Below are 57,671 nucleotides of genomic sequence, written 5' to 3'. Positions count from 1 at the left end.
GCTGTCGGTTAAGAACTGATAAATGTTCGCGTTTACTTGTACGGGTACTTGGGTGGTTTGCCCTGCGCCAATAGTCACACTCTGATCAACTGATCCGCTGAAAATCTCTTGCTTATTGATCAAAACGATATAGTCAAAATTGTTGATGGCAGCTAAAGCGTTGGATGGATTGCTGATTTCGAGATTTAATTTAGCCCGTAGGGGGATATCCTTTCTCAATAAGCCCAAGGCAATACCGGGAATACTCATTGTATTTACCGATTTTCCTTCCATCAGTTTTCTTACATCGGTACCCGCAATGGTAATATTGGTCGCATCGGTTAAGCGATAATCGCATTTTTCCAATGCTTTGATTTGTTGTGCCTGTTTGTTTATGCCACAAGAGGCTAAACCAAGGATCATGAAGCAGGCCAAAAAGAAATTTTTCATCAGTATATAATTAAGTTTTGTGTGTTCAGTAAATTGTTACGCAAACAACGTTCCATTTCCAAACGCTTTGGTAAAATTTAACTATTTTAGCCCTACAACCTAATACATAATGAACATCAGGATATTTTTTCTTGCTGTTTCGCTATTGCCATGTTTTGTAAAAGCGCAAATGCAACAGCTAAATGCAGCAGAAATAGCACAAGGTCTTTCAGGTCTTTCGGTAAAAGGTAGCGTACTTTATATTGCTGCCCATCCCGACGACGAAAATACGAGATTGCTAGCTTATTTGGCAAAAGAAGCCAATGTAAAAACAGCTTATCTATCACTTACCAGGGGTGATGGTGGGCAGAACTTAATTGGTAACGAACAGGCCGAACTCTTGGGGCAGATTAGAACCCAAGAATTGCTTGCGGCCAGAAAAGTTGATGGAGCCAGGCAGTTTTTTACCCGTGCCAATGATTTTGGCTTTTCTAAAACATCGGTCGAAACTTTTAACATTTGGGGCAAAGAACAAATTTTAGCTGATGCCGTTTGGGTGATCAGGAAATTTAGACCTGATGTAATTATTACGCGTTTTCCTGAGGATTCGCGGGCTGGACATGGTCACCATGCAGCATCGGCAATAATTGCAAGGGAGGCTTTTGTAGCCGCAGCAGACCCTAAGCGCTATCCAGAACAGTTGGAAAAAGGTGTTGAGGCTTGGCAGGCTAAGCGTATCTTATGGAACACTTATAATTTTGGGGGAAATAATACGACAGCTTCAGACCAATTGAGGATAGATGTGGGCGGTTATAACCCATTTTTGGGCAGGAATTATGGTGAAATTGCAGCCATTAGCCGTACCAATCATAAAAGTCAGGGTTTTGGCTCGGCTTTACAAAGAGGTGAAGCTTTCGAATATTTTAGCCATACTGCGGGCGAACCAGCAAAAAGTTCGTTGTTTGATGGAGTAAACATTTATGTAGCCAATGCGGCAATAACAAAGTTGTTGGCAGACATCCAAGCAAATTATCAGCTGAAACAACCTGCCGCTTCTTTGCCTGCTTTGCTAAAACTGAAAAAAATAGCTGCTCATGAGAAAGATTTTAACCATCAATTATTGGAGGAGCTGATTATGGCCTGTGCCGGTCTTTGGGTGGAAGCCATTGTTCCAGAGTCTAGTTATGCCGTTGGCGATTCTATACCTGTGAGCATCAATACCATTTATAGGGCTAACTTTGCCCAACTAAAAATAGTTGCCCAAATAGGAAACCAGTCTTTGCCGATGAAGGACAATAAACTATCAACTGCGAAATATGCCATAAAAGCAGGACAGGCCGATATTACCCAGCCATACTACCTCAAAAAAGAACATCCCATAGGATATTATATCATTGATAAACAGGAAGAGGTGGGGTATCCTGAAAATCCGAATGGGCTAACCGCAAAAGTAAAGTTTGAATTGAACGGAGAAACGTTTAGCATGAGCCTACCGATTTTCTATAAATCAACAGATCCTATCAAGGGAGAGCAATATCAACCTTTGGTAATTGCCCCAAAAGTGACGGCCACCCTTAGCGATCAGGCTTATCTTTTTATCAATAATCAACCAAGGACAATAGAGGTAAGCTTAAAAAGCTTTACCAAAAATGTTGCTGGCGAAGTTGTACCTGTTTTGCCTGCTGGATGGAAAGCAAGTCCAGCAAAAATCGCGTTTAATTTCTCACAAAAGGGAGATGGACAAGTGGCCATATTCAATATTCTACCGGATGGTAATTCAGCTTCGGCAAAATTGTCCTTAGACGTGAATATTGGTGCCGAAGTGGCGCATAAAGGATTAAGAACTATTCGTTATGATCATATCCCCAATATCAACTTGTTCCCTACGGCTACGGCAAGGTTAGAAGTAGCCGATTTAAAGATTGGCGGAAAACGTATTGCCTACCTTGATGGCGCTGGAGACTTGGTGGCCAATGCCCTGCAGCAGGTGGGCTATGAAGTAAGCCACCTCAATACCTCACAAATCTTATTAAATGATCTTTCTGCTTATGATGCCATTGTTACGGGGGTAAGGTTTTTTAATGTAAATGAAGAAGCCAAGGCCATTTATCAAAAGTTGATGGATTATGTAAAAAATGGCGGTGTACTGCTAGAACAGTATAATGTAAACAATGGGTTAAAATCGATGAATTTTGGTCCGTATCCTTTTAACCTGGTTAATAAGCGCGTTACAGAGGAAGAGGCTAAGGTAACTTTTATGAAGCCAGAACATGCGGTGTTAAATTATCCGAATAAGATTACAGAAAAAGATTTTGCGAATTGGGTACAGGAGAGAGGGCTGTATTTTGCTGAAAATATAGATCCCAAATATCAAACTGTATTAAGTATGAATGATACTGGGGAAGCCCCAAATGAAGGGTCGCTTCTTATTGCCGATTACGGAAAGGGCAAGTTTGTTTATACTTCGTTAGCCTTCTTTAGGCAGCTACCGGCTGGTGTACCTGGTGCTTATCGCTTGTTTGCAAATTTGTTGGCCAAGTCACTGTGAATTTTGATTTACTATGATTAATGAACAGTACAGATATTCAGAGCTAACCGCTAAAATCATACGTTGTGCCATGCATGTACATCGTGCTCTTGGCAACGGAGTTGATTTTTTAGTTGAAGGTGTAATTTCGGTTGAGCTGAAAGCAAGAACTCAAATAGAAGATGTGCATTTTGCGCAAGCAATTAATTATCTAGAAGCCTATAAGCTAGAGGTGGGCTTGCTAATCAATTTTGGAGAAAGAACTTCGAATTTTAAGCGTTTTGCTAACAAAAAATATAGGCCATCATCGTAATCATAAAAATCAAATGAATCAAAGTAAAAATGACCTACCCCCTTTCGTGAAAAGCTGGAAACAGTTTTATTACCTGTTACTGCTGTGGCTGGTCTTATTAATCGTATTGTTTTATGCTTTTACCAACTATTTTAAATGAGTAATATAGATTGGGCCGTATTGCTCCTCACCCTGTTGGGCATAGTGGGTTATGGGGTTTACAAAAGTAGGGGCACCAAAAGCATGGATGCCTATCTGTTGGGTGGTCAAAGTATGCCCTGGTATACCGTTTGCCTTTCGGTAATGGCTACACAGGCCAGTGCCATTACTTTTCTTTCTGCTCCAGGTTTGGCTTATTCTTCGGGCATGAGCTTTGTACAGTTTTATTTTGGTCTGCCCTTGGCCATGATTGTACTCTGTATCACCTTCGTACCCATCTTTCATCGTTTGAAAGTGTATACGGCATATGAATATCTTGAACAACGCTTCGATTTTAAGACCAGAGCCCTAACGGCATTTTTGTTCCTTATCCAGAGGGGATTGTCTACAGGAATTACCATTTACGCACCTGCCATTATTCTTTCTACCATCTTAAACATCAATACCACTTATACCACCTTGTTTATGGGTGGATTGGTGATCTTTTATACGGTATTTGGGGGTACAAAAGCGGTATCATATACACAATTATTGCAGATGACCATTATTTTTAGCGGGCTTTTTGCTGCTGGGGTAGTGGTGGTACATCTATTGCCCGCAAGTGTGGGATTGGGTAAGGCCATTAGTATTGCCGGAAAAATGGGGCGCACCAATGCCATCGATTTCGACTTTAGTTGGACCAATCCCTACAATGTTTGGAGTGGAATAATTGGCGGTTTTTTCTTGCAGCTTTCTTATTTCGGCACCGATCAAAGTCAGGTGGGGAGGTATTTGACCGGAGCTTCTGTTGGACAAAGTAGGTTGGGCCTGTTAATGAATGGTTTGGTCAAAATTCCCATGCAGTTTCTCATTTTGCTAATCGGCGTATTGGTTTTTACCTTTTATCAATATAACAAGGCGCCATTGTTTTTCAATAGTTACGAGCTTAATAAGCTAAAGAGCAGCGAGCATAAAGAAGAGTTGGCGCAGCTACAACTGCAATATGATCAACATTTTGAGCAAAAAAAGGTAGAGGTACAAAAATTGGATGAGGCATTATCGCATAATGACCAAATAGCGATCGATCAACAACGTATAGCGGTAAAAAAGGCAGATGAAGAGGCCAAAGAAATCAAAGAAAGCGTGAAGGCCTTGATGTTAAAGAATGATGAAAAGGCATCGACCAATGACAATAATTATATCTTTTTGAGCTTTGTTACCGAATATCTTCCAAAAGGATTGATAGGCCTGCTTATTGCCATTATCTTTTTGGCTTCCATGGGTTCTACGGCAAGTGCGCTAAATTCTTTGGCCTCTACCACGGTAGTGGATATTTACAAACGCCTCATTAATACAACGGGCAACGATGGGCAATACGTAAGTGCCTCAAGATGGGCCACCATTTTATGGGGCTTGGCGTGTATCATTATGGCACTTTACACCAGTAAAATTGGTAATCTGATAGAAGCGGTAAATATTTTGGGGTCCTTTATTTATGGAACTATTTTAGGGGTTTTTCTGGTCGCTTTTTACGTTAAGCAAGTAAAAGGTAAAGCGGTTTTTTATGCCGCAATTTTAGCTGAACTGATGGTGTGTATTCTGGGCTTTAATGAGGTTGTTGCCTATTTATGGTTAAATGTGGTGGGCTGTTTGGCTGTGGTTATTATTGCTTGTATACTACAGCGATTGATCAAAGAAAAAACCGTTGAAGCAAGTCCCACGGTTTAAAGTTCTAATAGACCTAAAATTTATAAGGCTTAGGGAGTTTAACTTTTGTTGGTTATTGATTTTTAATGGCAAAGTTCAGGGCTTCGTCGTTTAAGGACTTTCCAAGTCTCAGGGATAAAAAGCGTTATAAGAGATTGCTTCGCAAAGCTCGCAATGACTCTAATTATTTTCGTTGTTACAAGGTACGAAGCAATCCTACGACAGTTGCATGGCGCTTTAAGATTGTTTCGTACCTCGTAATGAGGTACTACTATTTCTTTGTTTCTTCCAACAACTGGGTATTCAGGCGAATGTATTCGTCGTTTTTAATCTTAGTGGCAATTTCTATTCCTTCTTTTGCCGTTTTTGCAGCACCAGCTTTGTCACCCATTTTTAACTGAACGCGACCTTTCCATAGTTTTACCCAAGGCGCATCGGTCATTTGTTTTTCAGCTTCGTTCATCCATTCTAAAGCTGTTTTAAGGTCTTTCCCATTGCTATAATAGTATTGTGCGGCTTCAAAGTAAGGTTTTTTCTCTCCCTTCATTGCCTCGGCAATATTGGCCATTACCCTCTCATCTACAGCAGCGCTCAGGTTTATACTTACCAAGGTATTTTCCCATGCTAATTGCATTTGGGCAGACGAGTCATATACGTTGGCAAATTGGATGGTAAAAGTTTCTACTTTGTCCTTCAAGGTCGTAGGTTTTACTTTTACACGAAGCACATCATTGGCCTCGCTATAGGTATAAGCACCCCATTCCTTAACACCTTTATTGAAGATAATGGTCCATTCTGTTTTACCGGGAATAGTAAATAAAGCGTATTCACCAGCAGCCAGCTCTTTTCCTTCAATTTTCACCGCATCGGTAAATTTAATGACCGTAGCAGAGTTGGCTCCAGTGCGCCAAACTTTATCATAAGGTTCTAAACCGCCAAAAATTTTACGACCTTTTACATTTGGACGAGAATAGCTTAAGGTAATCTTACCTAATCCAAAATCTTGTGTAATGGTTTGTGGTGTACTTGCTTGAGGTAATTTTAAGCCTTGTGCCTTAAGGTTTTCGCCCAAGGTAACCAGTACAAAAAGTACTAAAATGAGTTTGATTGATGATTTCATTTTTTTATTCTTTTGTTTTGTTAATGTGTGATATGATTTTTTCAATGGCATTAATGAACTTTCCCGATTAATTGGGATCGGTTTAGTTGTGAGCTAAAATTACAGAATAAATCTTTGATGATTTCAGGCTAGACATAATTATGTTATTTTGCAAACAAATGGAAATAAAGACGGTCAGTATTTTAGGTTGCGGTTGGTTTGGCTTGGCATTTGCAAAAGCCTTACTGGAGCGAAGTTATGGGGTTAAAGGGTCTACAACAAGTGCAGATAAGCTAGAAAAGTTGAGTGCAGAAGGTATTAAACCTTATCTAATCAACTTAAATGAAGAAGAGTATTTGCCAAGTGATTTCTTTAATGCCGATGTTCTTTTTATCAGCGTGCCGCCAAGGGCTAAAGCGGAAAGCTCATCTCAATATCCCGACAAAATAAAGAAGGTCATAGCAGCGGCAAAACAACAGGTACAACAAGTGGTTTTTGTGAGTTCGACAGGAGTTTTTGAAGATGGGAACTTTGCAGTCGACGAAAATACGCGCCCTCACCCTCAAACAGACGCAGGGCGGGCGATATTGGCCACAGAAGATTTGTTGAGGAGGCATGAAAACTTTAGCACTACTATTGTACGTTTTGCTGGTCTGATTGGAAAGAACAGAAATTTGGCAAGACATTTTGCAGGAAAAAGGGATATTCCAAATGGCCTGGCTCCAATCAATCTGATCGAATTGCAAGATTGCATAGGCATTTGCCTGAAAATTATCGAAACACAAAATTTCGGTAAAATCTATCATGCCGTAACACCCCATCATCCAAACAGGGCTGAGTTTTATGAAAGCCTATGCTTAAGATCGGGTATGGAAGAAGCCAAATTTAAACGGGAACTATTACCATGGAAACAGGTCAATAGTAGTAATGTGCCTCAAACTTTAAATTACGATTTCAAAGTTAAAAACTGGTTTCAATGGATGGAAAATCTGTCTTTCTAATTATTTCTGTTTTATCCAAGTGGCAATATCGGTTATGACCTCTTCATCTACATTAGCTGGAACCTGATATTGAAGGATGGTACCTTTTTCTGTTTGTGGGCTTAGCAAATGGTTTAAATCTGGGTATAGCTTTAGGGTAACGTTACTTTTATTGTCTAGTGCGGCATGCCATAGGTTGTAATCCGCTTCCGAAACCTGAAAGTCGTATCCGCCTTGTATAATAAAAATACGTTGCTTGTTTAGCTTCTTCGCCACGGCAACCTGGTCATAATTATTCAGGTCTACCCAATAACTCGCAGGTAAGCCTATAACCACTGAGTCGGGTTTCATGCTTCCCAGTTCGGTGAACCTGCTCTTTTCTATTTGGGAAATGGCTTCTTTCAACTGTTGCTGCATGGTTGCAGAGGTGTCCCTAGTTTGTGCAGCCATGTATTCGTTCTGTTCGATAATAAGATCGGTAAGTTTGCGGGCGGGAGCGGCTGCTAAAATAATCCCTTTTAAATCTGGAGCTAAAGTAGCTAACCTTGGCGCCAACATTCCTCCAAGGCTATGCCCCAATAAATAAATGCTTTTTGGATCTGCTCCTTCTATTTTTTTAGCCATATTGATGGCCAGAAGTGCATCATCTATGGTTTCCTCTTTAACTGTAAAAGATTTACTGAAATCGTTAGGGTAGACCATGGTTCTCTTTACATAACGTATGGTGGCAATTCCCTTGGCGGCCAGGCCTGCGGCTATATCTTTAAAAGGCTTATTGGGGCCAACCGTTTCGTCCATGTCATTAGGCCCAGAGCCATGAACCAATACCACCACGGGAAATTTAGCGACATTTTTGGGGGTAGTGATAATGGTGGCCAGTTGGTGGCCGGGAAATTCAATATATGTTGATTTTTCTTTGTATAAAGTTGTATCGGCATAAACGGGCTTTTTATAGATAGCCGCCTTTGGAGGCATATGTAAACCGACTAATTTTTCATTCTTGTCAAATAGTAAAATAAAATCCTGCTTGTCTTTCTCAAATTCACCATTCACGGTAATGGCATAATAATCGCCCTGCGCTTTGCTGCCAGAAGCATCAATAGCTGTAACTTTCCCCAGTCTACTTTCTAAATTTGTCCAAAATTGCTTTAGATTTTCCGTACTTACCCTAGCTTTTCCCTCTTCAGAGAAATAGTTATGAGCCTCCTCAAATTTTCCGGCAGCAAAAAGATCGAAAAAGGTATTGGCTTTGCCAAAAAGGCTGAAAATATTTTGAGAAAAGCTGTTGAATGCCAAAGAAATCAGTGCAATAATTAAAAAAATCTTCTTCATAAGAAACAGAGAAATTAGTGTTAAGCTTAAGTACCAAAAGTACTATTTTTTGTAACTAAACCAACTGTATTTTTAGTTAAAACAAAAAAGGGTATCTAAAAGTCTTATGGCCAACCCCATGAGCACAGGAACCCCAAAAAAGGATTATTAAGCTACCCAATCCTGTCGGCCGCAGCTAGGCGGGCTGGGTATGGCGGTTAGTGTGGAACTTTTAGATAACCCTTACAAGAATGAAAAAATTGTTTATAACAACTCCGATTCTAAAGTAATTTCTGTATTCAGCAATTTCGAGATGGGGCAGTTTGCCTTGGCATCGGCTACCAATTCGTCAAATTTCTCTTTAGACAATCCGTCGGCCTTTACCTTCACCACCAAATGAATATTGTCTATCTCGCCTTTTTCTGGGTTTAGGTTTACGGTTGCTTTTGTTTCTATAGATTCAGGAGTAATATTTTCTGCAGAAATATTGAAACTTAATTTCATGCTAAAGCATCCGGCATGCGCTGCGGCAACTAATTCTTCTGGATTGGTGCCAACACCTTCCTCAAATCGGCTCTTGAAGGAATATTGGGTAGCATTTAAGGTGGTGCTTTGGGTGGTCAGTGTACCTTTGCCATCTTTTCCAGTGCCGTTCCAAACGGCGGTTGCATTTCTTTTCATAATGGTTAAATTTTAATTGATGATCAAGTTCGATAGATAAAAATACAATCGACTTATAAATTTAATGTTTTTAGGAGGTTAATTGTTTTTATAAATTTAACCTTTGTAACTTAAATCTTTTTATATGACACCTAATGAACAACTGATCGATCAGTTTTATACGAGCTTTGGCAAGAAAGATTTTCAGGGCATGCAGCACTGTTATGCCGACTCTGCTATTTTTAACGATGCGGTTTTTAAGCACCTGAATGCCGAGCAGGTAAAGGCCATGTGGCAAATGCTCTTGTCAAGAAGTGGTGATCTAAAGATTGTACATCGTGATGTTCGGGAGAAAGAAGGTTTGGTCACCGCACATTGGGAAGCAAGCTACACTTTTACGGCAACGGGAAATAAGGTGGTGAATAAAATTGATGCCGAATTTGAAATTCAAGATGGAAAAATTGTTAGGCATACAGACCACTTCAACTTCTATAATTGGGCAAAACAGGCATTTGGTGGAGGTGGTTTTCTTTTGGGCTGGACAAAGTTTTTCAGGGAAAAGGTAACAGCTACCGCCATGAAAAAATTGGAAGAATATAGGTCGAAGGTTAATCTACGGTAACGGTAAGCCCCTCTTGTTGCAAAATTTTTCGATAAACTTCCATTTCCGTAAATGAACCTTCCAATACGGCACATTTACCTTTGTTGTGTACTTCCCAAGCAATCTTTTCAGCTTGAGCTTCGTTGTAGTCCAAATATTTCATCATGCACCAAATTACATGGTCAAAAGTATTTACATCATCGTTCCAAAGAATTAAACGATGGACAGTTTTGAGTGAGGTTAAAATCTCTTCAAGGGTAAATGTTTCTTCCTTGGTTTGTGTTGACATGATACAAAAATACAAATAGATTTACGAAATACGATTTTAGATTTACGATTTGATTAGGAAAATCAAAACCTGTGGTTCTTAGGTCATGATAGCCCCGTTATCCACTTCAATTCCCGATGAAAAACCGGGATATTTCCGCTACTACCGGGTTTAGCTAACAAAAACCTCACATTAAACTTAATGCTGTTAGATAAATCCCTCCATTCTCTGCTTAAAAAGGTATTCGCAAAGTGCCGCAATGAAAAATGCAATATGGTGTAGTCCTTATTCTTTGCTCCTTACTCTTTGTTCCAACAAAACCGTAAATTAGCCTATCTTTGTTTATCAAACCGCCTAATATGTATAGTTCAAAAATTGCTGGCATAGGTCACTACGTGCCTAAAAACGTATATACCAATAACGATTTATCGCGCTTCATGGAAACCAGTGATGAGTGGATACAAGAACGTACAGGCATTAAAGAGCGCCGTTTTGCAGATAGGTACGAAGAAACCACCACCACCATGGGCATTGAAGCGGCAAAAGTGGCAATGGAACGAGCAGGTACAACAGCACAAGACATCGACTTTATTATATTTGCCACTTTAAGCCCAGATTATTATTTTCCAGGCTGTGGTGTTTTGTTGCAACGTGAAATGAAGATGAAGGAGATTGGTGCTTTGGATATTCGCAACCAATGTTCTGGCTTTGTGTATGCCCTTTCCGTTGCCGACCAATTTATCAAGACGGGCATGTACAAAAATATATTGGTAGTGGGTAGTGAAAAACATTCCTTTGCCATGGATTTTGATACCCGTAGCCGTAACGTGTCGGTTATTTTTGGTGACGGGGCAGGAGCCGTTGTTCTGCAAAGAGCAGAAAAGAAAGGACAAGGTATTTTGAGTACACACTTGCACAGTGATGGTGCTGATGCCGAAATCTTGGCCATGTATTATCCAGGCGCACATGCCAATAAATGGCTGAAGAACAAACCACCTTTCCCCGACCAGGAATTGGGCGGATTATTTATGACCACCGAGCAGTTGGAAAGTGGCGCGGCATTGCCTTATATGGATGGACCTGCGGTATTTAAAAAAGCAGTGGTCAAGTTTCCCGAAGTCATTAACGAAGCTTTGGCTGCAAATCACCTTAGTGCCAATGATATCGATCTATTGGTGCCACATCAAGCCAATTTACGCATTAGCCAATATGTACAGCAATTGCTGGGACTAAGCGACGATAAGGTGTTTAACAATATACAGAAGTATGGAAACACTACGGCAGCATCGGTACCCATAGCTTTAAGCGAAGCTTGGGAAGCAGGAAAAATAAAAGAAGGAGATTTAATTTGCTTAGCTGCTTTTGGTTCTGGCTTTACTTGGGCCAGCGCTTTAATAAAATGGTAAATTTGGTTGTGGGTTGCTAGTTATGAGTTATAACATGTAGGATAGCCCATAACCTTAACTCGTAACCCATAACTCAAAAATATGTTCAAAATAGGAGATTACGTTCGTTTTGTTGACGAAAAAAGAGAAGGTTATATCACCCGTGAAATAGATGCACTAACCGTAGGGGTAACCGATTCCGATGGCTTTGAGATACCTGTGGCCAAAAATAATCTTACTTATGTACATGGCCACCACAGCAATGCCGATACGGTAAACAATGCCATGCCAAGCAAGCAGGTTGATGAGAAATTTGTGGAAGAAGGTGTTTATTTGGCCGTAGCCGAAGACCATAAAGCCTCGGTAGTAGCACATTTTACCCTGGTAAACCGGAGCTCTTATCAATTGCTGCTTACCTTAAAAACAGAACGAAGCGGTAAGTATAAAGGTGACTTTGCAGGCGTGATCCAGCCAAAGGGCAGTGTACAGATTTATACGGCCAACCTAGGCGATTTGGATAATTGGCCTAATTTTACTTTTCAGGTGCTTTATTTTACGCCTGAAAATGTAAAACCGAAAGCTCCTTTATTGCTAGAGAAAAGATTTAGGGCTAAAGACTTTAGCGGGGCTAAGAAACAGATTGTAGAACTCAACAAATATGGTTGGGAACTGCGTTTAGATGAAGCTGCTGTTGTTATTGATGCACAAAGACTAAAAGAGAGCTTCTTTACCCAAAAAGAGGACAAACCCAAGTTGCCCAGACCGGCAAAAGAAATAGACCTGCATATTGAAAAATTGAGGGATGACCATCATTTTCTCTCCCAAACAGAGATATTGAATGTTCAATTAGATGAATTTCAGAAAGCTTTAGATGCTGCTATTGTACATCAAATGCCTTCTATTATATTTATACATGGTGTAGGTAATGGTACCTTAAGAGACCATATCCATAGAACCATTAGTAAGCATGCACAGGTACGTACCTTTATGGATGCTCATAAAGAGAAATTTGGTTATGGCGCAACGGAGGTGATTTTTAAATCCTAAGCTGTCATTCAGAGCGCATCTTGTGCCGATTTTATCGGTAGTGAAGAATCTTTTTAATAATGTTTCAATTATGCTTGTTATAGATTCTTCCAAAGTCGGAATGACAAGTTCATTACTTGATGTAATTTCGGGATAAAGAGTGATCTCACTAGCTTCCTGCGTTCACCTTTAAGACCGACCTTGGCTAATGTGGCAAGCCATAATGGGCCAAGACAGTTGCTTTGCAGAATCAGGCCCAACCGGCCATTCAGGGGAAAATAGGTTTGAACGCAAAACGTACTTTTTTGACTTGCCTTAACCCGAAATTAAGTTACTTAACTCCCTTTGGCACTCCTGGTCATCTGTTCCAACATGTCCCACATTTCGGTTGGTATGGCTTCCAAGCCGTTCATTTGACCCGCACCCTGTAGCCATTCGCCACCGTCAATGGTAATCACTTCGCCATTGATATAGCTGGAAAAATCACTAATTAAAAAAGCTGCCAGATTAGCCAACTCTTGATTATCTCCCACCCGTTTTAAGGGAACACGATTTTTGAAGTCAAACTTTTCGGCCAAATCGCCTGGCAGGAGCCTGTCCCAAGCGCCCTTGGTAGGAAATGGGCCAGGGGCAATGGCATTGGTACGTATGCCATATTTGCCCCATTCAACAGCTAAAGATCTCGTTAGGGCTAATACGCCGCCCTTGGCACAGGCCGAAGGCACCACATAAGCAGAGCCGGTAAAGGCATAGGTGGTTACAATATTTAATACGTTTGCTGCTTGTTTTTGACTAATCCAGTGTTTACCAAATGCCAAAGTACAGTTTACTGTTCCCTTTAGTACAATATCAATAATACTTGAAAAGGCATTGGCCGATAGCCTTTCTGTAGGAGAGATAAAGTTTCCTGCGGCATTATTCAATAGTCCATCAACCTTGCCAAACTTTTCGATGCTCTTCTGTAGCATATTCTCTACCTGCTCGTAGTCCCTTACATCACATTGTACGGCCAAAACCTTAGCTCCCGTTTCGGCGGCCATTTCATCGGCAGTTTTTTGCAATACCTCCAGTTTTCTGCTGGTAATCACCAGGTTGGCACCTAACTTTAAAAAATAAGTTCCCATGGCGCGGCCCAAGCCTGTACCACCACCGGTTACTACTATGGTTTTTCCTTTTAAGGAATCATCTTTTAACATGGGCTGATTGTACATATCCGGAATATTTAGTAATTAGAGATTCGTATTTAAATGTGAGATATGAGATTTGCATTGCGTGATAGCCTTTGCACCTAACACTTTTGATTATCGACTTTTAACTTTTGGCTTTTAGTCCGTCTATCAACGATTTTAAGATCGCTCTGGTACTTGGCGACCACCATTGTTTCAACATGATCTCCAGGTCTTTTGTTTGGTCGGCACTGGTATGTGCAATAAGGTCTTTGCGTAAATTGAGCTTGCTCTGTTGCCAAGTATTGGCTTCAAAGGCCATATATTTTCTTACCTTTCTTTCTGCAGCCGTCAGTATGCTTTCCTGTTTTACAATCTCATCAACCAAACCCACCTGCAAGGCTTCTTCCGGGGCAAATAGCTTTCCTGCCAATAGGTTTCGATAGGCATTGGCATGGCCCAACCAAAAGGCATACAGTTTAAAGATACTATCGGGCACAATAATGCCTACGGGCACTTCATTTAGTCCTATAATATATTTGCCTTCGGCCATTACCCTGGCGTCGCAGGCCAAGGCAATTACACAACCACCAGCAGGGCTATGGCCATTAATAGCAGCTACCAAAGGCTTTTTGAAGGCGGTAATCTTTGCGGTAAAATTTAGGAACAGGTGCCAAAAGCTTTTGGCCTCCTCTTCGCTATAATGATAAAGCTCTATTAAATCTAAGCCAGCGGAAAAGAAATGTTCTTTTCCCGTAATAAGCACCCCGCCAATCTGCTCATCGTTTTCAATGTTGTGCAGCATGTCGCCCAATTCGGTCACCATTTCCCGGTTCAACGAATTAGATTTTCCTCTATTTAGCGTAATAATGGCCAGTTTGTCTTTAATAGTGGTTTGAATAGTGTTCATGCTTTCCTTTTAAAGGTTTATTTTATAAAGCTAAAGCATTGAAGTTTATTATGCAAGCATAAATTTATTTAACCTCATAAGTGAGCACTTTCCTGGCCAAACTTCCATTTATATCTATACCTTCTATAACGATCCTATATACTCCTGGAACATCAGTGTTGAAATAACTGATTTTAGCCTTCCCATCATTGTCGGTAGCTAATTGAGGTTCCCAGAAAACGGTGGTTCTGAAATCTGGCCTGCTGTCTGGTTTAACATCATATTTGGGCGAATAAAATTCTTTGACCACGGTGTAGCCTTTAGGAGTATAGTTGATTAAACCAGGTGTATATGGATTTACGGACCTCACTCCGTCGCCCCTTTTTGTGGTAATGACAATCACTCCAGAACCACCGTTCATTCCATAAATTGCGGTGTTGGCAATGCTTTTTAATATTTCTACGGTTTCTATGTCCTGAACTACAATATCGTCAAGGTTAAAGTCGTCACTGCCAAAGTTCATTCCGTCTACCATTACGGTCATTGGTGTTTGACTTCCTCTGGCATAGGCTTTACCGTCCCGAATTTGTACCCCTGCAATACGCCCTTGCAAGTATTGGGATAGGGAGAAGGCTGTTTCCAGGTCTTTTGCCGTAAAAACAGCATCGGCATTTCCTGCGCCATTTAAATTGGAAGAGTTGGAAACGGGTTTCCGTTTTTCTACAATATTTACTTCATCCAATAATATGGTTCTGCTAAGTAGGCCTCTTTTGGTTTGGTCGTCAAAATATTTATTGCTCTCTTCAAGATAGCCCGCTAACGATTGGTTAACATTCACCTCAATGTCGCCCGTATTGGGGTTCTTGGTTACGACCTGGCCCGGCACCACGTCCATTACAATGTCTACAAATTTTCTGTCTTTTTCCGTTCTGGCCTGAACCACAAATTTGGTGCTGTCCAAAAATTCAATTTTGTCGAAGTTGAAGCGGCCTTTTTCATCGGTCAAAGTGTCTGTAGCAAAAAAGCCGCCTGTAAATGAAACGAGCATAATCTTTCCTTTTACTACAGGTTTTCCCCCTTTGGTTACCGTTCCGCTAATCTGAAGTCTCTTTTGGGCAGGAAAAGTAATTGGTGGTTCCTGATTGTCTGAAATCTGTTTCCAGTTAATTTTTCTCCAGCCTTGGGTAAGCAGTAAGTTATCTAGGTCATGACGGGTGGTCTTGTCCTGGTTAAGGAAATAATAGTTTGGTTTTTCTACATAACCAGTCAGGTCTGAGGTCAACAACAAGCGGGTTAGGATATTGCTTTCGTTTTCCGGATCGGGTTTCACTGCGGTGGTATTGGTAACTGCTACAGAAAAACTTCCCAAAACGGGTTTGTTACTATTAGTTGCCGCTACAGAAAATTCTACCTTGCTTCTTTTGGCATAACTGTCTTTCAGGTTTTCGGGACTAATGTTGATCTTATCGGAAATATTGTTGACAAAGACGATCCGTTCGTTCAATGGCACAAACGCACGAGATAATAGAGAAATCTGTACAATGCCAGAAGGTAAGCTGTCTTTGGGAACCGTTAACGAAATAACTTGTTTACTAGAAGACAATGTGGTAGAAAAGTAGACCGTTCCATTGCGCTGGGCAACCAAATAATAATCTTCTTTGTTCAACAGATCTTCAGAAATGTAAACCTTAATGGCCATTTTACTACTGTCTGTATTATTTACCGATAGTATGCAGCCGCTTTTGTCGGCCTTTGGCAGTTCCAGTGTTTTTTCTGTGCCGTTAGCAAAGACCAATTTTGCTTTATAATTCTGGCCTGGGAATGGGTTTAAGAAAAAAGATCCCATACCTAGTTTATTGGTTTCAAAATTGGAAATCTCGGTGCCATCATTATTTAAGATCACCCCTTTGGCAAATTCTCCCAGTCCATTGGTGTTAATGGACTTTATGGCAATTTTGTTGGGCAGGTTCTCTACCAATTTTCCTCCTTCAGGGAAGAATTGTACATCAATATCCTGAGAATTGGTCTTTAATGGAATTTCCTTGGTAATTTTCTGTTTGTTGGGTAGTGTAATGGTGGCGAAAATATGTCCGCTCTTGTAAACATCAGGCTGTTTATTGGTCATGTTTATTACCACTTCGCCTTTAACATTTGTGAGGCCCTTGCCACGTTCCACATTCTTATTGTTCAATTTTACTTCATAGCTTACCTCACAGTTTTGATAGGGGAGGTTTTGCTTATCGCTAAACTGTATGGTTGTGGCTATCTTTTGCTGGTTATTTTCCGTACTAATTACATTGCTCGATTTGGTAAATACCTTGTTTGCCCAAGAATTTCCAATTTTTATGGTTTTGTCGAAAAAGAATTCGGGACCTGCGTTTCTCATCCATTGGGTATAGGCCCTAATTCTGTAGTTACCTTCCTGTAGGGAATCGGTAAGCTTAAAGTTGCCCCAGGTAATGCCAGCTTTCATGGGAAGTAGCACCTGTTTGGCAATAGAATCTTTGTCATTGATCAGCTCAACGTATAGCAAACCACTGTTCATAGAAGGGAGGCCTGTTTTGGCATTTATGGTGTAGGCCTTGAACCATATATCATCGCCAATGGCATAATAGGGCTTGTCCAAATGTAGGTATACCTTCTCTTGTGCTCGTGCACTGGTAATTTGCTCCAGTTTTTTGAGGAAGGTGGCCAGCGGATCCTCTTTGGCCCAAAGAGAGGAGATGCAAAAGATGCTAAAAAGGGCAGCCGTTAATGCTAAAAGTTTGTTTTTCATTGGGTTTTAATGAAATATGGTTTCAAGATACAAAAAGCTATGTCTTTATTTATAAAGTATAGACTGTTTTTTTGGGCAAAAGGTTCAAAAGTTATTTTTCCACATCATACTTTCCACAGGTTTGGTAGTTTTGTTATTGTATTTTGCATTGTTTTTAGTGTTGTACATATTTTCTATTTTGCCTTCTACTACAAAATAGATCAGTTGTCCAATGGGCATGCCTGCATATATTCTTACAGGCTGAACGCATGAAATCTCCAGGGTCCATGTATTGCAAAAACCTACATCGCCCTTGCCGGCAGTAGCATGTATGTCAATACCTAGGCGTCCGGTACTGCTTTTGCCCTCTAAAAAAGGAACATGGCCATGCGTTTCGGTATACTCTACCGTTACGCCCAAATAAAGGGTGCCCGGCTGTAGAACAAAGCCTTCCTTAGGGATTTCAAAATGTGCTATCTGGTTGTGTGATTTGGCATCAAGTACGCGGTCTTTATAGGTGGCCAGGTATTTACCCAAGTGCACGTCGTATGAATTGGTGCCTAAACAGGCTGGTTTAAAGGGTTCGATAATGATAGTGCCTTTGTCTATTTCTTCAAGTATCCGTTTATCTGATAATATCATTTTTAAGTATTTTGGACTAAATTAGGTGAAAATTGGCAAAGCGCAAAGTAGGTGAAGCGGGTAATGAAGGGGTGTTTGGCATGTGGCAACGGGCAGTTTGCAAAGTCTGTTATTTATTGTGCCATGCGCCATGCCAAAAATTCGTTATTTTTGTGGCAATTATTTTGAGATGCCCATAGTTTTCGATATAAAAATTGACCCCCATACCGAACTTGCCGTATGGAAAATTGAGGAAAGCCATAACGAGTTAATGGCCGGGCTACAGCTCAAGCAGCATGAGCTGGATATTATCGTATCGTTTAAGAGCGAAAAAAGGGCGCTGCAGTGGCTAAGCACCAGGCTGTTGCTCAGAACCATGCTCAATACCAAGGAATATATTGATTGCCAGATGGACGATCACGGAAAGCCCTATCTGGTCAATTATGACTATCACATTTCCCTAAGCCACTCTTATGATTATGCAGCGGTAATTATAAGCAAGGATAAAAAGGTGGGGATAGACATGGAACTGATCAAGCATAAGATCAAGCTGGTTAGGCATAAGTTCCTGTCTGATATAGAACTGGCCCAAAAACAAATTGGGAACGACATTGATGGGCTGTACGTTTGTTGGTGTGCCAAAGAGGCCATTTATAAATGGCATGGTAAAAAAGCGTTGGAATTTAAAAGGGATATGCATATAAGGCCTTTTAAGTTAAGAGATAAAGGTATGCTAAAGGCCTTGGTAGATTTGCCAGAGGGTGCAAGGGAACTTACCGTGAATTATTTTAAAACTAAAGATGGCTATATGTTGGGCTATGTCATTGGATAGAAAACACTAAAAAACCAACCAACCAAAAAACGAAAAACCCAACCAACAAAGAATGAACAAGGAAGTAAAATTTATAGATTGGGGATTGACCGATTACCAAGTGGCTTGGGATAGGCAAGAAGGTATTTTTGGAGAAACGGTGGCATTAAAAGTGAAAAACCGTACAGAAAACAGAGATGAGCCTACGCCGAACTATCTTATTTTTTGCGAACACCCACATGTATATACCCTGGGTAAAAGCGGCCATCCAGAAAATTTACTGTTGGATGAGCAGGGCCTGAAGGATAAAGAAGCCACTTACTATAAAATTAATAGGGGCGGAGACATTACCTATCATGGGCCTGGGCAAATTGTGGGCTATCCCATATTAGATTTGGATAATTTTTTTACCGATATACACCTCTACCTACGCACCTTGGAAGAAGCGGTTATACTTACGCTGGCCGAATATGGTATTAAAGCGGGTAGGTACCCCGGCTACACGGGCGTTTGGCTAGATGCAGATAATGACAAGGCCCGTAAAATTTGTGCCATGGGGGTGCGCTGCAGCCGTTGGGTAACCATGCATGGTTTTGCCTTCAACGTAAATGTAGACCTCGACTATTTTAAAAACATAGTGCCCTGTGGTATTGACGACAAGGCTGTAACTTCTATGCAGCAGGAATTAGGCAGCACCCTTGATATGGACGAGGTAAAACGTAAACTGAAAGGACACATTGCCACACTTTTTGGGATGAACCTGTTATAGCCAGCCTTATAAATAATTTTAAAGCCGTTCGAAACTTGTTCGTAAAGGCTTCGGAAAACCATCAATTTTTTAAGAACAGGTATGGCGTAGCCAAGCCTATCATCCATAGTGGCTACAGCATAAATTCGAATTAAGGCCAAAGCACAATACAAGTACAAGCGGACTGAATGTGGACTAATGGTGGAGTAGATGCGGGCTAAAGGCGGACTTTGGAGATAAACCTGAAATGGTTTATCTTTAACAGAAGACCTCTAAAGATACTAAATTATGGCTACTCAACAAAGCTTGGTAAAGCGTTCTGGCAAGCTGGGCAATATGGTGTTCTACCAACGTGAAAAAAAAGATGTGAAAAGACACACCAGTAAACCCTATGAACTTTCGGAAGAAAGTAAAAAAAGCAGCACAGACTTTGGGCGGGCAAGTACTAGTGCAGCATATATCAGAAAAGCTTTTGCCCCCTTGATAGAATACTATGGCTACAGGGGTATTGTAAATCGTTTAAATGCAAGGGTAAATGCCTTGTTTAAAACCATACCCGCTGCCCTAAAAGGTAAAAAAAGCTTGCTGCATGCCAACCTGTCTCAATTGGTTGGATTTGAGTTTAATCCCTATACCAGTTTAGATAAGCTGCTTGCCAAATTTCCACAATACCAGATAGGGGAAGACGGCACTTTGCAAATTGCCATGGAAAAAGAAAAAAGCAGTTTATGGTTTAAAACAAACCCAAAATTCCAGAAAATACTATTGCAGCTCATGATCTTTAATTTTGATTTGGAGGGAGACGACTATGAGGTATTTAAAATGGAAGACCTTGTGATCGATATTTCAATGCCCATTTTTACAGGTGCCAGGGTGGCCATACCAACTACCCAACAAGGTAAAAAGGGATTGTTGGTAGCTTTGGGCGCTTCTTACCGTGATAGGGGCATGACGGGCGACCGCAGGTATTTTGCCTGTCAGATTAATTTTGCGGTGCAGCTAAATAATGGGAAGGTTTTTAGCCCGGCATCGGAAACCAAGGTGCCGCAAAAGAACAAGGAGGAAAAAATAGAAGGCATTAGTTGGGTGCTGGGTGAAGGTGATTAAAGTTTGGGAGCATTTGCTATTTGGGGGTACAGAAATAAATTTATTTGATGACCTATATAGATGCCTCGTAACCTCGACATGACGAATTATTTAACGGGAGTTACAGACAAACAGTCGGCCGCCGAGGTACGCCAGTACATAGGCGGGATAGAGTATGTTGTCAACGGATCCGGTGCAACGATCGATCTTTTACATTTGGACGGGGGCATAGCCAGAAAGAACGGGGCTAGCTACCAGTATGAGTATTTTCTGAAGGACCACCTGGGCAATACCAGGGTAGTGTACAATGAGGCAGGGTCTGTGCTTCAACAGACGGATTATCTGCCCTTTGGCATGGAGATCAACCGTAAGGTCAGTGCACCCAAGATTAACTACACCTACAATGGCAAGGAGCTGCAGGAGGAACTTGGACAGTATGATTACGGCGCAAGGTTCTATGATCCGGTGATCGGCAGGTGGAACGTGGTGGATCCGCTAGCAGAGAAAATGATTTCTATTAGTCCGTATATATATGGAGTTAATAATCCAGCTAACATGATAGATAATGATGGGCGATATGCTGTTTCTGTACATTATAATATAACATATAAGGCATTATTAGCGCTTGGATATTCAAAAAAAGATGCGGATGTAATGGCTCATTATTCAAGTACATATGCCGATCACCCTTCTGTAACAGTTCTCAATTTCGATTATCTTTTGCATGGAGGAGGTAAGAATCCGCAAAAACATAATTACAGAAATGGAATTGACTATTCACTTACAAGTGGGTCTCAAGATGAGTCAAATAGTAGGTGGCATAGCATGATGAGTGATGTTGAAGCAAAAGGAGGGATGAAACAACGAGAGGCACTAGCTAGAGGACTGAAGTTCGGGTGGGACAATGTTTTTGCCTCAGAAGGCGGTAAAAATCTTAAGAAGTATGGGCAAGGTATGCATGCTTTGCAAGATGCGATAGCTCATAACGGAAGAAGGACGGAAGATCACTTGGGACTTAACTTACCGTCTGTGGGAGCAATGTATAATGATATGTATGGTCCAACTGAAAAAGCAGAAAATTTAACGAGATCTGCTGGGATAATTGTTAGATTGATGGCGGGTAAAGAAGTTAAATTCAAAGATAAAGAAGAGTTGGATTTCCAAGGGATGTCTGCTGATCAATTGAGTCGAACAATTGGTATGTTGTTAAAAGCTGGATTTCAGGGAACAATTAATTTTAGATGATAATGAAAACATTAATTCAAGCAAGCCAATGGCTAATAATAATTTTGATTCTCTTTGTTTTATTCACAATATTAGTATATCATGGTTCAGGACATAAAATACCTTTAAATACAGATTTGAAATTTGCTGGAATTGTATTGTCACTAATAGTAATATACATCATATTGATGGTTGTCAGGCGCCGACTATAGATTTAGAAGGTTTCTGGCGTGCTTTAAATGCTGCATCATTACGATTACGGCGCCAGGTTCTATGATCCGGTGATCGGCAGATGGAATGTGGGCCTATGATGCTAACGGCAACTGGTCAACTAGCGATCAGGCTGAGATTGCAGATTTTATAAACACCCACAAAATAAGATACGGTTCATACTATTATCAGGATAGAGAGAAAAGTTTCAAAGAGAGACATCCGGGGAAAAAAGCTCCCGAATATTATATGAGTTATGGTAATAAATATCTGAACAAGTTTAAGAGCGTGAGGAAAACTTTAAGTGATGAAGGTAAACAATGGCTTGACGATGCCTTGTTGAACCTACAATATGAAATGGAAGCAGGTATAGCCAAAAATCCTAACATTGAGTTAGATAATGAGAAATTTCAAGATTTTGCATTTGACACACATGTTAAAGCATATGAAGATGCTGGTATTTTAGACCTTGAAGTTTTAGATAAGGTAAAAATAATGCTAACAGTTGATGCCATTGATCTTTTTTCAACAAGAGGTGTTAAACAAGCAGCAGCCGTGGGAAAAGATCAATTGAAACTTTATAACGATAACAAATTATTTGCATTCGTTCAATTTTCTGGGGCAGTTAAAGATAAAAGGGAAATAAACAGATTAATAACGAACTATGCCAAACAGCAAAAAGTTCCAGTTAAAGAAATTGTACGGTTTATCAATAAATATATCTTTGGTTTAAAATGAGAGCACAAAAAGGGAAATGGGTATTAATAATTTTAGTTATGATTTTCTTAGGATGTGAAAATTTCTACTTGAGCGAAAGTAATATTATAAAAGTAACAAATAGGAGTAAAGGCATTATTTCTGATGTCTTAATCGTAGATGATACTAAATTACTTTCTATCGTTAACCAACATGGCAGGGCGGAATGGAATGATAGTAGCGGAATAGCATCAAGGAATGATACAGCATTCCTCGTTTCAACGGATAACAATGGGAAAGTTCTGAAAGAACAGCAGCTGGGGATTAATGCCAATTGGTTGATTCAAAAAGTAGATTCTTCTATATATATAATGAAATATTCTAAAGATAGAACCTCAATATACAGCCTTAGTGAAAATGGAGACCACCTAAGTTTGATCCTCAATTCGCCATTGTACCTGAGAAGTATCATTAAAAGAGAAAACGACTTGTTTATTTGTGAAGGTAGATTACAATATGATGATAATTATCAACTTTTTGAAGTTTCAAAAAAGAAATATAAAATCTTAAGTCCAGACATAGTAGATCAAGCATTTTCCCACGGTGATGAGATTTTTGAACTTGCTAGAGATAGTGATAGCAAGAGCTATATCTTTCAGAAATTGCTAAAAGGTGAGCAGAAATACTCTAGCCAAACTATTTTAAAATACGATCGGAAGATATTACCCAAAACTGTAAAAGTTTTTGATAATCAAATTTTTACGCTATGTCAGAAGGCAGATAGTGCATTTCTATTAATAGGGGATATGAAAGGCAAAAATGAAGTTGTTAAGGTATTTGGTTCAGAAAACAGAATTTTCCCTAAAATTATGCATGTTTTTAATCATAAAATAGTAATCATGGTCGGAGAACGTGGAACGATAAATGTCGAAAATCATTTCTTTTATAGCGAGGATAATGGCAAAAGCTGGACAGAGATTCAATTGCATAACTCACATTATTCAGGACCTGTCGCTTTTTATGATAATGAAAAAAATAAAAGTATTAAATGTTTGTTAGGTGTAGGCGATGGAAAAATTGAAGAGTTCAATTTTTAGATTACTGAAATCCGACGAAGAATCTGTCTAATATTGGATAGGGGTATACTACCCTGCCTGCCTGCTTTGCAGGATGCAACATCGCCAGCTCATGGGGATTTCAGCAATGGAACGGAAAAGAAAGTGCAGGTCAAATAATTGATCATGTGATACAAGAGCGGTCTTATACGCCTATAACTTTACAGTTTTTGGATAAACCCTTAACTGAAGATGAAAGAACAAGCAATCGCAAGATTTGATTATCCAGAGGAACTCAAGGAAAAGCTGGTAGAGCTTGTGGTCTACCAGAACTATTCCAAGGACGAAGTCGCTAAAAAGTACGGTCTGGTAAATACCTACATGCTGACCAACTGGATTAACGGCTACAAGAAAAAATTAGAGAAAGGAGCCGTAACTTTAGCTCCCATGGAGAAGCCAAAGACAAAAGATGCCGCTGCGCTCAAGAAACGGATTAAGGATCTTGAAAAAGCCCTAGAAAAGGCAAATGTCCTGATTTACGGCCTAAACTCGATGATCGACCACGGCGAAAGGGCGCATAAGGTTCCCATCAGAAAAAAGGGTGGTACCAAACAGTAAAGCTGATCAGGGAGAAACGCATTACAAGGATGGGCGTCGGACCACTTTGTAGATTGTTTGGTAAGAGCCGACAAGCCTATTATGACCATATACAGCATTGCTCGCGTCAGTGCGAGGAATGTGGTGGACCCGCTGGCGGAAGGTACCGATTATTTATCGCCATATAATTATGCGATGAATAATCCAATATTAATGATAGACCCAGATGGTCTTTCAGCAGATACTGTTTATAGTTTAAAGGAAGTATTAATAGTAAATAGTAAAGAGGGTAAAAGTTTTAGATCGAGTAGATGGCTTTTGGTCTCGTCTATGGTACGGTAGCTTTAATGGAGGGAGAGATGCTCAATATAATGGTTATACAGTAGTTGCAGACGCAGATGGATATACCTATACATTGCCTAAGCCTATTGTATTAACAATGCCAGATATTGGAGTTAAGAGCGGCTTTAACACAATTTACTAAAGGCACTAAATTAGGGTTGCCATATATTGGTAAGGCATTTAATGTCTTTAAGAGATACACCAAGGCAGAAAGAGCTCTTATGAAGATTGAGCCTGTTCTAAATGGTATAGATGATCCAAAGTTATTGAGAGCTGTGGAACAAAAAGTGCTTGAATATTCAAAATCGAAAGGTCCAGTAGCAAACATCCGTAATGCGTTTAACCCCAAATGCCCTGATTATGCGGAATATGGGGCTAAAGCATCTCAATGGCTGGAGAAGAATGTACCTCATTGGAAAGAATTATTCTAATAAAAATGAAAGAAACTTATATAAAACTGCCTTTGGCAAGTATACCTTTTTCTGAGATAGGGCTATTGAAAGACTTCAAAATGGAAAATATAAATTGTTCTTATATTTTGCTGAAAGAGCTTAATGGAACAGATAAGTGTTTGGTGAGTGTTTTTTCTCCATTTCATAATGTCGAAGAAAGGGTATTGATGTTTGGTAGGGTATTGTCAGAGATACCGCAGAAAAGAGGAATTGCAAAAGTCTTAAAGACTGATGAGGTAGATTTCGATATTGAGAAGAATGATTTACCGCATCTGAAATATAGTAATAATGGAGATAAATATTCCGGAAATTGGTTTTATACAAAAGATGGGAACTATTTCATTTTCTCCACTATAAAATCAGAATATGAAAAGGTAAAGCATTTAGAAGGAATTTCTGTGTATGCAGATAATATTTTGAGATTAAGGATCGTAATCGAGTTGTTAAAAGATAAAATGAAGGAAAGGAAGGAAGAATTGTCCTTGGATGAATTTAGTGCGATCGCTTTTAAAGTTTTAAGGTCTGATCCTCTTACCAAACGGCTATCAAATGAAGATATCTTGGAAGGAGTATCGAATTGGTTACCTAGTATGTTAGATATACCGCGATTTGAAGATATTCCCATAACTTATAGAGAAAGAGTCAAGGATTGATATATTATATTATTTGCGGTACCCCAATTGGCATATTCTTGTGCCTAGGGTTTGAGGGTTAGATGACTTGTGCCTGTTGTTGACAATTTCTTTGTTTGTTGTTTTGCAGAAGGAGCTGTATGGGCCAGGCAAAAAGGAACCAGGGTACCTGCAAACGGTATTAAAAATTTATAAATCCATTGAATAAAATGAAAACAATACTAATAATGCTTTTGATGGGTTTGTCATCATTAGGTTGCTCCAATCACCCAAAAGATAAAGTAGCCAAAAATGTGCAAACAAAGGAAAAAATCTACATCTTCGGTGATAAAATAAATAGACTTCCAATGGAGAGTGCTATTGCGTTAGATAAATCTAAACTAACTACGTGGCTAATTAATAATTATTTTCATGGGAAAACAATTGATATTGACTTAGCAGAGACTTCCAAGGGCATTGAGATTTTTAAAATAGAGATTAAAGGAGATATAGCCACAAATGTTCCAAGGCACTATACTTTTATCAACGCTTCTAAGGAAAATGGTTATTTGGTACCGATTGAGTTTAATAAAGTTATAAATGTTAATAACGAAATTATGTTTGGAGGTATCTATAATTATAGAGAATACGATTATTACTTTATATATAGCATTGATGGAAAAGATTTAAGATTAACTTTTGATAGTAGAAAGATCAATAAGGAAGGACTCAAAATAGGGTATTATAGAGATGATGAGTGTAGGGAATACCAACCAAATAGATTGATGATTAAATACGATAACAAAGCTTCAATTTCCTTTTATGGCATTATCAAAAAATTTTGTAATGATGGGCAAGATAGAACATCTCAACAAACTCAGCCGATTTCAAAAGAAAAAGTTTTTATACGATTAGATTATAATGGTAAATCTTGGGTTTATAATACAAATTCTGATTATGAATTTTGGTAATGTTATAACTCTTTAGTACTTAGGTTTGTCTTAATCGTTACGACTACGGGGCGAGGTTCTATGACCCGGTGATAGGGCGGTGGAATGTTATTGATCCGCTGGCGGAGATGACAGATGAAATATCTCCATTTGTTTATGCTTTAAATAACCCTGTCCTTATGATTGATCCAGATGGTCTATCAGCAGATACTAGTAAAATAACCACAACCATAAATTTGCTTGGCATAGAAATCACTTCGACAAGAGTAAAAGTCCTACCTGCTGTGGAAGGCTTTTGGTCCCGCCTGTGGTATAGCAGTGCTAATGGAGGAAGAGATGCTCAATATAATGGATACACGGTAGTTGCAGATGCAGATGGTTGGGCATTTACTACCCCTAAGCCTCTAACAGGAACTCCTCCTATTCCTAGTTTTGCAAAAATTGGTAAGGTGTTTAAAGCACTTAGAGTAACTTCTTCTGTTAAGAAGGACGCAAAAATATTAAAATTAGCACAAGAAGCTTTTAAGGGTAATGATAAATTGAGAAAAGAGGCTAATGCACTAATTAAGCAATTACAGAATGGTAATCTAAACCCAGGTATTGGAACTAAAAATATAGGGAAAGCATATTTGAGGCTCGGAGCGCAGGTGGAGCTAGGGTCTATTTTAAAAATGTTGAAAATGGAGTAGAGATTGTAGGATATTCTAATAAAGCAAACCAGCCACAAGTGATAGAGAGAATATTTGAAGTTGCTAGAGATTTATTATATTAAAAAATGGATTACAAAATAATATTTATGTCTAATTATGACGAAATTGATGTGTTGAACGACAACCTAGATATAAAAATAGTCTTGCCTTCCAATCTAGTTTATGCATCGACTTTATATACTGTTTCAAATATAAGGGAGTTAATTGAAAACACAGTTCCTAAATATTTTGTTTCGGACGATATGATAATTGTAAAAGACCTCTCTTATCCATCAATAAATAAAGCAATCATAGATATATTGGAGAAAGACTTGATGCATCTTTGTATGTCTATGATTGGGACAATAAATCAAATATTTACAGGGGCAACTGCATTTGCCGATATTAAAAATTACGGATCTCCCGTAAAAGGTTTTTATCAATAGGAAAGGAGCAAAGTCAGAACCCCATACTAGCGCAAGTGCAATGTCATTAAGTTAAGGAAATTAACACTGGTTAACAACTTATTGTAGCGATTTAGAACATGTTTTATTCGGTTTGCGAAAAAAGACATGGCAAGAAAACCACCGTTTCATTTTGTTGAGCTTAGCCACCAATTTATATCTTCGGAGACCAATATTGAAAAATACAGGACCTGTCCGAAAGATTTTACCAGAAACCGAAAATTTGGCTTTAAAGAGTTATCTTTATTCATGTTGAGGACATTGAAACAAAACATACAGGTCGAATTGCAAAAGTTTCTTGATGACATTAAGAACTGTGTCTACAGCTTTACCACAAGTGCTTTTGTACAGGGTCGTAAAAAGATAAAGCCCGATATGTTCCTTGATCTCAACGCTGCCATCGCCTCTGATTTTTATCAGGACAATGACGATTCGGTACAGCTTTACAAGGGGCACAGGCTGCTGGCTATAGACGGTTCAACAATCAACCTTCCAATAAGCCCAAGTACGATAGCGGAATACGGCTTCTGCAATAATCAGAAAAAGACCGATGATGTGGTTATAGCTAGGGTTTCCATCCTCTATGACGTGCTCAACGAAATTGCCATCGATGGCCGCCTTTCACGTTTTAGCGTAGGCGAGGTCGCCCTTGCCCGCCAACAGCTTCAGCTTGCACAAAGCGGCGATATTGTCATCATGGACAGGGCATACACCAGTTTTGGTGCCATGCACCAGATGGACGGAGATGGGATCCATTTTATATGCAGGTGTAAGATAGCCTATTCCAATGCAACCGAGAATTTTTCGCTTTCGGGAAAGGATGATGATATTCTGGTCCTGAGCCCCAAGCAGAACAGGTCGTTTAATGGCCTGCAATATGATAAAAATGCATCTATTACAGTTAGGATGCTTCGGGTACCCTTGAGCACTGGAGAGCATGAAATCCTGATTACCTCGCTATTGGACGGCAGAGCGTATCCCTACGCAGATTTTAAAGAACTCTACTTCAAAAGATGGGCGATAGAAACCTATTATAACAGGTTTAAGAATATTATAGGCGTAGAACATTTTTCTGGGACAAGCTGCCAGTTTATACTACAGGAATTTTATTGTGCACTGTACATGAGCAACATGCAGGCCATATTGACCATGGATGCACAACAACAGGCGAGGAAAAAATATGGACATCGTGCTTATCAATACAGGATAAATGCATCTTTATCGCTTTGTTTTATCCGCAACAGGCTGATAGAACTCTTTACCGGCAAAACGGGCAAAGAAGCAATGGAGGAACTGGAACAGCTCTTTGTTAAAAACGTTGTACCCATTAGACCTAACAGGAATTTCGACAGAAAAACCGATAGATACAGGCAGAGAACAAAGCCAAAGCAGTTTAAAAATCGAAGAATTAACCTGTGAAACTTTTAACTTAACGACATTGCGCTTGCGCCAGAGGGGGGGCAATGTTATTTGCTTCTATCAAAGCCGAATGTTATCTTAGGGGGAACACCTCATATGAATAAGATAAAGCAAAGTATTCTTATAACTGCTACAGTTGCAGTTCTATTCTTTATGTCCTGTGTAAATAACTCAACCACGACAAGCAAGGTACACACTGACACGGTTAAGACCTCTAATCCAAGTAAACCCTTGTCCAGCTTCCTAAGCTTAAAAGAATTAAACGATTATGCTGCCAAGGCTAAATTGATTGAGACTAATGCTAGAATAGGCAAACCCTTTGGCAAGCTAAGCTATAATAAAGTAATAGCATACGATTTTGAAGGCAGCGGTGAGCCTTATCCCAGTATAATAGATAGCAAAGGTAGATTTGTTCCGGTGGTTGTAAAGCAAAAGGCTCTTACGAAGCATCAAATAGATAAGCTGCTGTCTACATTAGTACAGAAATCAAGCTATGGTGAAACTACCGCATCATGTTTTGAACCTCATTTCGCTGTTGTGTTTTTCAAGGACGATAAAGTAGTAAATCAAATCGATGTGTGCCTTAATTGTAACCGTTTACATTCCACTATAGAAATCCCATCTCAGAGTCATAAGAAGGTCAATAAAGGGACAGAGAATGAATACGCACTGGAAGGGTTGACCGATGTAGGAAGGAAAGCTATTGTTGATTTATCGACCGAGTTAGGCTTTAGATATGGTGAAGACACAAAAAAGAACCGTCATTTAAAGGAAGCCAACTAGCATTAGCACAAACTATTCCCCCTTCTGGTCTAAGTATTTTTGTCTAGCGCAAGCATTAGCGTAACCTGGACAATTTTATCGGTAGCGGTGCTTGTGGCTTAATAGCTGGTAAAGTTTTTTGACCTAGGCCCAAGCGGACGCTTGCGCCAGAGTGGGGGTGAGCAAATCATTTGCAATTAATATTGTATTCTGTTAATTTAGTTGAACTTATGCTCTCAATCCTTTCACTAGTATTTCGTAAAGTTTTAGAGTGTTAATTTAGTTGAGTTACACAAACAAGACCAGTTTTGGTTGACTTTATGTAATAAACTACATAAATATATAAGTTATGTGTGATTTAAATAGACCGTAATGCTAAATCTTCAAAATATAAACGATGCAAAAAGTCGACTGCTAAATTATGACCCAACTACGTTTAATAACGCAGACAATAGTTTTGTAAACTTTGTAAACAAGATTGAAGTAACGGAATTCAGAAACATTCTAAACCTTAATCTTTCATTTGATCATCCTGTCACAGTTCTAACTGGGACAAACAAAATTGGGAAAACAAGTTTGTTGTTACTTTTAGCTTGCAGTCACTACGACTTTATGCGCTATGATGCAACTAAGCCAGAAACAGTACTAAGAAGACACACATGGAAGGATGTAATGCCTTTTACCAATCACGAAAACACCACACGAGAATATAGCTATAAATTATTTTGGAGAATTGGAAATTCACCTAGAGAAGGTATAGCTAAACGTAATCCCGCAACTCAGGCATGGACTGGGGTCGGTAAAGCGAGTTCAGATTTAACTCGTACTAATGCGCAAATTCGAAATAGACAAGTTCGCTTTATTGACCTAGAAAGAATTGCTCCTGCGAGAAACACTTCGAATAGTTTAATGCGAAAAATAGGAATGGCTCAGGCACAAAGAGTTCATGAAGATGTTGAAAGAGCATTTGCTTACATTTTTGATTATCCAAATGTTGAAATATCCACAATAGGCTCTCATATCAATAAAAGTGCTTATTTGATTAACCAACAAGGGACGGCATATTCAAGTTACAATGCCGCATCTGGTGAAGAATCTTTAATAAACATACTTATCGAAATTTTTTCAATCCCTAACAATTCGTTAATTATTATTGATGAATTAGAAGCGGGTTTCCATCCTTATGTTCAGAGAAAATTAGCAGATGTAATATCCTATATTTCCTGGACACAGAAAAAACAATTCATAATTACAACTCACTCACCATCGCTACTTGCCGCTTTTCCGCAAAAATCGAGAAAGTATATTGACAAAAAAGATAATGGAAACTATGAAACAATAAGTAAAATATCTGTTAACGCAGCATTTTCAAAAATGGACTCTCAAGCGTATCCATTGGTGCAATTATATTGCGAAGATGACATTGCCGAATTTATTATTAAAAATATTTTAATCGAGCTAAATCAAACCAATAAATATTTTGATCGCTTAATTAATATCATCAAATCTGGACCAATCGACCAAGTCAAAAACGATTACGACAGACACAAGAGAAACTATAAACAACTTCGCTTGAAAATGGGATTTGCTTGTGTATTTGATGGTGACCATAAAGACCATCCAAATTTTTCAAACTACCATGAAAATCCTGAAGAGTTTGCATTCTTTCTGTACCCGTATATCGCTCCTGAAAAATTTTTAGTTAAAGCATATTTGTTGCAAAACAATAACGTACCACTAAATACTGCGCTTAATTACTCTGACCATCACGCTCTGTTCAAAGAAATGGTCAACCTAGGACTTGCTGTTGATGAAGCACAGGCATTAAACAACTGTTGGGCGGCTTTTAGACAGACTTCTGAATTTAATAAACTATCTGCTGACTTAAAAGCATTTATATTAAAGACGGCTAAGTACTTTTCCGAAACCAATGAATAGAAAAACCACACATAACACGGGTTTTGCGTTAGTGGGTGGACAGTGCCAATAGAAACATTTTAGCAGTTAATAAACGTTGGTGCTGGCAGACCGTACTTTTTAGCGACTTCGTCCTTGGAATAGTTCTGGTAGACCACAAGCTCTACCAGCTTTTCCTTGAGTTCCTCTGGATAATCAAATCTTGCAATTGCATTTTCTTTCATCTTCAGTTAAGGGTTTATCCAAAAACTGTAAAGTTATAGGCGTATAAGACCCTTACGTAGTCATAAGTTTAAAAGCTTTCCTTGGGTGTTTCCTATGATGAAGAGGTTGGGCGTAAATGACCCAAACGTTATTCTTGCCTTAACAAATTCGTCTAGTGACCCTATTAAATTTCTAGACCAGCTGAAACAGATTTGTTTCTATGTTGAGGCTGTCAAAGAGCAGAAGAAATGCGTTTGGTGGTTGCCATCGGAAATAACTGATGAACAACTAGCTAAAGTGTATCTTGGTACTGCTTATGAAGTTGTCATGGACGATAGGATTAAGTGGACACCGGAAGCCTTGGAAGTGTTTAAACGACATGCAAAGTATGAGAATGAGATTGCGGTATACGCAGACATGCTGGGTTACTACACCGAACTTTTTAACAGTGGACATATCACTGAAGACCGTTTCTTAAAACTTAAGACAAACATTCAGAACTCATCTCCGGTTAAGGATATGCCAAGCGATAAATAGTGTAACACAGTATGCATCACTTAAGGAATCATGTTTTGCCGCTCGCTATCAATTCATAGATAACCATATATGTGCACTTACCTCTTACAAGCTTAAGCCATTACACATCAATTGAAACTGCTTAGCTTTTAAAGAGTAGTATTGCACTACAATCTAAAGCATCAACACCAATGTTGGAGGTGTCAATTTAAAGTTAAATATTAGAAGTATGTTTAAAGTATTGATTAGCCTCTTTGGGGAAAGAAAGCCTAAGGCGTCTGAACAGAAACGTATTTCAGCTACACTGTATCCAGATAGAATTAATATTGATACCTTTCATAAAGTAAAAGCTGGTTATTGGACATCCAAAGCTGATGTAACTATATTGGCTGAAGATATATCCAATGACGAGTTGGGGGCTATAATCCGAAAGCATTTAGAATTGACAAGGTACAATCTTAAAGACCGTACCCAATATGAATTTAAAGAGGCGACTAAAGCGTTTGTTAAGGCGCATGGATTTAAAACTATGAAAGCATTGTATGCTAATGCAAAACATTTAAGCGTATCAGCTACTGATCAAGAGATAAAAGTAGAGCCTAATGTCAACGGTGGCTCATCAGGTGAGCAACGAGGCTTCAGAGGAATCGATACGCAAAGTACTTGTTCTAAGTGGAGATGTAGATAATGAAGAATTAGGGTTGAAGGTTCGTCAAGCATGGGAGCCGTGCGAGTCGCTCGTTTAAGAGATGCCATACCTTGGACCTTACAAACAGGTAAGTTAAATAGTTCGCTTGCTTCTTAAAAGCTAAACCATTGCACATTAACTTACACTTATTGAGCTTATAAAAGATAAGGTTGGAGAATCAACTACAGTATCAATAACCCTAGCAATGCCTTCAACCAAACTTCAATACCAATCAAAAGAGAATGTCTATCTATCAGTCAATCCAAAAATCTGTAAAGTCCAATTAAATAGAGGTATATGACAAAATCTTGGATGAACTTTAATACTTCTATCTGTATATTAGCAACAGTTAAAAATACATTAGAATATGAAGAAACGCTCTTACAATACACTATTCTTTATTTGTTGTCTAATGCTACTTGGATGTGCAAAGAAGCAAGTTGAATTAAAAGGATGGTGGGTTATCGACAGAATGTATAACGAGAATGGAGAGATCTTCGTAAGAAGTCAGACTTCAAAAATCATCATGCAGTCTATCGGTTACGAGGACAAACATACTGTTGAGTTTGTTTCTAATTATACGATACACGTGCCTGGTATATACTCTAGAGATGTGCCTTTTAAATGGGATATAATAAGGGATAGCCTAATCCTGACAGCGGATACCAACTTGATATTGAAAGAATATAGCTTGGATACTCTGCCAGTGTTTGATGCTAATAAAAGAAGAATGTTGAGGCGAGCTAACTACCTAAAGTTAAGGCAGGTCGACACTTTGAAGCATCTGTTTAACACTATTGATTTTTATCAGGGCAAATATAGCATCACTTCGTTTGAAGATGGTCTTGACTTGGTTTCAAAGAACAAAGGGATAAAGCTACTGAACATGGATATACTGACTAAGCGTAGACTGGATGAAATAATGCCACGATAGCAATCCAAAATCTGTCTAACCCCCTTAAGTAAACGATATTGATTAAATCTTGGATAGAAGAAGGAAAGGAAGTTAATCTATCTATTAATACACTCCCCAAATTTAACCTTTCTCCCGGATTGATCCGACAAATACCATAAAACCCCTATAAAAAAGAAAAGAGATATCGCATCCACGCATATCTCTCTTTCTAACCAAATATAAACCTGTATGAACGGGTTATCTTTTATTCCAATTAAGGGAATGATCTAATTTTAAATATCAGTCATCAACCGATGAACAAATGTAGGAATTAAATTTGTTAGTGTAAAAAGTACACTAAGAAAATTTTATTTTGCCATTCTTTATGACAATTCCATGACTTTTTGCGGGTTATCATGATCATATCCTATCATTTTTGGCTATAATACGCCAATTGTACCGCTTTGCTCCGCAAATACGATCAGATTAACGCAAATCTACCAAATTCATTGCAGATCATTTCATCAAATAAATTTGTTCATATGGTATTTAACTTTTCTTAACATAAGCTAGGGCCTAATGATTTTTCGGGAGCTGTTTAGCATCGCATATTGCCCTGCGATTTTGGTGGCCAAAATGATGGTTTTCTTACTGGACCCTAAGAGAAGGCCATTGTTATTTTGAACTTAAGGGCGAGGAGTGGAGCGGCACGAAATAACCTATGTGTCTTTTAAGCCGATTTTAGCAGAACAAAGGGCCTATGCCCTGGCCTCACCATTCGGAAAAATAACATTCTTCTTAGTAGCCATAGGGCCCATTCGTTTAGGCTAAGGGCCTATAAAATGCCTTAAAGCAAAAAAAGAGGAATAAAAAAAGAGGACGTCCAAAAAACACCGCTATTTCCCTGAAAGCTAATTGCAGTATTTAGGTTGCTTTAAGATGAGGGCGTCCAAAAACGGTCTTCGTCATTTCGAAATGGAACAAAGTGAAATGAGAAATCTACTTCAAAAGCACTTCTGAAATAGATTTCTCCTCGTGCCTTGTCGAAATGGCGGTAACATTTGATTTTTTAGACACCCTCTTGATCAGCTAAAAGCCGTAAGAGATTAGATAAACTTGTTTACCTCTTGGGCCAGATCAATAATTTTGTTAGAATAACCCCACTCGTTATCGTACCAAGACACTACTTTTACGAAGTTATCGTTCAAAGAAATACCTGCTTTGGCATCGAAGATAGAAGTACGGGCATCGCCCAAGAAATCGGTAGAAACCACTTCATCCTCAGTGTAACCTAAAATACCTTTCAATTCGCCTTCTGAAGCTGCTTTCATGGCTGCTTTGATGGTTTCGTAAGAAGCGCCTTTTTCCAAACGTACTGTTAAATCTACTACAGACACGTCGGCGGTAGGAACGCGGAACGACATACCAGTCAACTTACCTTTCAACGAAGGCAATACCAAGCCTACAGCTTTGGCAGCACCAGTAGAAGAAGGGATAATGTTCTGGTAAGCACCACGGCCACCTCTCCAGTCTTTGGCCGAAGGACCATCTACCGTTTTTTGCGTAGCGGTAACTGCATGTACCGTGGTCATCAAACCTTCTGCAATGCCAAAATTATCGTGCAATACCTTGGCAATAGGCGCCAAACAGTTGGTGGTACAGGAAGCGTTAGATACGATGTGCTGATCTGCCTTTAATTCCTTATGGTTAACGCCCATTACAAAAGTAGGGGTATCATCCTTTGCCGGAGCCGACATGATCACTTTCTTGGCACCAGCCTCCAAGTGTTTTTGCGCAGTGTCCTGTGTTAAGAACAAGCCGGTAGATTCGATAATAACTTCGGCACCCACTTCATTCCATTTCAGGTTGGCAGGATCTTTTTCAGCCGTTACACGGATGGTTTTTCCGTTTACCACTAAATTACCATCTTTCACCTCTATCGTTCCGTCAAACTGACCATGTGTCGAATCATATTTCAACATATAGGCCATATAATCAGGCTCTACCAGGTCGTTAATACCTACTACTTCAATATCATTGCGTTTTACAGCGGCTCTGAAAGCCAATCGGCCAATACGGCCAAATCCGTTTATTCCTATTTTCATTTTTCTAACTTTTCTAATTGGTGTAATAATTAAGTATATTATGTATGGGTTCTTTGGTAATAGACATGATGTTGAGATCGTACTTGGCGGCCATTAAGCGCAGGCGGTCCTGGAAACTGCCCGCTACCGAGCCCACAAAGTGAATTTCCTCTTCGGGATGTTTCTGTTGGGTAGGGAGGAGGTAGGTGGTCAGGTATTTTTCAAAACTTTCGTCTACCAGTTGTTGTATGTACTTGTGTTCGCGGTTTTCGAGGTAAAAATCGAGGAACGAGCTAAGGTAGGTCTGTGCATTGGGTTTTCGGTACACCCGTTCCAAAATGCTAGGACGGTCTAAGTTGTACCTGATTTCCATCTTGCTCTTGAGTTCCTGTGGCAATCGGTCTTCCAGAAAGTGTTTCAGCAGCATTTTGCCAAAATGGTTGGCAGAGCCTTCATCGGCCAGGATATAACCCAGGCCATAATTGTTCTTTTCTGGTTTTTTGCCGTTAAAATAGGCACAGTTGGCCCCACTGCCCAAAATACCTACAATGCCCGATTTGTTGTGGCAGGCCGCAATGGCTGCGCCATACAGGTCGTCCTTTACCTTGATCTTGCTGTTTACAAAAAACAGCCCCAGGTTGGTGGCCAGTTCCTGTTGCTTGTCCTTACTGGAAGCACCTGCGGCAAACACATAGATCTTTTTGATGCTCTCCGCATGGTTGATCAGCAGCGGGTCCTTGCCCAAGAGCTGCAGCAATTGCTTCTGGTCGTTAAAACAGGGGTTAATGCCAGGGGTAGTGGTTTCCAGGTTGGGCTTGCCCTCTTGGGCTATTTTCCAACAGGCATTTTTCGATCCGCTATAGATTACTGCTATCATGGTGCCTTAAATGGATAAAACATGCGTCATTTCCAACAGATCTTCCTCGAGCTTATAATTATGGCTTTCCAGGGCTTCGCTCAAAGAAGTGAGCTTGATCTGGTTGCCGAATAGCCCCACCATTTTCATGGTTTCGCCATTAATAAGCGCATTGGTAGCCGCAAAGCCGAGCCTACTGCCCAAAATACGGTCGAAACCGCTGGGGCTGCCGCCACGTTGCAAATGTCCTAAAATGGTCACTTTGGTATCGTAATGGGTAAACTTACGTTTCACGCTCTTGGCAATATCATAGGCGCCACCATATTTGTTCCCTTCAGAAACAATGACAATGCTCGACGATTTTTTGGTAGAAGCACCCTCCTTAAGTTTGGTAATCAGTTCCTTAAGCGAGGTTTCCCTTTCTGGCAGCAATACCGCTTCGGCACCGCTGGCAATGGCGCTCCTTAGGGCAATACAGCCAGAATCACGTCCCATTACTTCCACAAAGAACAGCCTGTCGTGAGAATCGGCCGTATCCCTTATTTTGTCTATCGCTTCGATCACCGTATTAATGGCCGTGTCATAGCCAAGGGTGAAATCAGAGCCATATAAATCGTTGTCTATGGTGCCCGGTACGCCAATTACATTGATGCCGAATTTTTCGCCAAACCTTTTGGCCCCGGTAAAAGTTCCATCGCCACCAATCACCACCAAACCGTCTATGCCTTTTTCCTGAAGATTTTTAAAAGCGATTTCCATTCCGGAATCTTCCTTAAAGGCAAGGCATCGGGCTGTTTTGAGTATGGTGCCGCCCAAGTGTAAAATATTGCTTACAGAGCGGGCGTCCATGGAAATGATATTGTTATTGATTAAACCTTGGTAGCCTTGGATTACGCCGAACATATTTTTGCCATGATAGATTCCGGTGCGTACAACGGCTCTAATACAAGCATTCATGCCCGGAGCATCCCCTCCAGAGGTTAATACTGCTATGTTCTTAATATTTGGTTTCATTCTGATTATACGAATATAACGTGTATTTTTTACACTAAGTAATTTTTTTTCAAAAAATTTATGAATTAACGGAATAAGTGTCTTTATTTTGTTCCATATTTAAATAAAACGTTATAGTTTTGAAAGAGGTATTACCAGGATTTAATTTTGCAGTGTCTATTGACTGTGTGTTGTTTGGATTCGACGGAAACGAACTGAAGATATTGTTGATAGAAAGAAACGAAGAGCCATTTAAAGATTGGTGGGCTTTGCCAGGTAACCTGGTAAATGAAGAAGAGAGTACCGACGAGTCGGCCTTTCGTATTTTACGGGAACTGACCGGCCTTTCGGATATCTACATGGAACAATATTATGCCTTTGGCGATGTAAACCGACATCCGCAGGGCAGGGTAATTTCGGTAGCCTATTATGCCATGTTGAGGTTGGGCGGCGAAAAGCCCTTAAAACCACTGACCAGTTATGCCAAAAAAGCACAATGGGTTAATGTAGCCAATCTTCCCAAACTAGCGTTCGACCATCAGCACATTCTGGACAAAGGCCTGGAAAAGATCAAGCGTAGAATTAAACATTTGCCCTTGGCCTTTGAACTGTTGCCCGAAAAATTTACCCTTACACAAGTGCAGAGTGTTTACGAGCTCATTTTGGGCAAGAAATTAGATAAACGTAACTTTAGGAAAAAGATCTTGAGCTTTAAGGTACTTAAGGAACTGGATGAAAAGCAAAGGGGTGTTTCCTTTAGGGCTGCCACCCTTTATAAGTTCGATAAACGAAAATACAACAAACTTTTTGGGAAGGAAATTTCCTTCTAGGCAAGACGTAGAGCCGTAACCTCATTTTGATCCAAAACTCATGTAAATGAGATCGATATGGTGGGTTTTACGGAAATGAGTTTAGCGTTTTTGGACAAAGCCATATAAAGCATTCAGCCTTACCATGATCATGGTAAGGCTGAACTTTTAGACCTGTATTTAGGTGGTTTATTTTTTAGATAAGTGGTAGTCTACCAGGTCGTCTATTGGCGAACGGATAATCTTGCCAACGCCCATTTCATATTTATCGGCAATTACACTTAACCTATCCCTAAAACTATAACCAACCGAGCCTACACAGTTCAGTAAATGTTTTTTATAGTTGGGATAATGCACCACCAATTTTTCGAAAAATGCCGTAAATGCCGTATCGATCACATCCTCTGTATATTCAGGATATACGGTTTTAAAATCATATAAGAACTTACTGAAACTGGCACAGAAACGATTGGGAAGCGGTTTATTATAAATGTTATCGAAAATATCTTCGTTGGTTAAACCATAGATGTTGAAGAAACTTTCGCTCAGTCCTTTGGGCATAAAACCTTTCATGTAGTCGGCCAAGATGCGTTTGCCAATATTGCTGCCGCTACCCTCATCGCCCAGGAAATAGCCTAGGGAATCGATGTTCAGGGTAATTTCTGCACCATCGTATAGACAGGTATTGGTTCCGGTACCCAAAATGGCGGCAAAGCCAGGCTCGTCGCCCAAAAGTGCACGGCATGAAGCCAAAAGATCGTGGTCAATGTGGATTTGTGCATTCACAAAAACTTTTTGCATGGCATCGCCAACTATTTTCTTGTTGGTGTCGGTAGAACAACCTGCTCCATAATAGTATACTTCCTGTAGCTTATCAGCATCGAGGCTGTCGGGCAAAGAGCTTCTCAGTGAACTTTCAATGTACGCTCCTTTTGCGAAATAGGGATTGTAGCCTTCAGTATTGAAATGGATTTTTCTTCCGGCTTCGTTGATCAGGCACCAGTTGGTTTTGGTAGAACCTCCGTCTGCAATAAGTCTCATTTTTTGGTTTGTTAAGTTATGTAATTTGTAAAAAAGTTTGGCAATATATTAGGCTTTTGTGGAAATTAAAAATTAATAACAAGTTTTTTATTCCTTAACATTTATTTCATCTCAAACGTTTGAAATATAATAAATGAGGCCTTTTTTATAGAAAGTGTATTTTTTACACTATTAAAGGCGTTTTGAGGCCGTTTTTCAAACTCGGACCAAGCCATTTTTTATGTGGAAAAAAAGATTGGATTTGAAAATGTAATTTTTTCATTAAAAAGATTTTTGACCCCATCATTAGGCCTATTTGTAATTAATTGGTTCAATAGTTCATTGGTTCGTTGCTTGGTTTGTTTATTGGAATCCTAGCATGGCTGTAAATTCGGTACTTATGCTTAAGGATCTGGATAATGGAAGAGGTTGTGGTTAATTTTTTGGATAAGTATACTTCGTTTGACTTTCCGCTTTAAGCTTTGTGCTTTCCACTTTAAGCTTTCTGCCTTCCGCTTTTGACTTTCCGCTTTCAACTTATAACTTTATAGCATGGAACAAAAAATTGATTTGAGGAGCGACACCGTCACCAAGCCCACACCGGGCATGCTCGATGCCATGTGGAGTGCAAAAGTGGGCGATGATGTGTATGGGGAAGACGAAACCGTAAACGCATTGGAACATAAACTGGCAGCGCTCTTCCATATGGAGGCCGCCTTGTTCTGCCCTTCGGGCACCATGAGCAACCAGATAGCCATTAAATGTTTTACCCAACCCATGGACGAGGTAATTTGTGACCAAACGGCACACGTTTACCGTTACGAAGGCGGTGGGATAGCGTATAACTCAATGGCTTCGGTAAGGTTGTTGAACGGCGATCGGGGCATATTAACCCCAGAATTGATTGAGCCCGAGATTAACGAAGACAACATACACTATCCCAGAACCAGTTTAATTGTGCTGGAAAATACGGTGAACAAAGGTGGTGGCAAATGCTATACCCTCTCGCAGATTGAGGCCATACACAACCTATGTGCCATCAAGGGGCTGAAACTGCATTTGGATGGCGCTAGGCTATTTAATGCCTTGGTGGCAACGGGCGAGAAAGCCTCGGCCTATGGCCATTATTTCGATGGCATTTCCATTTGTTTATCAAAAGGCCTTGGAGCACCTGTAGGCTCGGTGCTGTTGGGTTCCAAAAATATGATCAACCAGGCCAGAAGAATAAGGAAAGTATTGGGAGGGGGAATGCGGCAGGCAGGCTTTTTGGCGGCAGCAGGCATCTATGCACTGGACCATCAGGTAGATCGGCTGGCGCAAGATCACGCCCATGCCAAAGCACTGGCCTACGCGCTTGCGCAGACCAGTTTTGTGGAAAGTGTAATGCCCGTAGAAACCAATATCGTACTGTTCGATGTAGCCAAGCACATTCCGGCTATCGATGTGGTTAGGCAGTTGGCCAAAAACGGGATTATGTGCAACACCACCTCGGCCAAAACCATACGCTTAGTGACCCATATGGATGTGTCGCAGAGCATGATCGATCAGGTTATTGAGGTGATGAGTAAATTGGATATTTAACTTGGTCAGTTCATTTTCTTTCTCTCTGCCCAGGGCAGAGAGAAAGCTGGAAATATGATAGATACTTCACTGCCTGTAAATCGGTACAGGTTGCGTTCAGGATGACTGTTAACGGCATACTGAATGGCAAATAAGTCCATTAATGCTCAAATTTCTTTTTGATCTTTTTAACGATAGAATCATCTTCTATACCTTCAATAGAACTGAGTTCCAGTTCCAAGGCCTTAGTGCTCAATTGTATTTCTAACAGGGAAATCAATAGGGAAATCATAAAAAAGGCCAGGCTCAGGGCAAAAAATAGCTCTGCGGTAAGCTGGTGTTTAAGGTAAATGAACAGCATGCAGCACAGGCAGCAGGCAAAGCTCAACACCCCAAAAGCCTGCATGTTTTTAATCAACCTCAAACGGTAACGGATATTTTTGATCTGCTTATGCAGGCCTACACTGCCTTCGCCCTCTTCGTATTTTGATTTAAGGCTTCTCACCAAACTGGCCAGGGCCAAAAACCTATTGGTATAGGCCAACATGATCAGACTGATGGCAGGAAAGAAAAGAGCAGGTATGTTTACGGTTAATTCCATGTGGTGGCTTGTATTTAAGCTATACGTTGGGCTAAATTAATAAATCCCATTCGAAATGTTGGCCAAGCTGAAACTTAATTGAATGGAGCCAAACTTGGCGCTGTAAAGCAGACGGCGCAAAAATAAAATGCATAAGGATTTTTATTTTTTTTTATATAGTTGATTTATAGGTGTTTGATTTTGTTTTTGTAGTTATTTCCTGCAAATTTGCTTTATGAATAGAGCATGTCCATATGCTTTGGCAAACTATAATTGGAATATGCTGTTTAGTGTTTAATTAACCTCCCTCAACTAACTAAACAATAAAATTATTTATAAGAAGTAATTATAGCATCTGCATGCCTTTTCCTATTCCAAAACCTGACCCACTATGCGCTTTTCTCAAACTTATTTTTTATGGTCTCATCTTTTCGTCAGTAATGGGTTGTGGAAGAAACACAGCCCCGCAGGACATGACCGAGGCCAAGGTAGATCAGATCATTATTGAGGCTAACCGTTTACAAAATGATGGACATTTACAGCGTTCCATCTATTATGTTGATTCTGCCCTTGGTACTTTTGCCCATTTGGAACCTATGGCCTTATGGAAGAAATACAATTTTAAATCCAATCATTACCTCAACTACCATGTTCAATTGGAAAAAGCGGGGCAATATGTAGACAGCATGAAGTTGATGTTGCGGGACAAAGAAGCTTCCCATAAGGAAATGTATGCGCTGACCTTGTTTGCGGACGCCGATGTGCTGATGGCGAAACGGCGTTATAATGAAGCCTTTCAATGTTACTATGAAGGACGTTTGTTTGCCCAAAATAATTTGGATAGTTGTGCCTACAGTAGATTTAGCCATCATCTGGGCATTGTTAAATACAATCAGGGCCAGTACCTGAAAGCCATACCCTATGTAAAACAAGCTATTATAGAAAGTAGAAGTTGCAAAACAGACTTTTTCAGTGCGGTTGCCGAGCCCCAGGCTTTTCTCAATACCATTGCTTTATGCTATGAAAAAGCGGGAAAGTTGGACAGTGCTACCTACTATTACCATAGCGCTCTTGATTTGTTGGACAGCAGTATGCTTGTTTTTCCCGAACATGAAGATTTCATATGGTCGGCAAAGGGCGTGGTTTATGGTAATTTGGGTGGCGCTTATGGGCAGCTTGAACAAACAGCATTGGCCGAAAAATACCTGAAAGAAAGCATCAGGATCAATGATAGGCCAGGATATGAGATAAGCGATGCACTGACGGCAAAGCTCAAGCTGGCCCGTTTGCTCATTAGTACCAGGCGTTACCCCGAAGCGGCAGCGCAATTACTTGATATTGGGCAGGGCATAGCCTGGCACCAAAAGCAACATAAGCCAATAGACCAGTCTCGTATGCAATGGTACTGGCTAAAATGGGTTTATGCCGATAGTACAAGGCATCCCTTGCTGGCCTATCAATACAGTAAGCAATATTATCAATTGAGAGATTCATTGTCTGCCGTTAATCAGGATTTGCTGCAATCAGATATGGATAAGGCTTTCCAGATTAGCGACCAGAAATACAACCTGTCGCTGTTGGACCAAGATAAACGCCTAAAAGAAATGTTGTTGTTGGCTGCCATGATATTGGGATTAATGGCCATAGTCATGGTGATCGTCATCTGGAGGAATTTAAAAAGATCTAAGTCGCACGTTGCCGGATTGACCCATTTAAATAAACAGATCAGGTTACGTAATAGACAGATGCATAAAATTTTGTCCGACTTGGAACAAAGTCAGGCAGAAAACACAAAAATGATGAAAATTGTGGCACATGACCTGCGTAATCCCATTGAAGGCATTGCCTCCATTACCGACATGATGCTTAGCGAGGGAGAAAGGTCTAAGTCTGAACGCACCATGTTGGAATTGATCAGTTCGGCAGGTAAAAATGCATTGGAACTGGTCGATCAGCTTTTGCAGGTACATAGTGAAACCGAAACCCTTAAAAGGGAAATGATCGACCTTGAACAGCTTTTGCAGTATTGTGTGGATTTGCTAAAACATAAAGCGGAAGCAAAGCGGCAAATCATCAACCTTGAAGGCAGTAAGGTAAAGGTGTTGGCCAATAGGGAAAAGTTATGGCGGGTGCTCAGTAACCTGATTACCAATGCCATTAAGTTTAGCCCCGAAAACACGGCGATCCATGTGAAAATAGAATCAGGAACAAAACAGGTGTTGGTTTCGGTAGAAGATCAAGGTATTGGTATCCCCATAGAAATGCAGGCCAAGGTGTTTGATATGTTTACCGAAGCCAAAAGGCCAGGAACGGCGGGCGAAAAGACATTTGGACTTGGTCTTGCCATTTCCAAACAAATACTCGATCTGCATCAGGGTAAGATATGGTTGGAGAGTACCCCCGGAAAGGGGACGATTTTTTTTGTAGAACTGCCCTTAAATCCATAAAAATGCAAAAAAAAATAAGGATAAACCTGATTTCGAATTCAGGGGAGCCGACTGTAGGGCTAAACCTTTATGCTCTCAGCCAAAATTGAAATCGTTTGATAAGATTTTCAATAATTTTCTACATCTTGTATGCGGTATTGAATAGGTCCTATATTTTTGTATATGAAAAAAATCTTAGTAGCTAATCGTGGTGAGATAGCGCTTCGCATTATGCGATCGGCCAAGGAAATGGGTATCAAGACCGTGGCCGTTTTTTCTGAGGCAGATCGTAATGCCCTGCATGTACGTTATGCCGACGAGGCCATTTGCATTGGTCCGGCACCTTCCAACCAATCCTATCTGCTGGGCCATAAGATCATTGAGGCCTGCAGGCTAACGGGGGCCGAGGCCATACACCCGGGCTATGGTTTCTTATCGGAAAACCCTGCTTTTGCCAAGGAAGTAAGAACAGCCGGACTGATTTTGATTGGCCCAACACCAGAGGCCATGGAGATTATGGGCAACAAATTGTCGGCAAAAGCGGCGGCCCTAAAGTACAACATCCCTATGGTTCCCGGTACGGAAGAAGCCATTACAGATATAGAAGAAGCAAAGCTGAGGGCCATAGCGGTAGGTTTTCCAATTTTGATCAAGGCAGCAGCAGGTGGTGGAGGTAAGGGCATGAGAATTGTAGAACGTGTAGAAGATTTTGAGGAGCAGATGCACTTGGCCGTGAGCGAAGCCACTTCGGCTTTTGGCGATGGCTCGGTTTTTATTGAAAGGTACGTGACCTCGCCCCGCCATATCGAGATACAGGTTCTGGGCGACACCCATGGAAACATTGTGCATCTCTTTGAACGGGAGTGCTCCGTTCAGCGCCGCCACCAGAAGGTAATAGAAGAGGCTCCTTCCGCTGTGCTTACGCCAGAAATAAGAGATAGAATGGGGAAATGTGCGGTAGATGTGGCCCGTTCGGTAAATTATATAGGGGCCGGTACGGTAGAATTTATCCTTGACGAAAACCTGGATTTCTTCTTCCTGGAAATGAATACCCGTTTACAGGTAGAGCACCCTGTTACCGAAATGATCACCGGTTTAGACTTGGTGAAAGAACAGATCAGGGTTGCACGTGGAGAGGCTTTGGCCTACCAACAGGAAGACCTGAAGATGAGTGGCCACGCCATGGAATTAAGGGTATATGCCGAAGATCCATTGAATAATTTTTTGCCCGATATAGGTAGGTTACAAACTTACAAAACACCCCAGGGCTATGGCGTAAGGGTTGATGATGGTTTTGAAGAAGGTATGGAAATCCCTATTTACTACGATCCGATGATTGCCAAGCTCATTACCTATGGTAAGGATAGGGAAGAGGCCATAGAACGGATGATAAGGGCTATTGAGGAATATGACATTACGGGCATACAAACTACCTTAAGCTTTGGTAAATTTGTCATGCAGCATCCGGCTTTTACTTCGGGCAAATTTGATACACATTTCGTAGCTAAGTACTTTAATGCCGATAGCCTAAAGTTTGGTAATGAAGAAGAAGCACTGTTGGCCGCTGTTTCGGCCGTACTGTTTTTACAGGACCGTACCAAGAATGGTGTACAAGAAAACCCTGCAGTTAAAACCAAGGGCAACTGGCTGCAGCATAGAAAGAATTTGATATAAATGTTTACAGGAATAATAGAAACACTAGGCCAGGTTACCAAACGGGTTGCCGAAGGAGATAACATTCATTTTACCATTGCCTCTGCCATTAGTGGAGCACTTAAGGTAGACCAAAGCGTGGCCCATAACGGGGTATGCTTAACGGTAGTGGCAATTGATGGGCAAACGCATACCGTTACGGCCATTGCAGAAACCCTGCAGAAATCTAACCTTTCGGAGTTAAAAGTAGGCAGCAAGGTGAATTTGGAACGCTGTATGCAGATGAATGCCCGCCTTGATGGGCATATTGTGCAGGGGCATGTAGATCAGACCGCTACCTGTATCTTGGTAAATGAACTTGATGGAAGTTGGGAGTACCGTTTTAAGTATAATGCGGCACTTGGTAATGTAACCGTAGAAAAAGGTTCCATTTGTGTGAATGGGATTAGCCTTACGGTGGTAAATTCGGGTGCCAACGAGTTTTCGGTATTTATTATCCCCTATACACATGAACATACCAACCTACAAGAGGTAAAGATAGGTGATACTGTGAACCTGGAATTTGATATTATAGGCAAATATGTGGCCCGTTTAATGGGCAAGAATTAATTTTTTGGGAAGCAGTAGCAGTGTTTCATGGTAAATAGGGCCTGCTGTACATGGTCAGTCCTAGGCTTTGCATTTCCAATCAGGTTTGATCCGCAAAGATGGTTCAACAAAAAATTAAGCGAATTAGGTTTTGATGTTCCACTTTCAATTTTAAAACATTTTACTTCACATGTTCAGTAGGGAAGAAGCTGCCAGGTTACGACAACAATTTTGGATCACCTTTGGTAAATATATGAAGACTGTTCCGGGTGCCGAAGACTTGCCCGTAAACTGGGTAAATTATAAAACAGGGGTAAAGCATATCTTTTTTCGCATGGATGCCGAGCAAAAGTACGTAAGTATTGCCATAGAAATTGTGCATCCCGATTCGGATATCAGAGCTCTTATCTTCCAGCAATTTGAAGCATTTAAACTGCTCTTGGAAAATGCGCTGAACGAAACCTGGGAATGGCAGCCATTTGCCACAAACGCCTTTGGTAAGGAGGTGGCAAAAATAACCTGTGTATTGCCCCAGGTAAGTGTGTATAATCAGCAGCAATGGCCAGATATTATTACTTTTTTAAAACCGCGTATCATGGCGCTAGACGAATTTTGGTCGGCTGTTAAACCTGTTTTCGAAAATCTGCAATAAGCGGTCTAGGGCCTTATGCTCAGGGTTGTTTCTTGAATTGTGCAAGCCTGCTTTTCACGTAGACGATCTGGGGCTGGTCATCCTCTTCCAAGTCCTTGCTTTTTAGGTATAGTTGGTAATAGGTCAAGGCGTTTTTGGACTGCTTAAGTTTCAGGTCATACAATAGCCCCAAACGATAATAGATATTTTTATTGGAAGTAAAGGTGAGGCCTTTCTTATAGGCGGCACTGGCAGCACTAAGTTGGTTACGTTCTTCATAAATGCCGCCCAGCACATTGTAATAGGCAGAAATATTGGGCGAAATTCCTTCTTCTATTGTTTTTTTGGCATAAGTGGCAGCCATTTCATAATTTTTTAGCGCGCTGTAGCTAAGAGTGGTATAATATAGAGTGGTTTCATTTTGCATAGATACACGCTCTAGCATTTGATAAAGCTTAATGGTCTTGGTGTAGGCCTTAAGAAAAAAATAGGCTCTGCCCAGATCCTTAACTACATTGGCATCTCCACCATTTTTGAGGAGCATTTCGCCTATCACAACTACCTCGTTATACTTTTTCAACTGATTGGCTATAGGTAATAAGCTTTGTTGTAAAATGAAGTTTCCGGTGTCTGCTGCAATGGCGGTCTTGAGTACATTGTAGGCTGGTAGAAATAATTTCATTTTATGGTATAAAATAGCAAGATCATAAGCTACATCGGCCTCGGTAGTATTCAGTTGGTTGGCCCTTTTCAGGTAATTGAGCTTTAGTTCGGTGCTGTCTGTATAGCCGGCCAATTGTTTATAGGCATTGAAATTATTACTGTCTAACTTGATGATCTGTTGTAGATAATCGGTGGCCCTGGCCTTGTTTCCCCGCCTACTGTTAATATTGGCCAGGCTAAAAAGCGTGGGTAGTTTACCTGGCTGAAGTTCATTGATCTTAAGGTAACCCTGCTCGGCGTCAGCTAGTTTGCCCGCCATCATATCACAATAGGCAATTTGTCCCAATGCCTTTATATCGCTCATTTCTGAACTATAAATGCTTTTGAGGTAGCTTGCCGCTTCTGCATAACGTTGGGTTTGATATAAATCCAATAATTTTTCCCTGTCTACCACTTGGCCTTGGGCAAAACCCAATTGGAAAATGAATAATAAAAAGAGCAATGGACTTAGTGTTTTTATCATGATAACTAATTTATTAGTTATATTTCATAGTTCCAAATTCAAATAAGAAAAAATGAAGAAAACAAACAATTTCGATCTTAAAGAGTTGTATTTATAACTCATTATTAATTTAAAAGAGAGATTTTATGGAAACTTTAAAGAAGTATGAATTAATGGAAAAGATTGTTCGGGAACTGGAAGACCTGCAACATTCTCAACAAGCTATTATACAGAAGATAGGGAAGATTGAAGTGGACAATATAGAATTGGGCGATAAAAAACTGGAGACAGATCTGCCTGATATGCACCAACGTGTGGCTGATAATTTGGACAATATTGTAGAAATATTGGATTATTTTGCCAATAAGACCGAAAAATTTGGCAATAAGAATAATGTAGATGGGCTTAAAGAACAACAGGCCATTAACAATGTGGCCAACAAATAAACCATTTTAAGTTTTAAGGTGTTTATTCAGGCTGCGAACTTGATGGAGCGAGGTGGATGATGTTCTAAAATGAAATGCAGCAGGCATGTTGGGCGTTTGCAAAGATTTAGATTAGCATGAGCTGTCATGCCTGCAGCAGGTCGTAATCAGCTAAAACCAGAACTGAAGTTAGTTTATTGAATTTGAATAGGTTTTGATTATTGGCTGTGGCCTTTTGTTAATGGTATGTTGCGTTGGCTTATTCTTTTGTAGGCAGGGTAAGGCAAAACTTGGTTCCTTTGCCCTCTTCGCTTTCTACCGAAATATCACCCCCATTCCGCAACATAAAATCCTTGCAGATCATTAAGCCTAGCCCGGTACCCTTTTCATTATTGGTTCCCCTTGAGGAGATATTTTCTTCTTTAAATAATTTATCTAGGATAGGCCTAGAAATACCAATGCCATTGTCCTTAATGCACACCTTGATGTAGCCTTCTTTTTGGTAACTGGCAGTGATATTGATTTCGCAGTTTTCGTTACAAAATTTAATGGCATTGTTCATGATATTTCTAATGACGATCTGGAACATTAACACATCGGCATAAGCTACCTCTTGCGGAAACACATCGTGTACAATAGCGATTTTCTTTAAATTGGCCGAAGGTAGGTGATAATTGATTTCGTTTAAGATGATATTTCTTAAATTGAAAAATTCCTTTTTAATGCCAAAACCTTTTAACTGGCTCCTGGACCAGTGAAGGATGTTTTCCAATAGATCGGTGGTATAGATAATGTCTTTGCTCAGTACCGGAGAGAGTTTTTTGAACTCTTCCGTACTGATCTGGTCATAGGCGACCATTTTCAGGATTTCGGAGAGGTTGACCAAAGGTCCCCTAAGGTCGTGGGCAATAATGGAGAATATCCTATCCTTGAGCTGATTTAGCTTTTCGAGCTCTATGGCCTGTTCTTTCGCGATCACCGCATCTTTTTTGGCAGAAGTAAGATCCTGAAACTTGATAATGGTAAAGTCGCTGCTTATTTTATTCTCGTTTAAGAAAAGGATATCTACCTCCAGGTAAATGAGCTGTTGCTCTACCGATATCTGCAATTCCATTTTTCCGCCGGTATTGGATTTTATCTTCGAGATAAATTCAGGCTGATTACTAAAAACATCTTCAATTGCATGGCCAACAATTTTCTGCCCATCTGGTATTTGAAGATATTTGTTGATTGCATTATTATAGTCGATAATCCGGTATTTTTCATCGAGCAGTAAAAAGCCATCATTCATCAGTTCCAATACTTTTTCTCTGGCAATGGGGATGATATCAAATAACTTAAATCTATAGATGCCCAAAAGGATAAGAAGTGTGGTGAGGATGAAAGCAAAGGGTGTAATGTCAATAAAGCCCAATGGGCGAATGCCCAAAAGATATAATAGATTGCCTACCCAAGGTAAGAAGGCAGCTACAATAATGCTATAATTCTGTTTTTTAAATATAGGATCTGAAGACCTGAATTTATTGAGGATCAAATAGCAGCCACAGGCCAAAAGGGAATAGAAATAGACCGTAAAAATGTAATACCATGTTCCTGGGACGATGTCGATCATGGGAAATGGACCATTGTGGTACATCCTTATCTCTTTATAATGTAGGTGGTGCGAAGGGTTGGTCCATACCATGACAAGGGTAAGCAGTGGTACCAACAAGATCAGAATCAGGTTTCGGGCCTTTTTGTACCAACATTCCTTATTACAGAAATTTAGGCAGAACAAAAACCAGTTTAGGGGTAGGGTGGCAATGCCCAAGTACTCGATATTGATAAAGAAAGTTGCCTGTTGAAGCGTAATACTTGACAGTTCAAGGCCATAAGCTAAGGACCAGATGGCATTAGAGGCCATCATCAAGCTAAACCAACGTACCACACTGCCTCCTCGTCGATAGATGTAGAGGGCGAGAATTAGCGTCAACGTTCCAAAAAATAGTAGAACTAGTCCATAACCATTAAAGGCAAAGTTCATTTATGTTAGAATGATAATTGGTATGATATAAAGTTTAAGTTTGATAAGTAAAAATACACAAATTAACGGATTTTAAGGAACGGAAACCAAAATAGAAAAGGGGTTCAAATAGGTGGTTAATTGTAGTTAAATGGATTTAATCTCTTTATAAATAAGTTGGAAAGCGTATAAAAGTACAATTTGTAACAGGTCTTTTTGAGTCATGCTCTCAGGAGGTGTAAGAGGGGAGGACTGCCAAAATATTAGGCAGTGTAATGGGGTAGTGTTGGACAATGTTTAGCTGTATGTTGTTAATGGAAACTTTACATAAGGGCATATTGCTAACGAAAAATTAACACAAAAACAATAAATTGATAACTGAGGGTTTTAAGCACCGGGTAGGCTAAATGATAATTTTGTGGTCAAATCATATTTGGCTAATGAGGAATCATATCTTTTTTGTTTTTTTGGCAATTATTTTTTTTACTTCCTGTGTAAAGGATAGGTCTTTTCCTCCACTGGAAACCATTTACGTACAACCTGGCTTGCCAAAGCTTGGAAGTAGAACCTTGGTGCATTATTGGAATTTTAATGGTTCGGCGTTATTATCTCCTGCTGTAACTACTGGAGGAGCGTCTCTTTCTTATGTAGGCGGCAGTGCTTTGTATGACGCCGTTTCGCCCGGTAGCTTGCTGAATGCAAGAAATGGAGATATGGAGGGAAATGGCCTCAGATTGCGTAATCCTGCCGGCGAATTTATATTATCGCTACCCACAACGAATTATAAGGATGTTGTATTGTCCTTTGACCTGCAACGGTCTGACAATGGCCCACAGATAAATAAAATCTCCTATAGCATTGATGGGGTAAATTTTATCACGGAAGGTTTAAAGCCGGCCATGAATCAGGTAGACGTCAACTGGCAAACTTTTGCCTATGATTTTTCAAATATCAATTCGGTAAACAACAATCCCAACTTTAAGGTACGCATAGAATTTGAAGTAAATAATACCGGCACTTCAGGAAACAATAGGTACGACAACATCACACTTGATGGAAATATAATAGATCCACTTTTTGGAGCCCCTGAAATGGTACACTACTGGGACTTTAACAATAATGCAAGCTTTAATGCGCTGATTACGCCAACATTGACCAAGGGAGGTGCAGCTTTGGCCTATACGGCGGTATGGGATGAGTACTCGCCAGGTACAACAATTAACGCAAGGAACGGAAGTATTGCAGGATATGCCCTAAGGCTTAGAAACCCAGCAGGAACATTTACGCTTACTGTTCCCACCACCGGATACAGAAATATAAAACTGACTTTGGCCGTTCAACGAAGCAGTAGCGGGGCAGCCAAGAATACGATAACGTATACACTTGATGGCACTAATTATATAAGTACCGGTATTGCCAATAATGTTTATACGCCGGCAACAGATCCAGATTACGGCCTGGTTACCTACGATTTTTCTTCCATTACAGGGATCAACAATAATCCAAATTTTAAGATAAAAATAGATTTTTCAGAAGGCAGTACCGGAACTTCTGGAAATAACAGATTTGATAACATTGCGATAGAAGGAGTTAAATTATGAGGTTTATTATGGCAGGCTTGTGCATAGCATTGCTTTTTTCAAATTTTATTGCGGCAACACCCAGGGCCAAAAAAATACGCTATGTAAACAAAATCAGCATTAAGGTGCCAGAACCATCAGATATATGTCTTTCGGCAGATGGGACCAAGCTCTTTATTGTCAGCGACCAGGGCTATTTATATGAAACAGACCTGCAGGGGAAAATCTTGCGCAAATCTGTAGTAGAGGGGACCGATTTTGAAGGAGTATATGCCGATAGGGATTTTGTTTATGTGGTAGATGAAACCGCAAGAAGGGTAATTAAGGTCGATACCAAAGATTTAAAACAGGTGGCGGTTTATGAAACACCGTACAGTGGGGCTCGAAATTCAGGCGTAGAAGCCATTACCTTTAATCAAACAACAGGTTCCTTTATCCTCATTACAGAAAAAAATCCGATTTATATTTTCGAGTACGATAAAGGTTTCCACAAAATCAACCAGCGAAAGTTTACAGGGGCAAGAGATGTTTCTGCAGCAACCTATCATGACGGGTACTTGTGGTTATTGAGCGATGAGGATAGGAAGGTGTTTAAACTAGACCCCGCTACTTTTGAAATACTGGAGACTTTCAGCATTGATGTGGTAAATCCGGAAGGAATTGCCTTTGATAAAGATGGGAAGATGATCATTTGTGGCGATGATACCAAGACATTATATTTTTTTAACAAACCGTAAAACCAAACAGTGAAACAGCTAATCATTTTTGTTTTTGTCTTTACATTCATAACTACCAAGGCACAAGTTACCATTGGAACTGGAGATCATGTGGTAGAAATAGGAGGTGTTTTTTCTACGTACCTAAATTTTAGGACAATTAAGGAGGATGCAGCTAATCAAAATAAAAATAAAGACCGGTTTAAACTGAGGGATGCCAGGTTTTTTATTGAAGGAAGGATAGAGAACAAATACGAATATAAGATACAGGCCGATCTTTCCAGCCTTGGCGCTTCGGAAACAGATCCTGAAAGTCCGGCTTTATATGATGCCTATATAAAGTACAAAGGTTTTAAACCATTTAACATTACGGTAGGGTACGGAAAACTTCCCTATTCCAGGGCATCATTGGTTGCGTTTACCAATTCGCCCTATTGGCAAAGGGCAGAAGTGGTGAGGGGAGATTTGTTCTCGAGAAGGGATGTAGGGGTAACACTTGATCAAAGCTTATGGAACAACCGCATTAATGTGTATGCTGGTGTTTATACCGGAACAGGTGAGGTCTTTTGGCAGGGCGATAATGATCCTTCGGGTGCGTTTGAGTACATTGGAAGAATTGATTTTTCTTATCCCAGCCGTTACCGCTATCAAGATATAGATACAAGGGTAAGCCCGGTGCCAATGATTTCCATAGGTACCAATGCACGGTATTCGAAAAGAGACCTTCCGGTGGGAGAAACCTTCATTACCGGAGAAGCTGGCCCCTATGGCATTAAAGTAATAGATGGGAAAAGATTAGGGATTGGTATAGATGCGAGTTTCCAATATAAAGGGTTTTCGGCCCAATTTGAAACACAGCAGTTGAAAGCCACGCCCAACAATGTAAAAGACCCTAACCTAAGGGGACTGCCAAAAGAACTTACAAAAGGCTATTTTAAGTCGGGAGGTTGGATTGCGCAGGCCAATTATTTTATTCAGCCAGCCAAGACTATCGTTTCGGGTAGATATGAGCAGTTAGACCTGAATGATTTGGTGCCAGGTAATTCCAGAAGACTATCGGCCGCTGTTGCCTACCAGCTCAATGGATCCAGGTCCATGATCAAAGCGCAATATTTCAAGATCCTAAAAGAGGAAAGCATAGACCCCTTAAGGTGGACGGAACAGTTTAGGATAGGCTGGCAACTGGCTTTGAATTAATTTTTAAAAAACGAAAATCATAGAGTATGAAAAAAACATTTACATTTTTAACCATAATTTTTTCGGCTGTTTTTACAGCAAGTGCACAAAATTTCACCGCTGGAAATTTGGCGGTGCTGGTGGCCGCAGAATCGAATTCCAACACTACCGCAAGCATTGTAGAGTTGAGCCCAGGTGCGGCGGGTCAGGTGGCCATAAGAACAACAGCTATTGATGGTGCAGGAGCCAAGATGCTACGTTTCTCTGGCAGTGCCTCTTCTACAGGATATTTATCTCGTAGCGCCGATGGTACTTTGCTCACTTTTACAGGACACACGGCCCTTCCGGTTTCCCCTGCAACAAATATAAACACAGTTTTAGCCCGTGCGGTAGGCACGCTGAACTATAAGCACGAATATGAAGTGGCAACTAATTATTCAAATGGGAGCAGTGGTGACCAAGCTAGAAGTGCAACCACATTGGACAACATCAACTGGGTTATTGCCGATCAACGTGGTTTGTTTACCAATAACTCATCGGCCAGGTTTACGGGAAGTGCAAATTCCCGATCGGTAAAATCTTTTGGAAGTGTGGCGTATAGCCTATCGTCTAATCTTGTCAATACACTTGCGCTAACGCCTACTACAGGAGGACCTATAACAGTCGTAACAGCAACAGGTTTGCCAGGGCTTTCTGCAATTAGTAATATGCAGGATTTTTATTTGGTTAGTTCTGGAACTAATGGGAGTACGTTTGATATATTATATGTGCTCTCAAATAGTAATGGAAGTAGCAATACCGATGGCACAATATCTAAATTCTCGTTGGTAGCAGGTACTTGGGTGGCTAATGGAACATATGCCACTACATTTGCAGGCTTTGGCCTTGCTGTAGCAGCTGCAGAAAATACGGCAAATCTTTATATAACTACTGGAGCAGGAGCATTAACAGGTAACAGCGTTATAAAACTAACAGATCTGGCTGGTTACAATGCTGCCATCAATATCAATACCGCCAGCAATGTCACTTTGTATACGGCTGCGGCGGGTACAATGATAAAAGGGATTGATTTTGCGCCTATAAATCCTGCTACGCTACCTATAAAACTAACTTCCTTTACTGGAAAATCATTAATTAATGGGGCAGTTAAATTCAGCTGGACCACCTCGGAAGAGAAAAATTTCAGCCACTTCGAGTTAGAAGAAAGCATTGATGGCAAGAGTTTCGGCAAAATTGCCCGGGTTGAATCTAAGAAACAGGCAACAGGTGGATATTATGAACATACAACAGTGAGAAGTGGAAACTATTTCAGGTTAAAGTCGGTAGATCTTGATGGAACATATGAATATAGTAAAGTGATCTATATAGCGACCAAGACAGGTGCGGGTGAACTAGTGGTTTTCCCTAATCCAACTACCGATAAGATCACCGTTCAGCTTCATACTGTTGCTGCGAATAATCGCTTGGTAGTTGTTTCTTCGACTGGTAAAATTGTAAAAAACTTGGCATTTAAGGGTAGTGATATTACTTTAAGTGTGGCTGATCTGGCAAAAGGGGTATACTATGCTAGGGTAGTTGACGAAATAAGCGGGGAGGTTTATGCAAAGTCTTTTTTGGTTCAATAGATAAAAAATAGATAATAGAAAGGAATGCCATCCCAATTTTGGGGTGGCATTTGCTGTTTAGCCCTGCTTTGATTAGGCCTATGTATAGGGCATTATCTTCGACACCATCGGAATAAAGGGCTATGAATTTAGCTTTTGTTTTAATATTTAGTTAATGTTGATAATTAACTGACTTAATGGGCCAGATTTTTAGTTAATTTTGGTATTCTCATTTGCTCAGCCTATGTATTTGATTTTTGATACTGAAACTACAGGTTTACCCCGTAATTTTAACGCTCCCATTACCGATACGGATAATTGGCCACGTTGTATACAAATTGCCTGGCAGCTGCATGATGAGATGGGAAAGTTGATCGAGCACCAGGATTATCTTGTTAAGCCCGAAGGTTTCAACATTCCCTACGATGCGGAACGTATACACGGTATTTCTACCGAATTGGCAGCAGAGCAGGGCATAGGCCTTGCGGAGGTGTTGGAAAAGTTCAACGCCGCATTGGGCAAGGCAAAATTCATAGTGGGCCAAAACATAGGCTTTGATGTAAACATTATGGGCTGTGAGTTCCATCGATTTAGTATAGAGAGTCCTTTGGCCAATATGCCAGTACTGGATACCTGTACCGAAGTTACGGCCGATTTGCTAAAAATTCCCGGAGGTAGGGGAGGCCGATTTAAGTTGCCCAACCTTACAGAATTGCACCAATACCTTTTTAATGCACCTTTTGCCGAAGCCCACAATGCTACCGCCGACGTAGAGGCTACCACCCGTTGTTTCTTGGAGCTGATAAAGAGGGAGGTATTCAAGAAAGAGGAGTTGCTGGTCGATACCGATTATTTCTTGCGCTTTAAGGAGGCTAATCCTTTTCAGATTGAATCTGTAGGCTTAAAGCACATTAACCTAAAGGCCGCTTCCGATGAAATTAGGAAGCGCAAATCCAGCCAGCAGGGAGGTACGCCTAAGCGAACTTCGGCCGAGGACAAAGAGGAGTTGGCCAAAGCCACCTTTGTACACTTGCACAACCACACTCAGTTTTCGGTATTGCAGAGTACCATTAGTGTGCCCAATTTGGTGAAAGCGGCTGCCGAAAAAAATATGCCGGCCGTTGCCATGACCGACCATGCCAACATGATGGGCGCTTTCCACTTTGTAAATAACGTTTTAAACCATAATAAAGGAGCAGAAGCGAAAATTGCCGAAGCTTTGGAAAAAGGAGAAACCCCAACTGCACAAATTATTAAACCTATTGTTGGGGTGGAATTTTTTGTTTGCGAAAACCATACTGATAAAACCCGTAAGGACGACGGCTATCAAATTGTGTTCTTGGCCAAAAACAAGAAAGGTTACCATAATTTGGCAAAAATGTCGTCTATAGCCTATACCAAGGGTTTTTACTATGTGCCCAGAATTGATAAGGCAGTGGTAGAACAGTATAAAGACGATCTTATTGTACTTACTGGAAACTTGTACGGAGAGGTGCCCAGTAAGTTGCTGAATATGGGTGAAAAACAAGCCGAGGAGGCTTTGTTGTGGTGGAAGGAAAAGTTTGGAGACGATCTTTACATTGAACTCATGCGCCATGGCCAGGAAAATGAAGATCGCGTAAATGCGGCTTTGG

Annotated in this window: 53 protein-coding genes and 1 pseudogene (2 of these 54 cut by a window edge); 37 read left to right on the top strand and 17 right to left on the bottom strand. The window is 40.2% G+C overall.

What is annotated here, in order from left to right:
• Positions 1–429, bottom strand: the 5' portion of a protein-coding gene (locus JHD79_RS00515; protein ID WP_199117123.1) for an LEA type 2 family protein. The gene continues 171 nt to the left of window position 1, outside the view; the window shows 429 of its 600 coding nt (coding positions 1–429); it begins with the start codon at positions 427–429; its stop codon lies beyond the left edge, outside the window.
• Positions 430–538: 109 nt separating this feature from the next.
• Between JHD79_RS00515 and JHD79_RS00510 the strand changes: the two genes are divergently transcribed.
• The 3 genes from JHD79_RS00510 to JHD79_RS00500 all read left to right on the top strand — a co-directional run bounded on the left by JHD79_RS00510 (position 539) and on the right by JHD79_RS00500 (position 5,093).
• Positions 539–2,956 carry a PIG-L family deacetylase gene (locus JHD79_RS00510; RefSeq protein ID WP_199117122.1) on the top strand — a complete coding sequence of 806 codons (2,418 nt, stop codon included), beginning with the start codon at positions 539–541 and terminating at the stop codon, positions 2,954–2,956.
• A 13-nt stretch (positions 2,957–2,969) separates the two neighbouring features.
• A complete protein-coding gene (locus JHD79_RS00505) occupies positions 2,970–3,248 on the top strand; it encodes a GxxExxY protein (protein WP_199117121.1) in 279 nt (92 codons plus the stop codon).
• A 135-nt stretch (positions 3,249–3,383) separates the two neighbouring features.
• Positions 3,384–5,093, top strand: coding sequence for a sodium:solute symporter (locus JHD79_RS00500; protein ID WP_199117120.1), 1,710 nt, complete (start codon positions 3,384–3,386; stop codon positions 5,091–5,093).
• A 250-nt stretch (positions 5,094–5,343) separates the two neighbouring features.
• Here the strand turns inward: JHD79_RS00500 and JHD79_RS00495 are convergent, their stop codons facing one another.
• Complete coding sequence (locus JHD79_RS00495; RefSeq protein WP_199117119.1) at positions 5,344–6,192, bottom strand: DUF2911 domain-containing protein; 849 nt, start codon at positions 6,190–6,192, stop codon at positions 5,344–5,346.
• Positions 6,193–6,350: 158 nt separating this feature from the next.
• On the opposite strand from JHD79_RS00495, the gene JHD79_RS00490 reads away from it, so the two are divergent.
• A complete protein-coding gene (locus JHD79_RS00490) occupies positions 6,351–7,172 on the top strand; it encodes an NAD(P)H-binding protein (RefSeq protein WP_199117118.1) in 822 nt (273 codons plus the stop codon).
• Here the strand turns inward: JHD79_RS00490 and JHD79_RS00485 are convergent, their stop codons facing one another.
• Entirely contained in the window at positions 7,173–8,483 is a 1,311-nt protein-coding gene (locus JHD79_RS00485) for an alpha/beta fold hydrolase (RefSeq protein ID WP_199117117.1), read from the bottom strand.
• A gap of 243 nt (positions 8,484–8,726) precedes the next feature.
• The gene (locus JHD79_RS00480) at positions 8,727–9,143 is read right to left on the bottom strand and encodes an OsmC family protein (RefSeq protein ID WP_199117116.1); all 417 of its coding nucleotides are present in this window, start codon (positions 9,141–9,143) and stop codon (positions 8,727–8,729) included.
• 124 nt (positions 9,144–9,267) lie between these two features.
• Here JHD79_RS00480 and JHD79_RS00475 point away from each other — a divergent pair, with 124 nt between their 5' ends.
• Entirely contained in the window at positions 9,268–9,744 is a 477-nt protein-coding gene (locus JHD79_RS00475) for a nuclear transport factor 2 family protein (RefSeq protein ID WP_199117115.1), read from the top strand.
• Here the strand turns inward: JHD79_RS00475 and JHD79_RS00470 are convergent.
• Positions 9,731–10,012: an ATP-dependent Clp protease adaptor ClpS gene (locus tag JHD79_RS00470; protein WP_199117114.1), complete on the bottom strand. Its 282-nt coding sequence runs from the start codon at positions 10,010–10,012 to the stop codon at positions 9,731–9,733. The two genes, JHD79_RS00475 and JHD79_RS00470, sit on opposite strands and share 14 nt — an antisense overlap.
• A 338-nt stretch (positions 10,013–10,350) precedes the next feature.
• On the opposite strand from JHD79_RS00470, the gene JHD79_RS00465 reads away from it, so the two are divergent.
• Positions 10,351–11,397: a 3-oxoacyl-ACP synthase III family protein gene (locus JHD79_RS00465; RefSeq protein ID WP_199117113.1), complete on the top strand. Its 1,047-nt coding sequence runs from the start codon at positions 10,351–10,353 to the stop codon at positions 11,395–11,397.
• 81 nt (positions 11,398–11,478) lie between these two features.
• Positions 11,479–12,423 carry a Smr/MutS family protein gene (locus JHD79_RS00460; RefSeq protein ID WP_199117112.1) on the top strand — a complete coding sequence of 315 codons (945 nt, stop codon included), beginning with the start codon at positions 11,479–11,481 and terminating at the stop codon, positions 12,421–12,423.
• Between the two features lie 314 nt (positions 12,424–12,737).
• Here the strand turns inward: JHD79_RS00460 and JHD79_RS00455 are convergent, their stop codons facing one another.
• From JHD79_RS00455 to dcd, 4 genes are all read right to left on the bottom strand, one after another.
• The gene (locus JHD79_RS00455) at positions 12,738–13,613 is read right to left on the bottom strand and encodes an SDR family oxidoreductase (protein ID WP_199117111.1); all 876 of its coding nucleotides are present in this window, start codon (positions 13,611–13,613) and stop codon (positions 12,738–12,740) included.
• Positions 13,614–13,713: 100 nt separating this feature from the next.
• Positions 13,714–14,478 (bottom strand): enoyl-CoA hydratase/isomerase family protein, encoded by a 765-nt coding sequence (locus JHD79_RS00450; RefSeq protein ID WP_199117110.1) that lies wholly within the window; start codon positions 14,476–14,478, stop codon positions 13,714–13,716.
• A 64-nt stretch (positions 14,479–14,542) separates the two neighbouring features.
• Positions 14,543–17,233, bottom strand: a complete 2,691-nt coding sequence (locus JHD79_RS00445; RefSeq protein WP_199117109.1) for a TonB-dependent receptor plug domain-containing protein — start codon at positions 17,231–17,233, stop codon at positions 14,543–14,545.
• Between the two features lie 84 nt (positions 17,234–17,317).
• The gene (dcd, locus tag JHD79_RS00440) at positions 17,318–17,854 is read right to left on the bottom strand and encodes a dCTP deaminase (RefSeq protein ID WP_199117108.1); all 537 of its coding nucleotides are present in this window, start codon (positions 17,852–17,854) and stop codon (positions 17,318–17,320) included.
• 130 nt (positions 17,855–17,984) lie between these two features.
• Between dcd and JHD79_RS00435 the strand changes: the two genes are divergently transcribed.
• From JHD79_RS00435 to JHD79_RS00365, 15 genes and pseudogenes are all read left to right on the top strand, one after another.
• Entirely contained in the window at positions 17,985–18,665 is a 681-nt protein-coding gene (locus tag JHD79_RS00435) for a 4'-phosphopantetheinyl transferase superfamily protein (RefSeq protein ID WP_370583292.1), read from the top strand.
• Positions 18,666–18,717: 52 nt separating this feature from the next.
• Positions 18,718–19,413, top strand: a complete 696-nt coding sequence (gene lipB / locus JHD79_RS00430; RefSeq protein ID WP_199117107.1) for a lipoyl(octanoyl) transferase LipB — start codon at positions 18,718–18,720, stop codon at positions 19,411–19,413.
• Between the two features lie 267 nt (positions 19,414–19,680).
• Positions 19,681–20,499, top strand: coding sequence for a hypothetical protein (locus JHD79_RS00425; protein WP_199117106.1), 819 nt, complete (start codon positions 19,681–19,683; stop codon positions 20,497–20,499).
• Between the two features lie 195 nt (positions 20,500–20,694).
• On the top strand, positions 20,695–21,723 hold the full coding sequence (locus JHD79_RS00420; protein ID WP_233164500.1) for an RHS repeat domain-containing protein: 1,029 nt from the start codon (positions 20,695–20,697) through the stop codon (positions 21,721–21,723).
• 276 nt (positions 21,724–21,999) lie between these two features.
• On the top strand, positions 22,000–22,650 hold the full coding sequence (locus JHD79_RS00415; protein WP_199117104.1) for a hypothetical protein: 651 nt from the start codon (positions 22,000–22,002) through the stop codon (positions 22,648–22,650).
• Positions 22,647–23,705 (top strand): hypothetical protein, encoded by a 1,059-nt coding sequence (locus JHD79_RS00410; protein WP_199117103.1) that lies wholly within the window; start codon positions 22,647–22,649, stop codon positions 23,703–23,705. The genes JHD79_RS00415 and JHD79_RS00410 overlap by 4 nt, the downstream gene beginning before the upstream one ends.
• A gap of 210 nt (positions 23,706–23,915) precedes the next feature.
• Complete coding sequence (locus JHD79_RS00405; RefSeq protein ID WP_199117102.1) at positions 23,916–24,281, top strand: transposase; 366 nt, start codon at positions 23,916–23,918, stop codon at positions 24,279–24,281.
• A 428-nt stretch (positions 24,282–24,709) separates the two neighbouring features.
• Positions 24,710–25,033, top strand: a complete 324-nt coding sequence (locus tag JHD79_RS00400; RefSeq protein WP_199117101.1) for a hypothetical protein — start codon at positions 24,710–24,712, stop codon at positions 25,031–25,033.
• Positions 24,991–25,707: a hypothetical protein gene (locus JHD79_RS00395; RefSeq protein WP_199117100.1), complete on the top strand. Its 717-nt coding sequence runs from the start codon at positions 24,991–24,993 to the stop codon at positions 25,705–25,707. The genes JHD79_RS00400 and JHD79_RS00395 overlap by 43 nt, the downstream gene beginning before the upstream one ends.
• A 188-nt stretch (positions 25,708–25,895) precedes the next feature.
• Positions 25,896–26,636, top strand: coding sequence for a hypothetical protein (locus tag JHD79_RS00390; protein WP_199117099.1), 741 nt, complete (start codon positions 25,896–25,898; stop codon positions 26,634–26,636).
• 50 nt (positions 26,637–26,686) lie between these two features.
• Positions 26,687–27,304: pseudogene (locus JHD79_RS00385) on the top strand (RHS repeat domain-containing protein); the annotation flags it as partial.
• Positions 27,305–27,390: 86 nt separating this feature from the next.
• Complete coding sequence (locus tag JHD79_RS00380; protein ID WP_199117097.1) at positions 27,391–27,750, top strand: hypothetical protein; 360 nt, start codon at positions 27,391–27,393, stop codon at positions 27,748–27,750.
• Between the two features lie 126 nt (positions 27,751–27,876).
• Positions 27,877–29,187 (top strand): IS4 family transposase, encoded by a 1,311-nt coding sequence (locus JHD79_RS00375; protein ID WP_199117096.1) that lies wholly within the window; start codon positions 27,877–27,879, stop codon positions 29,185–29,187.
• 96 nt (positions 29,188–29,283) lie between these two features.
• On the top strand, positions 29,284–29,970 hold the full coding sequence (locus JHD79_RS00370) for a hypothetical protein (RefSeq protein WP_199117095.1): 687 nt from the start codon (positions 29,284–29,286) through the stop codon (positions 29,968–29,970).
• 351 nt (positions 29,971–30,321) lie between these two features.
• Positions 30,322–31,887 carry an AAA family ATPase gene (locus JHD79_RS00365; RefSeq protein WP_199117094.1) on the top strand — a complete coding sequence of 522 codons (1,566 nt, stop codon included), beginning with the start codon at positions 30,322–30,324 and terminating at the stop codon, positions 31,885–31,887.
• A gap of 59 nt (positions 31,888–31,946) precedes the next feature.
• Here JHD79_RS00365 and JHD79_RS00360 read toward each other — a convergent pair whose 3' ends face one another.
• The gene (locus tag JHD79_RS00360) at positions 31,947–32,090 is read right to left on the bottom strand and encodes a transposase (RefSeq protein WP_199117093.1); all 144 of its coding nucleotides are present in this window, start codon (positions 32,088–32,090) and stop codon (positions 31,947–31,949) included.
• Positions 32,091–32,133: 43 nt separating this feature from the next.
• Between JHD79_RS00360 and JHD79_RS00355 the strand changes: the two genes are divergently transcribed.
• The 3 genes from JHD79_RS00355 (at position 32,134) to JHD79_RS00345 (ending at position 34,208) form a co-directional block, all read left to right on the top strand.
• A complete protein-coding gene (locus JHD79_RS00355; RefSeq protein WP_370583294.1) occupies positions 32,134–32,607 on the top strand; it encodes a hypothetical protein in 474 nt (157 codons plus the stop codon).
• Positions 32,608–32,815: 208 nt separating this feature from the next.
• Positions 32,816–33,274 (top strand): contact-dependent growth inhibition system immunity protein, encoded by a 459-nt coding sequence (locus tag JHD79_RS00350; protein ID WP_199117091.1) that lies wholly within the window; start codon positions 32,816–32,818, stop codon positions 33,272–33,274.
• A gap of 367 nt (positions 33,275–33,641) precedes the next feature.
• A complete protein-coding gene (locus JHD79_RS00345; protein WP_199117090.1) occupies positions 33,642–34,208 on the top strand; it encodes a hypothetical protein in 567 nt (188 codons plus the stop codon).
• A gap of 1,067 nt (positions 34,209–35,275) precedes the next feature.
• Here JHD79_RS00345 and gap read toward each other — a convergent pair.
• The 3 genes from gap to pfkA are packed head-to-tail and all read right to left on the bottom strand — an operon-like array spanning position 35,276 to position 38,123.
• On the bottom strand, positions 35,276–36,274 hold the full coding sequence (gap, locus tag JHD79_RS00340; RefSeq protein ID WP_199117089.1) for a type I glyceraldehyde-3-phosphate dehydrogenase: 999 nt from the start codon (positions 36,272–36,274) through the stop codon (positions 35,276–35,278).
• 13 nt (positions 36,275–36,287) lie between these two features.
• Positions 36,288–37,130 (bottom strand): hypothetical protein, encoded by an 843-nt coding sequence (locus JHD79_RS00335; protein WP_199117088.1) that lies wholly within the window; start codon positions 37,128–37,130, stop codon positions 36,288–36,290.
• A gap of 6 nt (positions 37,131–37,136) precedes the next feature.
• Positions 37,137–38,123, bottom strand: a complete 987-nt coding sequence (gene pfkA / locus JHD79_RS00330) for a 6-phosphofructokinase (protein ID WP_199117087.1) — start codon at positions 38,121–38,123, stop codon at positions 37,137–37,139.
• Positions 38,124–38,242: 119 nt separating this feature from the next.
• Between pfkA and JHD79_RS00325 the strand changes: the two genes are divergently transcribed.
• Complete coding sequence (locus JHD79_RS00325) at positions 38,243–38,932, top strand: NUDIX domain-containing protein (RefSeq protein WP_199117086.1); 690 nt, start codon at positions 38,243–38,245, stop codon at positions 38,930–38,932.
• Between the two features lie 168 nt (positions 38,933–39,100).
• On the opposite strand, the gene JHD79_RS00320 is transcribed toward JHD79_RS00325, so the two are convergent.
• Complete coding sequence (locus tag JHD79_RS00320; protein ID WP_199117085.1) at positions 39,101–39,952, bottom strand: N-acetylglucosamine kinase; 852 nt, start codon at positions 39,950–39,952, stop codon at positions 39,101–39,103.
• A 531-nt stretch (positions 39,953–40,483) separates the two neighbouring features.
• Here JHD79_RS00320 and JHD79_RS00315 point away from each other — a divergent pair.
• Complete coding sequence (locus JHD79_RS00315) at positions 40,484–41,512, top strand: low specificity L-threonine aldolase (protein ID WP_199117084.1); 1,029 nt, start codon at positions 40,484–40,486, stop codon at positions 41,510–41,512.
• A gap of 139 nt (positions 41,513–41,651) precedes the next feature.
• Here the strand turns inward: JHD79_RS00315 and JHD79_RS00310 are convergent, their stop codons facing one another.
• Entirely contained in the window at positions 41,652–42,092 is a 441-nt protein-coding gene (locus JHD79_RS00310; RefSeq protein WP_199117083.1) for a DUF2721 domain-containing protein, read from the bottom strand.
• A gap of 338 nt (positions 42,093–42,430) precedes the next feature.
• Here JHD79_RS00310 and JHD79_RS00305 point away from each other — a divergent pair, with 338 nt between their 5' ends.
• The 4 genes from JHD79_RS00305 to JHD79_RS00290 all read left to right on the top strand — a co-directional run bounded on the left by JHD79_RS00305 (position 42,431) and on the right by JHD79_RS00290 (position 47,390).
• Positions 42,431–44,518: a tetratricopeptide repeat-containing sensor histidine kinase gene (locus JHD79_RS00305; RefSeq protein WP_199117082.1), complete on the top strand. Its 2,088-nt coding sequence runs from the start codon at positions 42,431–42,433 to the stop codon at positions 44,516–44,518.
• Between the two features lie 162 nt (positions 44,519–44,680).
• Positions 44,681–46,171, top strand: a complete 1,491-nt coding sequence (gene accC, locus JHD79_RS00300) for an acetyl-CoA carboxylase biotin carboxylase subunit (RefSeq protein ID WP_199117081.1) — start codon at positions 44,681–44,683, stop codon at positions 46,169–46,171.
• Positions 46,172–46,759 (top strand): riboflavin synthase, encoded by a 588-nt coding sequence (locus JHD79_RS00295; RefSeq protein ID WP_199117080.1) that lies wholly within the window; start codon positions 46,172–46,174, stop codon positions 46,757–46,759.
• A 169-nt stretch (positions 46,760–46,928) separates the two neighbouring features.
• Positions 46,929–47,390, top strand: coding sequence for a DUF4268 domain-containing protein (locus JHD79_RS00290; RefSeq protein WP_199117079.1), 462 nt, complete (start codon positions 46,929–46,931; stop codon positions 47,388–47,390).
• Positions 47,391–47,409: 19 nt separating this feature from the next.
• On the opposite strand, the gene JHD79_RS00285 is transcribed toward JHD79_RS00290, so the two are convergent.
• Positions 47,410–48,555, bottom strand: a complete 1,146-nt coding sequence (locus JHD79_RS00285) for a hypothetical protein (RefSeq protein ID WP_199117078.1) — start codon at positions 48,553–48,555, stop codon at positions 47,410–47,412.
• A gap of 125 nt (positions 48,556–48,680) precedes the next feature.
• Here JHD79_RS00285 and JHD79_RS00280 point away from each other — a divergent pair, with 125 nt between their 5' ends.
• Entirely contained in the window at positions 48,681–48,980 is a 300-nt protein-coding gene (locus JHD79_RS00280; RefSeq protein WP_199117077.1) for a hypothetical protein, read from the top strand.
• 238 nt (positions 48,981–49,218) lie between these two features.
• On the opposite strand, the gene JHD79_RS00275 is transcribed toward JHD79_RS00280, so the two are convergent.
• Complete coding sequence (locus JHD79_RS00275) at positions 49,219–50,982, bottom strand: histidine kinase N-terminal 7TM domain-containing protein (RefSeq protein WP_199117076.1); 1,764 nt, start codon at positions 50,980–50,982, stop codon at positions 49,219–49,221.
• Between the two features lie 419 nt (positions 50,983–51,401).
• Between JHD79_RS00275 and JHD79_RS00270 the strand changes: the two genes are divergently transcribed.
• The 5 genes from JHD79_RS00270 to dnaE all read left to right on the top strand — a co-directional run.
• Complete coding sequence (locus JHD79_RS00270; protein ID WP_199117075.1) at positions 51,402–52,562, top strand: hypothetical protein; 1,161 nt, start codon at positions 51,402–51,404, stop codon at positions 52,560–52,562.
• Positions 52,559–53,278: an SdiA-regulated domain-containing protein gene (locus JHD79_RS00265; protein ID WP_199117074.1), complete on the top strand. Its 720-nt coding sequence runs from the start codon at positions 52,559–52,561 to the stop codon at positions 53,276–53,278. Before JHD79_RS00270 ends, JHD79_RS00265 begins: the two co-directional genes overlap by 4 nt.
• A gap of 9 nt (positions 53,279–53,287) precedes the next feature.
• Positions 53,288–54,454, top strand: coding sequence for a porin (locus tag JHD79_RS00260; RefSeq protein WP_199117073.1), 1,167 nt, complete (start codon positions 53,288–53,290; stop codon positions 54,452–54,454).
• Between the two features lie 26 nt (positions 54,455–54,480).
• The gene (locus JHD79_RS00255; RefSeq protein WP_199117072.1) at positions 54,481–56,058 is read left to right on the top strand and encodes a T9SS type A sorting domain-containing protein; all 1,578 of its coding nucleotides are present in this window, start codon (positions 54,481–54,483) and stop codon (positions 56,056–56,058) included.
• A gap of 223 nt (positions 56,059–56,281) precedes the next feature.
• Positions 56,282–57,671, top strand: the 5' portion of a protein-coding gene (gene dnaE, locus JHD79_RS00250) for a DNA polymerase III subunit alpha (RefSeq protein ID WP_199117071.1). Its footprint extends 3,041 nt past the window's final position; the window shows 1,390 of its 4,431 coding nt (coding positions 1–1,390); the start codon lies at positions 56,282–56,284; its stop codon lies off the right edge, out of view.

This window comes from Pedobacter sp. ASV28, assembly GCF_016428855.1.
In the GTDB taxonomy this organism is placed as follows: Bacteria; Bacteroidota; Bacteroidia; order Sphingobacteriales; family Sphingobacteriaceae; genus Pedobacter.
Note: the sequence above shows the minus strand (reverse complement) of the source record. Positions and strands in the feature narration are given on the sequence as shown.

Bases quoted from the DNA above. Each gene is read 5' to 3' on its own strand.
- JHD79_RS00510 (WP_199117122.1), top strand. From the start codon at position 539: ATGAACATCAGGATATTTTTTCTTGCTGTTTCGCTATTGCCATGTTTT.
- JHD79_RS00505 (WP_199117121.1), top strand. From the start codon at position 2,970: ATGATTAATGAACAGTACAGATATTCAGAGCTAACCGCTAAAATCATA.
- JHD79_RS00500 (WP_199117120.1), top strand. From the start codon at position 3,384: ATGAGTAATATAGATTGGGCCGTATTGCTCCTCACCCTGTTGGGCATA.
- JHD79_RS00495 (WP_199117119.1), bottom strand. From the start codon at position 6,192: ATGAAATCATCAATCAAACTCATTTTAGTACTTTTTGTACTGGTTACC.
- JHD79_RS00490 (WP_199117118.1), top strand. From the start codon at position 6,351: ATGGAAATAAAGACGGTCAGTATTTTAGGTTGCGGTTGGTTTGGCTTG.
- JHD79_RS00485 (WP_199117117.1), bottom strand. From the start codon at position 8,483: ATGAAGAAGATTTTTTTAATTATTGCACTGATTTCTTTGGCATTCAAC.
- JHD79_RS00480 (WP_199117116.1), bottom strand. From the start codon at position 9,143: ATGAAAAGAAATGCAACCGCCGTTTGGAACGGCACTGGAAAAGATGGC.
- JHD79_RS00475 (WP_199117115.1), top strand. From the start codon at position 9,268: ATGACACCTAATGAACAACTGATCGATCAGTTTTATACGAGCTTTGGC.
- JHD79_RS00470 (WP_199117114.1), bottom strand. From the start codon at position 10,012: ATGTCAACACAAACCAAGGAAGAAACATTTACCCTTGAAGAGATTTTA.
- JHD79_RS00465 (WP_199117113.1), top strand. From the start codon at position 10,351: ATGTATAGTTCAAAAATTGCTGGCATAGGTCACTACGTGCCTAAAAAC.
- JHD79_RS00460 (WP_199117112.1), top strand. From the start codon at position 11,479: ATGTTCAAAATAGGAGATTACGTTCGTTTTGTTGACGAAAAAAGAGAA.
- JHD79_RS00455 (WP_199117111.1), bottom strand. From the start codon at position 13,613: ATGTACAATCAGCCCATGTTAAAAGATGATTCCTTAAAAGGAAAAACC.
- JHD79_RS00450 (WP_199117110.1), bottom strand. From the start codon at position 14,478: ATGAACACTATTCAAACCACTATTAAAGACAAACTGGCCATTATTACG.
- JHD79_RS00445 (WP_199117109.1), bottom strand. From the start codon at position 17,233: ATGAAAAACAAACTTTTAGCATTAACGGCTGCCCTTTTTAGCATCTTT.
- dcd (WP_199117108.1), bottom strand. From the start codon at position 17,854: ATGATATTATCAGATAAACGGATACTTGAAGAAATAGACAAAGGCACT.
- JHD79_RS00435 (WP_370583292.1), top strand. From the start codon at position 17,985: ATGCCAAAAATTCGTTATTTTTGTGGCAATTATTTTGAGATGCCCATA.
- lipB (WP_199117107.1), top strand. From the start codon at position 18,718: ATGAACAAGGAAGTAAAATTTATAGATTGGGGATTGACCGATTACCAA.
- JHD79_RS00425 (WP_199117106.1), top strand. From the start codon at position 19,681: ATGGCTACTCAACAAAGCTTGGTAAAGCGTTCTGGCAAGCTGGGCAAT.
- JHD79_RS00415 (WP_199117104.1), top strand. From the start codon at position 22,000: ATGTGGGCCTATGATGCTAACGGCAACTGGTCAACTAGCGATCAGGCT.
- JHD79_RS00410 (WP_199117103.1), top strand. From the start codon at position 22,647: ATGAGAGCACAAAAAGGGAAATGGGTATTAATAATTTTAGTTATGATT.
- JHD79_RS00405 (WP_199117102.1), top strand. From the start codon at position 23,916: ATGAAAGAACAAGCAATCGCAAGATTTGATTATCCAGAGGAACTCAAG.
- JHD79_RS00395 (WP_199117100.1), top strand. From the start codon at position 24,991: ATGGCTGGAGAAGAATGTACCTCATTGGAAAGAATTATTCTAATAAAA.
- JHD79_RS00390 (WP_199117099.1), top strand. From the start codon at position 25,896: ATGAAAACAATACTAATAATGCTTTTGATGGGTTTGTCATCATTAGGT.
- JHD79_RS00380 (WP_199117097.1), top strand. From the start codon at position 27,391: ATGGATTACAAAATAATATTTATGTCTAATTATGACGAAATTGATGTG.
- JHD79_RS00375 (WP_199117096.1), top strand. From the start codon at position 27,877: ATGGCAAGAAAACCACCGTTTCATTTTGTTGAGCTTAGCCACCAATTT.
- JHD79_RS00370 (WP_199117095.1), top strand. From the start codon at position 29,284: ATGAATAAGATAAAGCAAAGTATTCTTATAACTGCTACAGTTGCAGTT.
- JHD79_RS00365 (WP_199117094.1), top strand. From the start codon at position 30,322: ATGCTAAATCTTCAAAATATAAACGATGCAAAAAGTCGACTGCTAAAT.
- JHD79_RS00360 (WP_199117093.1), bottom strand. From the start codon at position 32,090: ATGAAAGAAAATGCAATTGCAAGATTTGATTATCCAGAGGAACTCAAG.
- JHD79_RS00350 (WP_199117091.1), top strand. From the start codon at position 32,816: ATGTTTAAAGTATTGATTAGCCTCTTTGGGGAAAGAAAGCCTAAGGCG.
- JHD79_RS00345 (WP_199117090.1), top strand. From the start codon at position 33,642: ATGAAGAAACGCTCTTACAATACACTATTCTTTATTTGTTGTCTAATG.
- gap (WP_199117089.1), bottom strand. From the start codon at position 36,274: ATGAAAATAGGAATAAACGGATTTGGCCGTATTGGCCGATTGGCTTTC.
- JHD79_RS00335 (WP_199117088.1), bottom strand. From the start codon at position 37,130: ATGATAGCAGTAATCTATAGCGGATCGAAAAATGCCTGTTGGAAAATA.
- pfkA (WP_199117087.1), bottom strand. From the start codon at position 38,123: ATGAAACCAAATATTAAGAACATAGCAGTATTAACCTCTGGAGGGGAT.
- JHD79_RS00320 (WP_199117085.1), bottom strand. From the start codon at position 39,952: ATGAGACTTATTGCAGACGGAGGTTCTACCAAAACCAACTGGTGCCTG.
- JHD79_RS00315 (WP_199117084.1), top strand. From the start codon at position 40,484: ATGGAACAAAAAATTGATTTGAGGAGCGACACCGTCACCAAGCCCACA.
- JHD79_RS00310 (WP_199117083.1), bottom strand. From the start codon at position 42,092: ATGGAATTAACCGTAAACATACCTGCTCTTTTCTTTCCTGCCATCAGT.
- JHD79_RS00305 (WP_199117082.1), top strand. From the start codon at position 42,431: ATGCCTTTTCCTATTCCAAAACCTGACCCACTATGCGCTTTTCTCAAA.
- accC (WP_199117081.1), top strand. From the start codon at position 44,681: ATGAAAAAAATCTTAGTAGCTAATCGTGGTGAGATAGCGCTTCGCATT.
- JHD79_RS00295 (WP_199117080.1), top strand. From the start codon at position 46,172: ATGTTTACAGGAATAATAGAAACACTAGGCCAGGTTACCAAACGGGTT.
- JHD79_RS00290 (WP_199117079.1), top strand. From the start codon at position 46,929: ATGTTCAGTAGGGAAGAAGCTGCCAGGTTACGACAACAATTTTGGATC.
- JHD79_RS00285 (WP_199117078.1), bottom strand. From the start codon at position 48,555: ATGATAAAAACACTAAGTCCATTGCTCTTTTTATTATTCATTTTCCAA.
- JHD79_RS00280 (WP_199117077.1), top strand. From the start codon at position 48,681: ATGGAAACTTTAAAGAAGTATGAATTAATGGAAAAGATTGTTCGGGAA.
- JHD79_RS00275 (WP_199117076.1), bottom strand. From the start codon at position 50,982: ATGAACTTTGCCTTTAATGGTTATGGACTAGTTCTACTATTTTTTGGA.
- JHD79_RS00270 (WP_199117075.1), top strand. From the start codon at position 51,402: ATGAGGAATCATATCTTTTTTGTTTTTTTGGCAATTATTTTTTTTACT.
- JHD79_RS00265 (WP_199117074.1), top strand. From the start codon at position 52,559: ATGAGGTTTATTATGGCAGGCTTGTGCATAGCATTGCTTTTTTCAAAT.
- JHD79_RS00255 (WP_199117072.1), top strand. From the start codon at position 54,481: ATGAAAAAAACATTTACATTTTTAACCATAATTTTTTCGGCTGTTTTT.